The organism is Nocardioides caldifontis, assembly GCF_008087345.1.
Classification (GTDB): domain Bacteria; phylum Actinomycetota; class Actinomycetes; order Propionibacteriales; family Nocardioidaceae; genus Marmoricola_A; species Marmoricola_A caldifontis.
On sequence record NZ_ML701737.1, the window covers coordinates 1 to 54,496 of the forward strand.

At 73.3% G+C, this 54,496-nt stretch carries 58 protein-coding genes, 1 tRNA gene and 1 pseudogene (1 of these 60 cut by a window edge); 25 read left to right on the forward strand and 35 right to left on the reverse strand.

The features are described 5' to 3' along the window. Positions 1 to 484: pseudogene (locus tag FIP57_RS23105) on the forward strand (hypothetical protein); the annotation flags it as partial. A gap of 79 nt (positions 485 to 563) precedes the next feature. On the opposite strand, the gene FIP57_RS05655 reads toward FIP57_RS23105, so the two are convergent. The 7 genes from FIP57_RS05655 to FIP57_RS05685 all read right to left on the reverse strand — a co-directional run bounded on the left by FIP57_RS05655 (position 564) and on the right by FIP57_RS05685 (position 5,969). Then, on the reverse strand, positions 564 to 1,046 hold the full coding sequence (locus tag FIP57_RS05655; protein ID WP_148572576.1) for a DUF2243 domain-containing protein: 483 nt from the start codon (positions 1,044 to 1,046) through the stop codon (positions 564 to 566). Next, a complete protein-coding gene (locus FIP57_RS05660) occupies positions 1,043 to 1,471 on the reverse strand; it encodes a DUF309 domain-containing protein (RefSeq protein WP_148572577.1) in 429 nt (142 codons plus the stop codon). The genes FIP57_RS05655 and FIP57_RS05660 overlap by 4 nt, the downstream gene beginning before the upstream one ends. After that, entirely contained in the window at positions 1,468 to 1,800 is a 333-nt protein-coding gene (locus tag FIP57_RS05665) for a cupin domain-containing protein (protein WP_148572578.1), read from the reverse strand. The genes FIP57_RS05660 and FIP57_RS05665 overlap by 4 nt, the downstream gene beginning before the upstream one ends. Positions 1,801 to 1,852: 52 nt before the next feature. Then, the gene (locus FIP57_RS05670) at positions 1,853 to 3,007 is read right to left on the reverse strand and encodes an alcohol dehydrogenase catalytic domain-containing protein (RefSeq protein WP_238993311.1); all 1,155 of its coding nucleotides are present in this window, start codon (positions 3,005 to 3,007) and stop codon (positions 1,853 to 1,855) included. A 97-nt stretch (positions 3,008 to 3,104) separates the two neighbouring features. Continuing rightward, positions 3,105 to 4,490 carry a cytochrome P450 gene (locus FIP57_RS05675; RefSeq protein ID WP_162529692.1) on the reverse strand — a complete coding sequence of 462 codons (1,386 nt, stop codon included), beginning with the start codon at positions 4,488 to 4,490 and terminating at the stop codon, positions 3,105 to 3,107. Between the two features lie 70 nt (positions 4,491 to 4,560). After that, on the reverse strand, positions 4,561 to 5,211 hold the full coding sequence (locus tag FIP57_RS05680) for a vitamin K epoxide reductase family protein (RefSeq protein WP_238993312.1): 651 nt from the start codon (positions 5,209 to 5,211) through the stop codon (positions 4,561 to 4,563). Beyond that, complete coding sequence (locus tag FIP57_RS05685; protein ID WP_148572580.1) at positions 5,208 to 5,969, reverse strand: DsbA family protein; 762 nt, start codon at positions 5,967 to 5,969, stop codon at positions 5,208 to 5,210. The genes FIP57_RS05680 and FIP57_RS05685 overlap by 4 nt, the downstream gene beginning before the upstream one ends. A gap of 111 nt (positions 5,970 to 6,080) precedes the next feature. On the opposite strand from FIP57_RS05685, the gene FIP57_RS05690 reads away from it, so the two are divergent. After that, the gene (locus FIP57_RS05690) at positions 6,081 to 7,079 is read left to right on the forward strand and encodes an aldo/keto reductase (RefSeq protein WP_238993313.1); all 999 of its coding nucleotides are present in this window, start codon (positions 6,081 to 6,083) and stop codon (positions 7,077 to 7,079) included. Here the strand turns inward: FIP57_RS05690 and FIP57_RS05695 are convergent. The 7 genes from FIP57_RS05695 to FIP57_RS05725 all read right to left on the reverse strand — a co-directional run bounded on the left by FIP57_RS05695 (position 7,067) and on the right by FIP57_RS05725 (position 14,086). After that, positions 7,067 to 7,396: a chorismate mutase gene (locus tag FIP57_RS05695; protein ID WP_148572581.1), complete on the reverse strand. Its 330-nt coding sequence runs from the start codon at positions 7,394 to 7,396 to the stop codon at positions 7,067 to 7,069. The two genes, FIP57_RS05690 and FIP57_RS05695, sit on opposite strands and share 13 nt — an antisense overlap. A 25-nt stretch (positions 7,397 to 7,421) precedes the next feature. Then, the gene (locus tag FIP57_RS05700; protein ID WP_148572582.1) at positions 7,422 to 8,054 is read right to left on the reverse strand and encodes a hypothetical protein; all 633 of its coding nucleotides are present in this window, start codon (positions 8,052 to 8,054) and stop codon (positions 7,422 to 7,424) included. Positions 8,055 to 8,216: 162 nt separating this feature from the next. After that, positions 8,217 to 9,719: an amidohydrolase gene (locus tag FIP57_RS05705; protein ID WP_148572583.1), complete on the reverse strand. Its 1,503-nt coding sequence runs from the start codon at positions 9,717 to 9,719 to the stop codon at positions 8,217 to 8,219. Between the two features lie 45 nt (positions 9,720 to 9,764). Continuing rightward, positions 9,765 to 10,784, reverse strand: a complete 1,020-nt coding sequence (locus FIP57_RS05710) for an LLM class flavin-dependent oxidoreductase (RefSeq protein WP_148572584.1) — start codon at positions 10,782 to 10,784, stop codon at positions 9,765 to 9,767. Between the two features lie 28 nt (positions 10,785 to 10,812). Further along, complete coding sequence (locus FIP57_RS05715; protein ID WP_148572585.1) at positions 10,813 to 12,078, reverse strand: RNA polymerase sigma factor; 1,266 nt, start codon at positions 12,076 to 12,078, stop codon at positions 10,813 to 10,815. Beyond that, the gene (locus tag FIP57_RS05720; protein WP_148572586.1) at positions 12,075 to 12,497 is read right to left on the reverse strand and encodes a YciI family protein; all 423 of its coding nucleotides are present in this window, start codon (positions 12,495 to 12,497) and stop codon (positions 12,075 to 12,077) included. The genes FIP57_RS05715 and FIP57_RS05720 overlap by 4 nt, the downstream gene beginning before the upstream one ends. Then, positions 12,494 to 14,086: a flavin-containing monooxygenase gene (locus FIP57_RS05725; RefSeq protein ID WP_148572587.1), complete on the reverse strand. Its 1,593-nt coding sequence runs from the start codon at positions 14,084 to 14,086 to the stop codon at positions 12,494 to 12,496. The genes FIP57_RS05720 and FIP57_RS05725 overlap by 4 nt, the downstream gene beginning before the upstream one ends. Positions 14,087 to 14,172: 86 nt before the next feature. Here FIP57_RS05725 and FIP57_RS05730 point away from each other — a divergent pair, with 86 nt between their 5' ends. Both FIP57_RS05730 and FIP57_RS05735 read left to right on the forward strand, forming a co-directional pair. Continuing rightward, positions 14,173 to 14,973: a siderophore-interacting protein gene (locus FIP57_RS05730; protein WP_148572588.1), complete on the forward strand. Its 801-nt coding sequence runs from the start codon at positions 14,173 to 14,175 to the stop codon at positions 14,971 to 14,973. A gap of 64 nt (positions 14,974 to 15,037) precedes the next feature. Further along, positions 15,038 to 15,766, forward strand: coding sequence for a hemerythrin domain-containing protein (locus FIP57_RS05735; RefSeq protein WP_148572589.1), 729 nt, complete (start codon positions 15,038 to 15,040; stop codon positions 15,764 to 15,766). Here the strand turns inward: FIP57_RS05735 and FIP57_RS05740 are convergent. Both FIP57_RS05740 and FIP57_RS05745 read right to left on the reverse strand, forming a co-directional pair. Next, a complete protein-coding gene (locus tag FIP57_RS05740) occupies positions 15,763 to 16,935 on the reverse strand; it encodes a putative manganese transporter (RefSeq protein WP_148572590.1) in 1,173 nt (390 codons plus the stop codon). The genes FIP57_RS05735 and FIP57_RS05740 overlap by 4 nt on opposite strands. A gap of 37 nt (positions 16,936 to 16,972) precedes the next feature. Then, positions 16,973 to 17,902 (reverse strand): manganese catalase, encoded by a 930-nt coding sequence (locus FIP57_RS05745; protein WP_148572591.1) that lies wholly within the window; start codon positions 17,900 to 17,902, stop codon positions 16,973 to 16,975. Positions 17,903 to 18,123: 221 nt separating this feature from the next. Here FIP57_RS05745 and FIP57_RS05750 point away from each other — a divergent pair, with 221 nt between their 5' ends. Then, positions 18,124 to 18,867, forward strand: a complete 744-nt coding sequence (locus tag FIP57_RS05750; RefSeq protein ID WP_148572592.1) for an AfsR/SARP family transcriptional regulator — start codon at positions 18,124 to 18,126, stop codon at positions 18,865 to 18,867. Positions 18,868 to 18,914: 47 nt separating this feature from the next. Next, positions 18,915 to 19,115 (forward strand): ANTAR domain-containing protein, encoded by a 201-nt coding sequence (locus tag FIP57_RS05755; RefSeq protein WP_148572593.1) that lies wholly within the window; start codon positions 18,915 to 18,917, stop codon positions 19,113 to 19,115. Here the strand turns inward: FIP57_RS05755 and FIP57_RS05760 are convergent. Further along, complete coding sequence (locus tag FIP57_RS05760) at positions 19,112 to 19,582, reverse strand: GtrA family protein (RefSeq protein ID WP_148572594.1); 471 nt, start codon at positions 19,580 to 19,582, stop codon at positions 19,112 to 19,114. The genes FIP57_RS05755 and FIP57_RS05760 overlap by 4 nt on opposite strands. Before the next feature lie 131 nt (positions 19,583 to 19,713). Between FIP57_RS05760 and FIP57_RS05765 the strand changes: the two genes are divergently transcribed. Continuing rightward, positions 19,714 to 20,496: a CDP-alcohol phosphatidyltransferase family protein gene (locus FIP57_RS05765; protein ID WP_238993314.1), complete on the forward strand. Its 783-nt coding sequence runs from the start codon at positions 19,714 to 19,716 to the stop codon at positions 20,494 to 20,496. Between the two features lie 10 nt (positions 20,497 to 20,506). Here the strand turns inward: FIP57_RS05765 and FIP57_RS05770 are convergent, their stop codons facing one another. Continuing rightward, positions 20,507 to 20,728, reverse strand: a complete 222-nt coding sequence (locus FIP57_RS05770; RefSeq protein ID WP_148572595.1) for a hypothetical protein — start codon at positions 20,726 to 20,728, stop codon at positions 20,507 to 20,509. Between the two features lie 82 nt (positions 20,729 to 20,810). Between FIP57_RS05770 and FIP57_RS24290 the strand changes: the two genes are divergently transcribed. Then, a complete protein-coding gene (locus FIP57_RS24290) occupies positions 20,811 to 20,945 on the forward strand; it encodes a hypothetical protein (RefSeq protein ID WP_275266136.1) in 135 nt (44 codons plus the stop codon). Between the two features lie 43 nt (positions 20,946 to 20,988). Here the strand turns inward: FIP57_RS24290 and FIP57_RS05775 are convergent, their stop codons facing one another. Continuing rightward, on the reverse strand, positions 20,989 to 23,175 hold the full coding sequence (locus FIP57_RS05775) for a glycoside hydrolase family 15 protein (protein WP_148572596.1): 2,187 nt from the start codon (positions 23,173 to 23,175) through the stop codon (positions 20,989 to 20,991). 225 nt (positions 23,176 to 23,400) lie between these two features. Here FIP57_RS05775 and FIP57_RS05780 point away from each other — a divergent pair, with 225 nt between their 5' ends. Further along, positions 23,401 to 23,709, forward strand: coding sequence for a GNAT family N-acetyltransferase (locus FIP57_RS05780; protein ID WP_148572597.1), 309 nt, complete (start codon positions 23,401 to 23,403; stop codon positions 23,707 to 23,709). On the opposite strand, the gene FIP57_RS05785 is transcribed toward FIP57_RS05780, so the two are convergent. Together FIP57_RS05785 and FIP57_RS05790 are read right to left on the reverse strand one after the other, a co-directional pair. Then, a complete protein-coding gene (locus tag FIP57_RS05785) occupies positions 23,699 to 23,932 on the reverse strand; it encodes a hypothetical protein (RefSeq protein ID WP_420846679.1) in 234 nt (77 codons plus the stop codon). The two genes, FIP57_RS05780 and FIP57_RS05785, sit on opposite strands and share 11 nt — an antisense overlap. 87 nt (positions 23,933 to 24,019) lie before the next feature. Next, positions 24,020 to 24,643, reverse strand: a complete 624-nt coding sequence (locus FIP57_RS05790) for a dual specificity protein phosphatase family protein (protein WP_162529693.1) — start codon at positions 24,641 to 24,643, stop codon at positions 24,020 to 24,022. 152 nt (positions 24,644 to 24,795) lie between these two features. Here FIP57_RS05790 and FIP57_RS05795 point away from each other — a divergent pair, with 152 nt between their 5' ends. The 5 genes from FIP57_RS05795 to FIP57_RS05815 all read left to right on the forward strand — a co-directional run bounded on the left by FIP57_RS05795 (position 24,796) and on the right by FIP57_RS05815 (position 30,880). Further along, the gene (locus tag FIP57_RS05795) at positions 24,796 to 26,073 is read left to right on the forward strand and encodes a NupC/NupG family nucleoside CNT transporter (RefSeq protein WP_238993349.1); all 1,278 of its coding nucleotides are present in this window, start codon (positions 24,796 to 24,798) and stop codon (positions 26,071 to 26,073) included. A gap of 120 nt (positions 26,074 to 26,193) precedes the next feature. Next, positions 26,194 to 27,678 (forward strand): GntP family permease, encoded by a 1,485-nt coding sequence (locus tag FIP57_RS05800; protein WP_148572599.1) that lies wholly within the window; start codon positions 26,194 to 26,196, stop codon positions 27,676 to 27,678. Then, entirely contained in the window at positions 27,678 to 29,003 is a 1,326-nt protein-coding gene (locus FIP57_RS05805) for a four-carbon acid sugar kinase family protein (RefSeq protein WP_148572600.1), read from the forward strand. The genes FIP57_RS05800 and FIP57_RS05805 overlap by 1 nt, the downstream gene beginning before the upstream one ends. A gap of 32 nt (positions 29,004 to 29,035) precedes the next feature. Next, on the forward strand, positions 29,036 to 30,076 hold the full coding sequence (pdxA, locus tag FIP57_RS05810; protein WP_148572601.1) for a 4-hydroxythreonine-4-phosphate dehydrogenase PdxA: 1,041 nt from the start codon (positions 29,036 to 29,038) through the stop codon (positions 30,074 to 30,076). A gap of 15 nt (positions 30,077 to 30,091) precedes the next feature. Beyond that, complete coding sequence (locus FIP57_RS05815) at positions 30,092 to 30,880, forward strand: DeoR/GlpR family DNA-binding transcription regulator (RefSeq protein WP_148572602.1); 789 nt, start codon at positions 30,092 to 30,094, stop codon at positions 30,878 to 30,880. Here the strand turns inward: FIP57_RS05815 and FIP57_RS05820 are convergent. After that, entirely contained in the window at positions 30,858 to 31,358 is a 501-nt protein-coding gene (locus FIP57_RS05820) for a hypothetical protein (protein ID WP_148572603.1), read from the reverse strand. The two genes, FIP57_RS05815 and FIP57_RS05820, sit on opposite strands and share 23 nt — an antisense overlap. Before the next feature lie 5 nt (positions 31,359 to 31,363). After that, a complete protein-coding gene (locus tag FIP57_RS05825) occupies positions 31,364 to 31,852 on the reverse strand; it encodes a cupin domain-containing protein (protein WP_148572604.1) in 489 nt (162 codons plus the stop codon). A 107-nt stretch (positions 31,853 to 31,959) separates the two neighbouring features. Between FIP57_RS05825 and FIP57_RS05830 the strand changes: the two genes are divergently transcribed. The 3 genes from FIP57_RS05830 (at position 31,960) to FIP57_RS05840 (ending at position 35,363) form a co-directional block, all read left to right on the forward strand. Continuing rightward, positions 31,960 to 33,993 (forward strand): sensor histidine kinase, encoded by a 2,034-nt coding sequence (locus tag FIP57_RS05830; RefSeq protein ID WP_148572605.1) that lies wholly within the window; start codon positions 31,960 to 31,962, stop codon positions 33,991 to 33,993. Continuing rightward, positions 33,993 to 34,628 carry a response regulator transcription factor gene (locus tag FIP57_RS05835; RefSeq protein ID WP_148573019.1) on the forward strand — a complete coding sequence of 212 codons (636 nt, stop codon included), beginning with the start codon at positions 33,993 to 33,995 and terminating at the stop codon, positions 34,626 to 34,628. The genes FIP57_RS05830 and FIP57_RS05835 overlap by 1 nt, the downstream gene beginning before the upstream one ends. An 81-nt stretch (positions 34,629 to 34,709) precedes the next feature. Next, entirely contained in the window at positions 34,710 to 35,363 is a 654-nt protein-coding gene (locus tag FIP57_RS05840; protein WP_148572606.1) for a hypothetical protein, read from the forward strand. Between the two features lie 21 nt (positions 35,364 to 35,384). Here FIP57_RS05840 and FIP57_RS05845 read toward each other — a convergent pair whose 3' ends face one another. Then, on the reverse strand, positions 35,385 to 36,449 hold the full coding sequence (locus FIP57_RS05845) for a hemolysin family protein (RefSeq protein ID WP_148572607.1): 1,065 nt from the start codon (positions 36,447 to 36,449) through the stop codon (positions 35,385 to 35,387). Beyond that, positions 36,446 to 37,810, reverse strand: coding sequence for a hemolysin family protein (locus FIP57_RS05850; RefSeq protein WP_148572608.1), 1,365 nt, complete (start codon positions 37,808 to 37,810; stop codon positions 36,446 to 36,448). Before FIP57_RS05850 ends, FIP57_RS05845 begins: the two co-directional genes overlap by 4 nt. Positions 37,811 to 37,989: 179 nt before the next feature. Here FIP57_RS05850 and FIP57_RS05855 point away from each other — a divergent pair, with 179 nt between their 5' ends. Further along, complete coding sequence (locus FIP57_RS05855; protein ID WP_148572609.1) at positions 37,990 to 38,331, forward strand: DUF2784 domain-containing protein; 342 nt, start codon at positions 37,990 to 37,992, stop codon at positions 38,329 to 38,331. A 161-nt stretch (positions 38,332 to 38,492) separates the two neighbouring features. On the opposite strand, the gene FIP57_RS05860 is transcribed toward FIP57_RS05855, so the two are convergent. Continuing rightward, complete coding sequence (locus FIP57_RS05860; RefSeq protein WP_162529694.1) at positions 38,493 to 39,422, reverse strand: alpha/beta fold hydrolase; 930 nt, start codon at positions 39,420 to 39,422, stop codon at positions 38,493 to 38,495. A gap of 170 nt (positions 39,423 to 39,592) precedes the next feature. Between FIP57_RS05860 and FIP57_RS05865 the strand changes: the two genes are divergently transcribed. Continuing rightward, positions 39,593 to 40,156: a GAF and ANTAR domain-containing protein gene (locus tag FIP57_RS05865; RefSeq protein WP_148572611.1), complete on the forward strand. Its 564-nt coding sequence runs from the start codon at positions 39,593 to 39,595 to the stop codon at positions 40,154 to 40,156. Between the two features lie 84 nt (positions 40,157 to 40,240). Here the strand turns inward: FIP57_RS05865 and FIP57_RS05870 are convergent. Continuing rightward, positions 40,241 to 40,314, reverse strand: a tRNA-Met gene (locus tag FIP57_RS05870). A gap of 90 nt (positions 40,315 to 40,404) precedes the next feature. Between FIP57_RS05870 and FIP57_RS05875 the strand changes: the two genes are divergently transcribed. After that, the gene (locus FIP57_RS05875; protein WP_148572612.1) at positions 40,405 to 41,655 is read left to right on the forward strand and encodes an MFS transporter; all 1,251 of its coding nucleotides are present in this window, start codon (positions 40,405 to 40,407) and stop codon (positions 41,653 to 41,655) included. 192 nt (positions 41,656 to 41,847) lie between these two features. Here the strand turns inward: FIP57_RS05875 and FIP57_RS05880 are convergent, their stop codons facing one another. The 5 genes from FIP57_RS05880 to FIP57_RS05900 form a co-directional block, all read right to left on the reverse strand. Continuing rightward, positions 41,848 to 44,904, reverse strand: coding sequence for a UPF0182 family membrane protein (locus FIP57_RS05880; protein ID WP_238993315.1), 3,057 nt, complete (start codon positions 44,902 to 44,904; stop codon positions 41,848 to 41,850). Between the two features lie 18 nt (positions 44,905 to 44,922). Beyond that, positions 44,923 to 45,522: a PPA1309 family protein gene (locus tag FIP57_RS05885; RefSeq protein ID WP_238993316.1), complete on the reverse strand. Its 600-nt coding sequence runs from the start codon at positions 45,520 to 45,522 to the stop codon at positions 44,923 to 44,925. After that, complete coding sequence (locus tag FIP57_RS05890; RefSeq protein ID WP_148572613.1) at positions 45,519 to 46,571, reverse strand: YlbL family protein; 1,053 nt, start codon at positions 46,569 to 46,571, stop codon at positions 45,519 to 45,521. Before FIP57_RS05890 ends, FIP57_RS05885 begins: the two co-directional genes overlap by 4 nt. A 97-nt stretch (positions 46,572 to 46,668) precedes the next feature. Further along, on the reverse strand, positions 46,669 to 46,902 hold the full coding sequence (locus tag FIP57_RS05895; RefSeq protein WP_148572614.1) for a hypothetical protein: 234 nt from the start codon (positions 46,900 to 46,902) through the stop codon (positions 46,669 to 46,671). 50 nt (positions 46,903 to 46,952) lie between these two features. Continuing rightward, positions 46,953 to 47,381: a molybdenum cofactor biosynthesis protein MoaE gene (locus FIP57_RS05900; protein ID WP_148572615.1), complete on the reverse strand. Its 429-nt coding sequence runs from the start codon at positions 47,379 to 47,381 to the stop codon at positions 46,953 to 46,955. Between the two features lie 55 nt (positions 47,382 to 47,436). On the opposite strand from FIP57_RS05900, the gene FIP57_RS05905 reads away from it, so the two are divergent. Together FIP57_RS05905 and FIP57_RS05910 are read left to right on the forward strand one after the other, a co-directional pair. Beyond that, entirely contained in the window at positions 47,437 to 48,816 is a 1,380-nt protein-coding gene (locus tag FIP57_RS05905) for a zinc-dependent metalloprotease (protein WP_148572616.1), read from the forward strand. Next, the gene (locus FIP57_RS05910) at positions 48,813 to 49,379 is read left to right on the forward strand and encodes an NUDIX hydrolase (RefSeq protein WP_148572617.1); all 567 of its coding nucleotides are present in this window, start codon (positions 48,813 to 48,815) and stop codon (positions 49,377 to 49,379) included. The genes FIP57_RS05905 and FIP57_RS05910 overlap by 4 nt, the downstream gene beginning before the upstream one ends. Here the strand turns inward: FIP57_RS05910 and FIP57_RS05915 are convergent. The 3 genes from FIP57_RS05915 to FIP57_RS05925 all read right to left on the reverse strand — a co-directional run bounded on the left by FIP57_RS05915 (position 49,311) and on the right by FIP57_RS05925 (position 52,398). Then, positions 49,311 to 49,940, reverse strand: a complete 630-nt coding sequence (locus FIP57_RS05915) for a YgjP-like metallopeptidase domain-containing protein (RefSeq protein WP_148572618.1) — start codon at positions 49,938 to 49,940, stop codon at positions 49,311 to 49,313. The two genes, FIP57_RS05910 and FIP57_RS05915, sit on opposite strands and share 69 nt — an antisense overlap. 82 nt (positions 49,941 to 50,022) lie before the next feature. Then, positions 50,023 to 51,081, reverse strand: a complete 1,059-nt coding sequence (locus FIP57_RS05920; protein WP_238993317.1) for a PHP domain-containing protein — start codon at positions 51,079 to 51,081, stop codon at positions 50,023 to 50,025. A 519-nt stretch (positions 51,082 to 51,600) separates the two neighbouring features. Beyond that, positions 51,601 to 52,398 (reverse strand): enoyl-CoA hydratase/isomerase family protein, encoded by a 798-nt coding sequence (locus FIP57_RS05925; RefSeq protein ID WP_148572619.1) that lies wholly within the window; start codon positions 52,396 to 52,398, stop codon positions 51,601 to 51,603. A 228-nt stretch (positions 52,399 to 52,626) separates the two neighbouring features. Between FIP57_RS05925 and FIP57_RS23570 the strand changes: the two genes are divergently transcribed. The 3 genes from FIP57_RS23570 to FIP57_RS05935 all read left to right on the forward strand — a co-directional run. Continuing rightward, positions 52,627 to 52,785 (forward strand): DUF5679 domain-containing protein, encoded by a 159-nt coding sequence (locus tag FIP57_RS23570; protein ID WP_203231094.1) that lies wholly within the window; start codon positions 52,627 to 52,629, stop codon positions 52,783 to 52,785. A 108-nt stretch (positions 52,786 to 52,893) separates the two neighbouring features. Then, complete coding sequence (locus tag FIP57_RS05930; protein ID WP_148572620.1) at positions 52,894 to 53,766, forward strand: TOMM precursor leader peptide-binding protein; 873 nt, start codon at positions 52,894 to 52,896, stop codon at positions 53,764 to 53,766. Positions 53,767 to 53,837: 71 nt separating this feature from the next. Continuing rightward, positions 53,838 to 54,496, forward strand: partial view of an ABC1 kinase family protein gene (locus FIP57_RS05935; RefSeq protein ID WP_148572621.1) — the beginning only. Its footprint extends 679 nt past the window's final position; the window shows 659 of its 1,338 coding nt (coding positions 1–659); its start codon is at positions 53,838 to 53,840; the stop codon falls past the right edge of the window.

Genomic DNA, 54,496 nt, shown 5'->3' on the forward strand with positions numbered 1-54,496 from the left:
CCCGGTCGCCCGGATCGACGGCCTCGGCCCTCGGCCCACCGCCGCGGTGCAGCAGTGGCTGGCCGAGCTCGCCCCCGGAGCGCAGGTCACCGTGACGCCGGTGGTCGACCTCGCCGAACGGATCAGCATCGACGCCCACGAAGCCCCACCCCGCCTCCGGGCCCAGATCGACCACCTCGACACCACGTGCGTGTTCCCCTGGTGCGGCAGCCAGGGCAGGTACGACCTCGACCACATCACCGAATACGCAGATCCCGCGGACGGCGGACCGCCAGGGCAGACGAACAGCCAGAACCTCGGGAAGCTCTGCAGGTACCACCACCGAGTGAAGACCCATACGGCCTGGGCGTACCGGCGAGAACCCGACCGGTCACTCACCTGGACCTCACCACTGGGCAAGCGATACACCGTCGACCACACCGGCACCCAACGCATCCCCGACCTGCCGCCACCGGGCACACGATCCCGCGACGAAGCCGACTAGCCGACCCCCGAGCCGGAGACCCGCACCGCGATCCGCGATGCGGGCTACCGGCATGCCCTCACGCGAGCACGACAGCAGGTCACCCCGCCCGGGCGCGGACCTCCGCCAGGCCGCGCCGGTGCAGCCACCAGCCGCCGGCGATCAGCAGCACCCCGAAGGCGAGGAACCCGAGGTCCCACGAGAGCGGGGCACCGAGGTCGTCCCGGACGTGGTGGATCCCGAGCAGCTGGTGGTCGATCAACCCCTCGACCACGTTGAAGATCCCCCACCCGGCGAGCACCAGCCCGAAGTGGAAGCTCCAGCTCGGCGCGAGCCGGCCCTTGCGCCACTCGACGATCGTGGTGATCGACCCGCCGAGCACCAGGAACCACGTGGCGAGGTGGAAGAACCCGTCGGCCATGGTGTTCACCTCGAGCCCGGCCACCGTCGTCGGCGGGTAGTCGTCGACGTGGCTCACCATGTGGTGCCACTGGAGCAGCTGGTGGAGCACGATGCCGTCGACGAAGCCACCGAGCCCCAGCCCGTAGAGCAACCCCGACAGCCGCGAGGGGACGCCGCTCATCCCACCCTCCTCCGGGCGCACTCGACGAGCTCCCCCAGCACCAGCCCGTACGTCGGTCCGCCGCCGCGCTCGTACGTCCCGAGCCGTCCGGCGGCCCGCTCGACCAGCCGCCTCGCCCCGATCGCGTTGCCCCGCGCGGCATGGGTGAGCCCGACACAGAGCTGCGCGAGCCCCTGCCACAGCTCGCGCTCCTCGGCCGGTCCGCTCTTCCACCGCACCTCGAGGACCTCGTGGGCGGAGAACGGCCGCCCCTGCTCGAGCAGCTCCCGCGCCATCGCGATGGTCTCCTCCGGCGGCCGCGGCGTCTCGTCGACGGGCTCGACACCGGTGGCGCCGTAGGGGAGCGGCCGGCCGAGCGCGTCGCGTGGCCTCGCCTGCCGGGCGCGGCCCTCCTCGTCGCGGTCGCGGTCGGGGGTGGCTGTCACGGCCGCTTGGCCACCGTCAGCAGCACGACCGAGTCCTCCTCGACCTGCAGGCTGTGCCGCGCGTCGGGGATGACGAGGAGGTCGCCGGTGGCACCGTCCTGCCCCTCGCCCCCGGCGACCAGCCGCACCCGGCCCTGCAGCACCTGCAGGGTGGCCTCGCCCGGGCTCTCGTGCTCGTCGAGCGCGGCGCCGGCCCGCATCGCGATGAGGGTCTGGCGCAGCACGTGGTGCTGCCCTCCGTGCACGGTGTGCCCGCTGCGTCCGCTGTGCGCCTCACGGGCCTGCTCGAGGTGCTCACGGGCGAGCCCGCTGAGGGAGATGCTGTCCACGTCCGGCTCCTTCCCTGTCGTCGGTCAGCCTAGGGACGGCGACGTCCGGCGGTCACGGCCGGAAGACCACCTTCACCATCCCCTCCTCCTTCTTCTGGAAGTGCTCGTAGGCCTGTGGGGCCTCGTCCAGCGGGAGGTGGTGGGTGGCGAAGGACTCGACGTCCCACGGGTCGCCCTGCTCGAGGATCCCGAGCAGCTCGTCGGTGTGCGCCCGCACGTTGGCCTGGCCCATCCGCAGCTGCACCTGCTTGTCGAAGAGCTGGAACATCGGCATCGGGTCCATCGCGCCGCCGTACACGCCGGAGATCGAGATCGTGCCGCCACGTCGTACCGCGTCGATCGCGGTGTAGAGCGCGGCCAACCGGTCGACGCCGCCCTTCTTCATGACCGGCTCGGCCACCGCGTCGGGCGGCATGCCGGCGAACTTCTGGATCCCTTGCGCGAGCGGCGAGCCGTGCGCCTCCATGCCGACCGCGTCGATGACCGCGTCGGGGCCGCGGCCGCCGGTCAGCTCGCGGACGAAGACGCCCACGCCGCCGAGCTTCTCGGCCTCGTCGAGGTTCACCGCGCCGGCACCGTGCTTCTCCACGCGGGCGAGCCGCTCGGGCACCCGGTCCACGGAGATCACCCGGTACCCCTGGTGCACACCCATCCGTGCCGCCATGTCGCCGATCGGCCCGGCACCGAGCACCAGGAGGGTCCCGCCGTCCGGCACGTCGGCGTACTTCAGCGCCTGCCACGCGGTCGGCAGCACGTCGGAGAGGAAGAGGAACCGGTCGTCGGAGGGACCCTCGGGCACCTTGACCGGCAGGAAGTCGGCGAACGGGACCCTCAGGTACTCCGCCTGCCCGCCCGGCACCTGGCCGTAGAGCTTGCTGTAGCCGAAGAAGCTCGCACCGGTGCCGTGCTCGGGGTTCTGCGTCGTCTCGCATTGGCTGTAGAGCTGCTGGTCGCACATCCAGCAGGAGCCGCAGGAGACGTTGAACGGGACGACGACCCGGTCACCGGCCTTGAGCTTCGTGACCGCGCTGCCGACCTCCTCGACGATCCCCATCGGCTCGTGGCCGACCACGTCACCGGCCTCCATGAACGGCGCGAGCGTCTCGTAGAGGTGGAGGTCCGACCCGCACAGCCCCGTCGAGGTGACCCTGATGATCACGTCCGTCGGTTCCTGGATCGTCGGGTCGGGGACGTCGGTGACACGCATGTCGTGGACGCCTTGCCAGGTGACTGCCTTCAACGGGGCTCCTGAGGTCGGGGGTCGGTCCCCCTCCCCTACCCGAACCGCTCCGGGGCGAAGCCCCTCAGCCCTCCAGCACCGCGGGCAGCTGCTCGTAGCCGCGCAGGATCCGGGTCGACCGGCGCCGCGCGCCGTCGACCAGGCGGAGCCGCGGGTAGCGCGCGAACAGCCGGCGGAGCCCGATCTCACCCTCCATCCGTGCCAGCGCCGCGCCGAGGCAGTAGTGGCGCCCCGCGGAGAACGAGACGTGGTCGGCGGCGTTGGCACGGGTGACGTCGAAGCGGTGCGGGTCCTCGAAGACCTGCGGGTCGCGGTTGGCGCCGGCGAGCGCGGCGGTGACCACCGCTCCCCGCCCCAGCCGTACGCCGGCCACGGTGGTGTCCTTCGCCGCCATCCGTCCGGTCAGCAGCACCGGGGGGTCGAGCCGGAGGACCTCGTCGACGGCGTTGGCCCAGAGGTCGGGCTGCTCCTGCACGAGCGCGAGCTGGTCGGGGTGCTCGTGGAGCAACGCGATCCCGTTGCCGAGCAGGTTCACGGTGGTCTCGAAGCCGGCGGCGAGCACCAGCCCGGCGGTCGACTTCAGCTCGACCGGGTCCAGCCCCCGGCCGTCGACGCGAGCGGTGACCATCCGGCTGAGCAGGTTGTCGCCGGGCTCGCGCTGCACCCGGGCGATGTGCCGCTCCAGCCACGCGTCGAACTGGTGCAGCGCACCCTCGACGCGGCGGAACTGGCGCCAGCCGAGCCCGAGGTCGAGGCTGGGCGCGGCCTCGGTGCCGAACTCCAGCACCTGGTGGCGCTCCTCCACCGGGACACCGAGGATCTCGGCGATGACCGTGACCGGCAGCAGCGCGCAGTAGCGCTCCACGAGGTCGACGGGATCCTCCTCGGCACCCTCGGCCACGAGGGCGTCGAGGAGCTCGTCGGCGAGCTGCTCGGTGCGGCCACGGAGCTCGTTGACCGCCCGGACCGTGAAGACCCGGCTGACCAGCTTGCGGTAACGGGTGTGGTCCGGCGGCTCGGTGACCAGCAACGACGGCGGGGTGATCGGCCCCAGCGGCGCGGCCGCCTCGCCCCAGGCCTGGAGCCGGGCCAGCGGGCCGCCGGCACCGCCCACGTCGACGCCTGCGTGGAGGTCGGTGTTGGTCAGGACCTCCTTGAGGGTGGCGTGGTCGACGGTCACGTAGGCGTACTTGCCGCGGTAGAGCGGCCCTTCGGCGCGGAGGGCGTCGTACGCCTCGAGGAGGACCGGGAGCCGGCCGTCGTTCGAGGCCGCGAAGAGCCGGCCGTGCAGGTCGCCCCGGCGTCCCGCGCGGATGATCACGGTGTGCGGCAGCGCCTGGCCGAGGATCCACCGGACACCGGCGCGGAGCCGCCCACCGGTCAGCCGGTCGACCCGGTCGGCGACGCCCGCCCGTCCGTTCGGCGGAGGTGACTGGCGATGGAGGCTCACGTCGGTCCTTTCGTCGCTTGGCAGGTGCGGCGAGGTGCGGCGAGGTGCGCCACCGACGGTACGCGGTCCCTCAGGCGAACAGCGCGTCGCCGTACTTGAGGACGACGGCGAGGACCATGAGGAGGATCCACACGACGACGAGCACGAGGTCGAGGTTCGAGCGGACCAGCGCCTCGAGCCGTCGCTGGACGCCGCGCGGCAGGAAGAGGTTGTCGTCGCGGATGTTGACGTAGGTCAGCTCGAAGAAGACCAGCGTGGTGGCGAGGGTGACCAGCAGGCACCACGGGCAGAGCGCCCCGATGTCGAACATCGCCTGCTGGAACAGCCAGTACGCGAAGACCAGGCCGATCGTGTAGAACCCCTGCGCCACCGCCATGAACCAGCGCGGGAACCGCACCCCGCCCAGGCTCGCGACCGCGAGGGTGATCACCACCGGCTCGCTGACCAGCCCCAGGAACGCGTTCGGGAAGCCGAGCAGCTGCGACTGCCACGACCCTGCGACCGTGCCGCAGCTGATGACGGCGTTGATGTTGCAGCCGAGGTCGGCGCTCGGGTCCTCCGCCAGCCGCAGCGCGTCGACCGAGAGCACGAACGACGCGACGAGGCTCGCGAGGGAGGCGACCAGCATCGTGGCCCAGACGGTCGCGTCGTGGTGCCGGAGCCGGTGCAGCCGACCCTCGGTCGGGTGGTCGTCGACGCGGTCGTCGAGGCCGGCGGTCACCGACCACCCGCCGCGGCCTCGATCGCCTCGGTCAGCGGGCCGGTCGAGTAGAGGTCGCCCTCGAACTTCTCGCCGTCGACCAGCACCGTCGGCGTGCCGGTCACCCCGTCCTGGTTGGCCGCCGCGTTCATCGAGTCGACCCACGCCTCGAAGGTGCGGTCGGCGAACCGGTCGACCACGTCGGCGGGGACGCCCACGTCCTCGGCGATGCCGGCGATCTCCTCGTCGCTGAGCCCTTCGGTGCCCTCCTCCGGCTGGTTCGCGTACAACGCGGAGTGGAAGTCCCAGACCGCGCCGGGGGCTGCGTCGGCGACCGTCGCGATCGCGTTGGCCGCGCGGGTGGAGTAGTCGGTGCCGTTGGACGTCGGGTCGAGGAAGTTCATCGGGTGCAGCTCGACGCGCACCGTGCCGTCCTCGACGAGCCCGGTCAGCTCCTCGCCGTTCGCGGCCTCGAAGGCACCGCACGCCGGGCACATGTAGTCGTAGTAGAGGTCGACCGTCACGGCGGCGTCGTCCGAGCCGACCGGGATCGAACCCTGCGACGACAGGTTGCCCGGCGGCGTGACGTCGCCCGTCGCGCCCGGGGTGTCGTCACCGCCGGCGGCGTCGACCACCGCCCACACGATCGCGGCGAGGAGCCCCACGATCACCACGGCCGAGAGGGCCGTGACCAGCCGCCGGCGCTGCGTCTGTCGTCGCGCCGCCTCCTGCTGCTGCTTGCGGAGCTCCTGGGTCCTGGTCCGGGCCTTCTGGTTCATGGTCGCGTCGCTGCTCCCGTGCGGCCCGTGGGGCCTGGCTGGTGGTGGTCTCGTCCTTCCAGGCTAGGGGCCCTGGCGTGAGGATCCGCCCGGAAGGGCACGATGCCGACCATGACTCAGGCCACACCCGGACAGATGGAGCACACCCACCTCGGCCGCAGCGGGCTCTCGGTGAGCCGGCTCTGCCTCGGCACGATGAACTTCGGCCCGGAGACCTCCGAGGAGGACTCCCACGCGATCATGGACCGGGCTCTCGAGGTGGGCATCAACTTCTTCGACACCGCCAACGTCTACGGCTGGGTCAAGGGCGAGGGGATCACCGAACAGATCATCGGCCGCTGGCTCGCCCAGGGCGGCGGGCGCCGGGAGAAGACGGTGCTCGCGACCAAGCTGTACGGCTCGATGAGCGACTGGCCCAACGACACGTTCCTGTCCGCGCGCAACATCCGGCACGCCTGCGACGCGTCGCTGCGCCGGCTGCAGACCGACCACATCGACCTCTACCAGATGCACCACGTCGACCGGCGTACGCCGTGGGACGAGATCTGGGAGGCCTTCGAGGTGCTCCGCACGCAGGGCAAGGTGCTCTACTTCGGCGCCTCGAACCACGCGGGGTGGCACCTGGCCAAGGCGAACGAGACCGCCCACCGGCGCGGCCGCTTCGGCCTGGTCAGCGAGCAGTCGATCTACAACCTGCTCAAGCGCGAGGTCGAGCTCGAGGTGCTCCCCGCGTGCGAGGACTACGGGCTCGGCTTCGTCCCGTGGTCACCGTTGAACGGCGGGCTGCTCGGCGGGATCGTCCGCAAGACCCAGGAGGGGAAGCGACGGCTGACCGGGCGCGCGAAGGAGGGGCTGAAGAAGCACCGCAAGGCGTTGAAGAGGTACGAGGAGCTCTGCGACGAGATCGGCGAGGAGCCGGCCGACGTCGCCCTGGCCTGGCTGCTCCACCAGCCGGTCGTCACCGCGCCGATCATCGGCCCCCGGACGATGGAGCAGCTCGACGGAGCGCTGCACTCGATGTCGGTACGCCTCGAGGACGACGTGCTCGAGGAGCTCGACGCCCTCTTCCCGGGGCCGGGCGGTCCGGCGCCGGAGGCCTACGCCTGGTGACCCTGGTCCGGGGCCCCGGGGCGCGACCTCTTGATCGCCTCGTGGTTCCGGATCACCTCGTCGATGACGAGGGCGAGGAACTTCTCCGCGAAGTGCGGGTCCAGCCCCGACTCGTGGGCCAGGGCCCGCAGCCGCTTGATCTGGTAGGCCTCGCGGTCGGGGTCGGCGGGCGGCATCCCGGCGGACGCCTTGAGCTCGCCGACCTCCTGGGTGCACCGGAACCGCTCGGCGAGCAGGTGCACGAGCGCGGCGTCGAGGTTGTCGATGCTCGCGCGGAGCCGGTGCAGCCGTTCGGTGGCATCGGGCACGTCGGTCACGCCCCCGATCCAAGCAGACGGCCGGCTACTCCAGCTCGCGTGTCCGGCGCGGCGTGAGGAACCGCTCGGGGTCCCGGCTCGCGCCCGCCTCGATCCAGGCGGCGAAGCCGGTCGGGTCGCGCCGCTCCATCTCGTCGAGGTATGCCTGGCGGAGCGCGACCAGCTCGAGCCGCAGCGTCGGCAGGTTCGTGTAGCCGAGCACCTCGTGGCTGTGCCGCCACGCCGTCATCAGCTCGTGGTCGTCGAGGAGCTCGACCATGCCGGTGAACGACTCCGGGTCGAGCGGGGCGCCCCGACGGACCTGCTCGCTGCGCGTGGAGCGTTCCGCCACGCCCTTCGACGTGCGGCGCTCCCGGCGGAGCGCGTCGCGGAGCAGCCGCAGGGCCGGGGGCGAGGTCGCACCGACCAGGAGCACCACACCGCTGGCGGCGAGCAGCCCGACCGCGTAGACGGCGGCGCTGAACCCACCGACGGCGATCGCGACCTCGATCCACCATCGTCGCTGGTGGCGGGTCTCGAACAGCGCCACGACCAGGGCTGCGGCCAGCCCGGTCAGCACCAGGACCACGGCCGGCTCACCCAGCAGCAGCCCGACGAAGCAGAGGGGGGCGAGGACCACGGCCCATGCCCCGGCCCACAGCACCCGGTAGCTCTTCATACGTCACCTCGCCCGCCCCGGGCAGCGGCCCGGTCGGTCAGCTCTTCGATCGGCTCGTCGAGGGTTCGTCACCGCGACGGTGGCGGACTGGGGCTCGACGCCCGAGACTTACCCGGTTGGGACCTTGGTCACTCCCCCTCGCCGGAGCGGGATCCGCCTTGTTCAGAAGGAGGTGTGGCGGACCCTTCCGGCCACGACCGTCAGCGCGACCCGCATCGACCGCAGGTGCGCGGCGACCGCCCGGGTGGTGTCGTGGCCGGCGAGCGGGTCGGCGTCGAGCAGCACCAGGTCGGCAGGCGCTCCGGGCGTCGGTGTCCCCCGCCCGTCGGTGCTCGCGGCCAGCGCCTCGGCCGCCGTGAGCGCCTCCCCCGGGTTCCACGGCTCGCGATCGTCGGCCGACCGGTGGACCGCGGCCGCCATCGAGCCCCACGGGTCGAGCGGCGACACCGGGGCGTCGGAGCCCAGCGCCAGCTGGACGCCGGCGTCCAGCATCGAGCGGAGCAGGAAGCACCGGTCCATCCGGTCGGGCCAGCACCGTGCCGTCACGTCGCGGTCGTCGAGCAGGTGCGCCGGCTGCACGCTGGCGCGCAGCCCCAGCCGCGCCATCCGGCGCAGGTCGTCGCGCCGCACGAGCTGGGCGTGCTCGACCGAGCCACGGGCACGGGTCGACTCGAACGCGTCGAGCGCCGAGGTCACGGCCGCGTCGCCGATCGCGTGGACGGCCGCCTCCAGCCCGCCGTTGCGCGCCGCGGTCAGCAGCTCCTCGAGCTGTTCACGGGTGTGGTTCTGCCGCCCGCGCGGTGCCGGCAGCTCCCGGGCGTCGGCGTAGGGCTCGCAGCAGTACGCCGTGCGGGTGTTGAGCGAGCCGTCGGAGATCACCTTGAACGGCCCCATCGTGATCAGCCCCGCCCCGCCGGGCAGCGGCTCCCCCGTGCACCACCCCGCGCGCAGGACCTCGTCGAGCTCGTCGGGGTAGACACCCGTCCGGACCCGGATCCCGTCGACCCCGGCGGCGACGCGCTCCGGCCACTCGGCCCACGGGCGGGAGAACTCGAGGTCCACGATCCCCACCACGCCCCGCGCGACCGCGCCCTCGACGGCGGCCCGGTGCACGGCCAGGTCGTCCACCTCGGGCCCGGGCAGCTCCCGGAGCCGCGCGTACACCGGGAACCAGTCGTCCTCCTCGAGCGGCCCCTCACGCGGCGGCAGGCCGAGCAACCGGAGGGCCTCGGAGCTGAGCCAGCCGTGGTGGGCGTCGCCGCTGACCAGCACGACGGCGCGGCCGCCGGCGACCGCGTCGAGCTCGGCGACGGTCGGCCACCGGCGCCAGGTCCCGGAGCGGTGGCCGTAGCCGACCACGGTGCCGGTCTCCCCCGGCGTCGCGGCGACGTGCCGGGCGACCGCCGCGGTGACCTCCTCGGGGCTGGCGGTGCCGGCCAGGTCGAGCCGGGTGAGTCCGAGCGCCCACTGCGTCAGGTGGACGTGCGCGTCCCACAGGCCGGGCACGAGCCAGCGGCCTCCGGCCTCGACGAGCTCCTCGCCGGGCTCGCGGTCCAGCCGCGACGCCACCTCGGCGACGACGCCGTCGCGCACCCGCAGGTCGACCGGATGGTCCGGGACCGCGGGCGTCCGCACCGGCACCAGCCGGACCTCGCGCAGCAGCATCGGGCCACGATAGGGCCCACGATGGGGCCGGCCCGGGTCAGCGGCTCACCGCCACCCGAGCGCCGGGGCGAGGTGGCGCAGCACGCTCTCGAGCACGTGCACGTTGTAGTCGACCCCGAGCTGGTTGGGGATCGTCAGCAGCAGCGTGTCCGCCGCCGCGACGGCCTCGTCCTCGGCGAGCTCCGCGACGAGCCGGTCGGGCTCCCCGGCGTACGTCTTGCCGAACCGCGCGCGGCCGCCTTCGAGGTGGCCGACCTGGTCCTGGCTGCCCGCCTCGGCGCCGAAGTACGCGCGGTCGAGGTCGCTGACGATCGGGAAGATGCTCCGGCTCACCGACACCCGCGGCTCGCCCGGGTGGCCGGCGTCCTTCCACGCGGCCCGGAACCGCTCGATCTGCTCGGCCTGGAGCTGGTGGAACGGCACGCCGGTGTCCTCGGTGAGCAGCGTGGAGCTCATCAGGTGCATCCCCTTCTCCGCCGCCCATTCCGCGGTGGCCCGGGAGCCGGCGCCCCACCAGATCCGCTCGCGGAGCCCCGGGGAGTGCGGCTCGACGCGGAGCAGCCCGGGCGGGTTGGGGAACATCGGGCGCGGATCGGGTTCGGCGAACCCCTCGCCCTTCAGGACCTCGAGGAGCACCTCGGTGTGCTGGCGCGCCATCGCCGCGTGGTCGGTGCCCTCGGCCGGCACGTGGCCGAAGTAGCGGTAGCCGTCGACCACCTGCTCCGGTGAGCCGCGGCTGATGCCGAGCTGGAGCCGGCCGCCCGCGAGGAGGTCGGCGGCGCCGGCGTCCTCGGCCATGTACAGCGGGTTCTCGTAGCGCATGTCGATCACGCCGGTGCCGATCTCGATCCGGCTGGTCCGCACGCCGATCGCGGCGAGCAGCGGGAACGGCGAGGCGAGCTGGCGGGCGAAGTGGTGCACCCGGAAGTAGGCGCCGTCGACACCGATCTCCTCGGCGGCGACCGCGAGCTCGACCGACTGCAGCAGGGCGTCGGACGCCGAGCGGGTCTGCGAGTGCGGGGAGGGCGACCAGTGGCCGAAGGACAGGAAGCCGATCTTCTTCATGCCGCCACAACACAGCGGGGGCTCCCGCTCATCCCAGCGTGGCTGCCTTGTCGACCAGCACCTGCCGCTGCCGGTCGTTGCGCGCGAGGCTCGCGGCCGCGAGCAGCTCCGACCGCGCCTCGTCGGTGCGGCCGAGCCGGGCGAGCAGCTCGCCGCGCACGCTGGGCACCAGGTGCGACCCGGTGAGCTCGCCGCGGGCGGCGAGCTCGTCGACGAGCCGCAGGGCCGGCTCCGGCCCGGCGGCCATCGAGACCGCGACCGCGCGGTTCAGCTCGACCACCGGGTTGGGCGCCAGCCGGCCGAGCGCCTCGTAGAGCACCACGATGCGGTGCCAGTCGGTCTCCTCGACGCTCGGCGCCAGCGCGTGGCACTCCGCGATGGCGGCCTGCAGCGCGTAGGGGCCTCGGCCCCGCCCGGCAGCGGCGGCCAGGGCGTCGGCCTGCGCGAGCGCCTCGACACCGCGCCGGACCTGGCCGTGGTCCCAGCGCGACCGGTCCTGGTCCTCGAGGAGCACCGGGGAGCCGTCGGGGGCGGTCCGCGCACGGAACCGCGACGCCTGCAGCTCCATCAGGGCCACCAGCCCGTGCAACTCCGGCTCGCGGGGCAGCAGCCCGACGAGGACACGGCCGAGGCGGAGCGCCTCGTTCGCCAGCTCGGTGCGGACCCACCGGTCGCCGGTGGTGGCGGAGTACCCCTCGGTGAAGACCAGGTAGACGACGCCGAGCACCGCCCCCAGCCGCTCGGCCCACTCCGAGGGCTCCGGCGTCTCGAACGGCGCCTTCGCCGCGGCCAGGGTCTTCTTCGCCCGGACGATGCGCTGCTGGACGGTCGGCACCGGGAGCAGGAAGAGGCGGGCGATCTCCTCCGAGCTGAGGCCGCCGACGACCCGGAGCGTCAGCGCCACCTGGGCCTCGCGGCCCAGCACCGGGTGGCAGGCAGTGAAGACCAGCCGGAGCACGTCGTCGTCGATCGGCTCCCAGGTCACGTCGTCCGGCTCGTCGAGCTCCTGCGCGAGCACGCGGTACTTCTCGGCGAGCCGGTCGTCGCGCCGCCACCGGTCGATCGCGCGCCGCTTCGCCACGGTGGTGAGCCAGGCGCCCGCGTTCTGCGGGACGCCTGACCCGGGCCACTGCGTGAGGGCCTCGACGAGGGCCTCCTGCGCGAGGTCCTCGGCGAGCCCCACGTCGCCGCCGGCCCACTTGGCCAGCGTGGCGACGATGCGCGCGCTCTCGATCCGCCAGACGGCGTCGACCGTGCGGCGGACGGCGGCAGGGTCCGCCGCGGGCCCGCTCACCGGGCGGCCTGCTCCTCGCGCCAGCCCTTCTCCTTCTGGATGTACTCGTTGTCGGCGTAGTCCGCGAAGTCCTCCTCCGCGGTGACCCGCCGCACCTCGAGCTTGCTCCCCGGCCCGAGCGGCGCGCGGCTCGCCCACTCCACCGCCTCCTCCTTCGAGGAGACCTCGAGCAGCCAGAACCCGTTGAACAGCTCGTGGACCTCGCCGTACGGCCCGTCGGTGACCACCGGCTTCTCCCCGCCGAACTCGACGACGAACCCCTCCTCGGGGTCGGTGAGCCCCTCGCCGCCGACCAGCACGCCGGCCTTCATCATCGCCTCGTTGTAGGCGCCCATCGCGTTGATGATCTCCTCGAAGTCGAGCTCCTTCGAGGCCTCCACGGCGTCGGCGGTGGCGCGCATGATCAGCATGTACTTCATGGTGAACTCCTCGTTCCCGTGAGGCGCCCGGGTGGCTCCTCCTGCCTACGCGTCGAAGGGGCCGCGGCAGGATCGACACGACCTCCAGAACTTTCTCGAGATTTTTCTGCGACCCGGTCGCGGGGTCCCGAGAAGTGCAGGTGCTCGTCCGCCACGGCGCCTTCGCGGAGCAGCCGGCGGTCGTCGTGGTAGCCCGTCGACATCACCCACGGCGGCTGCGGTCCCTGCCGGGGCAGCTCCGCCAGCGAGCGCTTGACGTAGCCGGCCCCGAAGTCGAGGAGGGGCCGGGTGGGCAGCCCCGGGGGCGCCTCGGCCTGCACGGTGTCGTGGCCGTGCTCGTCCATGTGGCGCAGCAGCCGGCAGAAGTACTCGCAGAGCAGCCCGACCTTCAGCGTCCACGAGGAGTTGGTGTAGCCGATCGCGATCGCGAAGTTCGGCACGCCGCTGAGCATCATGCCGCGGTGCACGACGGTGTCAGGGACGGACACCGGCCGGCCGTCGACGCTGAGCCCGATGCCGCCGAACACCTGGAGGTTCAGCCCCGTCGCCGTGACCACGAGGTCGGCCTCGAGCGTGCGCCCGGACTCCAGCAGGAGCCCCTCCTCGGTGAACGTGGCGATGCGGTCGGTGACCACCGAGGCGGTGCCGGCGCGGATCGCGGCGAAGAAGTCGCCGTCGGGGGCGGCGCAGAGCCGCTGGTCCCAGGGGTCGTACGGCGGGCTGAAGTGCTCGTCGACGGGGTAGCCCTCCGGGAGCACCTTGGTGTTCACCCGGCGGATCAGCCGGCGCGCGGCCTTCGGGAACCGCTGGCAGAACAGCCACACCGCCCGCTGCTGGGCGATGTTCTTCCGGCGGGTCATCGCGTAGCCACGCTCCTCGCCGAACCACCGCCGCAGCCGCAGCGCGACGCGGTCCACCGAGGGCACCGGCATCACGTAGGTCGGCGTCCGCTGCAGCATCGTCACGTGCGCGGCGGTCTCCGCCAGGGCGGGCACCAGGGTCACCGCGGTCGCGCCGCTGCCGATCACCACGACGCGCTTGCCCGCGTGGTCGAGCTCGTCCGGCCAGTGCTGGGGGTGGACGACCTCCCCGCGGAACCGGTCGCGCCCCTCGAGGTGCGGGGTGTACCCCTCGTCGTACCGGTAGTAGCCGGAGGCGCAGAAGATCCACCGGGCCGCGAGCCGCAGCCGCTCCCCCGTGTCGGTGCGTTCCACCTCGACCAGCCAGCGGGCGGTCTCGGAGGACCAGTCCGCGGCGACCACCCGGTGGTGGTAGCGGACGTGCGGGTCGAGCCCGCTCTCGGTCGCGGTCTCCCGGAGGTAGCGGAGGATCCGGTCGGAGGTCGCGATCGACTCCCGGTCGCGCCACGGCCGGAAGTCGTAGCCGAACGTGTGCAGGTCCGAGTCCGACCGCACGCCCGGGTAGCGGAACAGGTCCCACGTCCCTCCGGAGGCGCTACGCGCCTCGAGGATCGCGAACGACTTCGACGGGTGCTCGACCCGGAGGTACCTCCCGGCACCGATCCCGGAGATCCCGGCGCCGACGACGAGCACGTCGAGCTCCTCCGGCTCCTGCTCGGTGGCGGTCATGCGGCTCCTGGGGTACGGGGAGCCACATCCTGCCCGGTATTCTCCGCCGTCGGCTAGGTTAGGGTCACCTAACTCCAGGAGGTGTCATGCACGGGTACGTCGAGCGGGTCGAGCGGCTCACCCCGACGATGGTCCGGGTGGTCCTCGCCGGCGGGACCCTCGACGGGTTCGCGATGGTCGACTCCACCGACGCCTACGTGAACCTCGCCTTCCGGCCGGCGGGCGCGTCGTACGACGAGGTCTACGACCCGCGCGCGGTGCGGGACTCGGCCCCGCGCGAGGAGTGGCCGGCCCGCCGCCGCTACACCGTCCGCCGGTGGGACACCGCCGCACGCGAGCTGACCCTGGACTTCGTGGTGCACGGCACCACCGGGGTGGCCGGCGCCTGGGCCCTCCGCGCGGCACCCGGCGACGTGCTCGTCCTCGAGGGGCCCGCGGGCGGCTACCGCCCCTCCACCACCGCCGGCTGGCACCTCATGGTCGGCGACGAGTCCGCGCTCCCCGCGATCGCCGCCTCCCTCGAGGCGCTCCCGGCCGACGCGACCGCGGTCGTCCGGCTGGTCTGCGACGGCCCCGACCACGAGCTCCCGCTGCCCACCGACGCGCGGCTCGACCTCCGCTGGCTGCACCGCGCCGGCACGCCCGCCGACGGTGCGCTGCTCCTCGAGTCCCTACGCACGGCCGCCTTCCCGGCCGGCGAGGTGCACGCCTTCGTGCACGGCGAGGCCGAGGAGATCCGGGGGGTCCGCCGCCACCTGCTCCAGGACCGGGGGCTCGAGCGGAGCCAGATGTCGTGCTCGCCGTACTGGCGGCGGACGATGACCGACGAGGCCTGGCGCGAGGTGAAGCGCGACTTCGTGGCCGCGATGGAGGCCGACGTCGCCTGACCGTTTGGTCGCCGCCGGAGCGGGCACCGCGCCGACGACAGACACCGACGACGGGAGGGCACCGATGCGTTCGCTGGCCGAGCAGACGGAGGCCGAGCTGGGCGGCACCTGGAGCGTCCTGGTCCGCCAGAAGCGCGACCACGTGGAGCTGGACCGGCTCCTGCGCGACCTGGAGACGCTGGTGGACCGCGAGGGGCCCGAGCGGACGCCGGCCCAGGAGGCGGTGCTCCATCGGATCGCCCGGCTGGTGTTCCCGCACGCCTTCGCCGAGGAGTCGGTGCTCTGGCCCGAGCTGCGCCGTCGGCTGCCCGACGGGGAGGCGCTCACCCTCCAGGTCGAGCAGGAGCACCAGGAGGTCAACGAGCTCTGGACCTCGCTCGAGGCCGGCGAGCTCCCGCTCGAGAAGCGACGCGCCGCGCTCGACCGGCTCGTCGAGGTGCTCCGGGAGGACGTCCGCGACGAGGAGGACCAGCTCCTCCCCCGCCTCCAGGAGGCCGTCGACGAGCGCCGGCTGCGCCGGCTCGGCGCCGCCTGGGAGGCCGTACGCCGGACCGCCCCCACGCGCCCGCACCCGGTCGTGGCCCGGCGCCCACCGGGCAATGCCCTGGCCGCGCTGCCGCTGACCGTGCTCGACCGGAGCCGGGACGGCCTCGACGCCCTCGCCCGCCGAGGTCCCGGCCCCCTCGTCCCCGCGATGAGGCGGGCGAGCGGAGCCCTGGCGAAGGGCGCCGGCCGGGTCGAGCGCGTCGGGGTGCTCCGGCGCGGGGAGCACCCGAGCACCCACCGCGGTTAGCCGAGGAGCAGGACCCCCGACCCCACCACCACCGCGGGGATCGTGGTGATCACGGTGGCCAGCAGCGCCGAGCGGTGCTCGAGCGCGAGCAGTGGGAGCAACGCATCGCCGTCCTGGCTGATGGTGTTCGCGACCAGGGTCGAGAGCGGCATCCCACCGGCGATGAAGATCCCGGTGAAGACGATCTGCACGCCGCAGCCGGGGATCAGCCCCACGAGCGCACCGACCACCACGCCGGCCACACCGAGCAGGGGCAGCTGGGAGCCGTCGAACCGGGTGACGTGCGAGAGCACCGCCCACGCGACGTACGCCACCGCGACCCACACGGTCACGAACGCGACCTCCTGCCCACCGTGGCGCATCACCTGCGCCAGCGAGCCCGGGTGGGCGGTGCGGGTGTCGTCGTCGGCGAGCTTGCAGCCGTTCCGCGCGAACGCGAACACGGCGAAGGTCGTGCCGATCGTGCCGAGGGCGAGGTAGGGGTCCACCCCGCCGAGGAGCGAGGTGCCGACCGCGGCCGGGTCGAGCAGCCGGAAGGTGGCCGGCACGCTGACCAGCGCCGCAGCCCCGATCAGCAACCACAGCGTCGCGTTGACCGTGCCGAGCTCGACCCGCGGCAGGGCCAGGGCCGCCGGGGCCGGTGCCGGGGCGGGGGCGGGGGCCTCCAGGAGCGCCACCGTCGGGGCGCCCCCGCCCGACGGGGCGGCCGGTCGGGGCGCCGGCCCGTCCGGCACGACGCCGGACGGGTCCGGGTCACCGGCGCCCGGCAGGCGCAGCCGGGGCGCGATGCCGAGGGCGTCGACCGCGTAGCCGGTCACCGCCCCGGTCGTGAGTAGCAGCGCCTTCAGCTCGAGGGTGAGCACGGGATCGGCCGCGAGGAGCACCCACGTCGCGTCCCCCATCGTGGCGACCAGCGCCGCGATCGCGGAGCCGTAGCTCACCGCGCCGCGGACGTAGAGCGCCATCACCACGATCGCTCCGCCGCACCCGGGCGGTGCAGTCAGGGCGGCCGCCAGCACCGGCCCGAGCCGGCGGTAGCGCACCAGCGCCGCGTCGAGGCGGCGCCCCCAGCGGTAGCGCGCCCACCCGAAGGGTGCGACGAGCAGGGCGACGAAGACACCGACCTGCATGAACGCGTCGGCGAGGGGACGGACGAGGAGCTCGGTCATGGCAGTTCTCCTGGGACTCCGTGGTCACCGTGGGCGCTCAGCCCTCGGCGTCGCCGCCGGTGAGCTTCTCCTTGGCCTTGCTCAGCAGGTTCTCGGCGCCCTGCACGTAGGCCCCTCCGGCGGTCCCCGGCTTGCCGGGCCCCATGCTCCCGTCGTACGTCGAGAAGAGCTCCGGGTCCGGCGGCGGCACCTGCTGCACGTCGTCGGAGAGCGCCACCCCCGGCTCGAACTGGATCTGGTGGTTGCCGATCAGCGTCGTGCCCTGCGCCCACCGCCCCTCGGCCGCGGTGCTCCCCTCGGTGAAGGAGTAGAACGTGTGGCCAGGCTCGGTCTTCTCCTCGTCGGCGTGGGAGTCCTCGATGCCGTCGGTGAAGCCGTCCTCGATCAGCTGCTCGATGCCGAGCAGCCACTGCTGCTGGTGGTAGGTGTCGCGGGCGAGGTTGAACTGGAGCATGTCCTTGACCCCCGGGTCGTCGGTCATGTTGTAGACCCGTGAGGTCTGCAGCCGGCTCTGTGCCTCCGCCGCGACGTTGTGCCGGAAGTCGGCGAGCAGGTTGCCGCTGGCGACGATGTAGCCGCCGTTCCACGGGACGCCCTGGCTGTTGGTGGGCATCGCCGCGCCGCCGGTGACGATGGCGTGCTGCACGTTCTGACCACCGAGCACCGCGGCAAGCGCCGGGTTCGCGGCCGCGGCCTGGGCCTGGGTCTCCGACGGGGCGCCCTCGAGGAGCCGGGCCATCATCGTCACGAGCATCTCGACGTGGCCGATCTCCTCGGTGCCGATGTCGAGGATCATGTCCTTGTACTTGCCGGGGATGCGGCAGTTCCACCCCTGCCAGAGGTACTGCATCATCACGGTCATCTCGCCGAACTGGCCGCCGACGAGCTCCTGCAGCTTGGCGGCGAAGAGTGCGTCGGGGCGCTCGGGCTTGGCGTTGTACTGCAGCTGCTTGGTGTGTCGGTACACGAGGACCTCCATGGCCGGTGCAGGGCGCTGGTCGCCCCGTCCCGGACGACGCTCGCCGACGCTCGTGACCCGGCCGTGGGTCGTCGCGTGGATCCGGGGGTGCCCGTCGTGTCGACCGGCTCGTCCTCCGCCGCGTCACCGGCGCGTCACCACGCCGTCCCCGGCGCGGCGCATGGCTGCGTGGCAGGCGGGAACGGGCCAGGGGCCGAGAGGAGGCGAGGATGGAACCACAAGCCCTTCAGGCCCGTCTGTCGCTGCTGGGCGACCTCGAGCTCACCTTCGACGGCGACCCCCTGCCGCTGCCGCAACCCGCCCAGCGGGTCCTGGCCTACCTCGCCGTGGTGCACCGCAGACGCCCCGTGCGCCGCACCACTCTCGCCGAGCGGTTGTGGCCCGAGACGCCACCGTCCCGTGCCTGCGCCAGCCTGCGCTCGGTGCTCTGGCGGCTGCCGCGGCCGCGCGGCCGGACCCTCGTCGCCGGTAGCTCCAGCACCGTGCGGCTGCACCCCGACGTCGCCGTCGACCTCTGGGAGGCCGAGGAGCTCGCAGCCGCCCTGTGCTCGGCCGACCCGCCGGCACGGGTGTCGCCCGAGCAGCTCGCGCCGCTCCACTGCGACCTGCTGCCCGACTCCCAGGAGGAGTGGCTGGTCGTCGAGCAGGAGGCGTTCCGCCAGAAGCGGCTCCACGCGTTGGAGCGGGTGGCGGCGCTCTGGTGCGAGGACGGACGGTTCACCGAGGCCCTGTCCGCCGGGCTCGGCGCCGTGCGCTCCGAGCCGCTGCGCGAGAGCGCGCACCGCCGGGTGATCGCGGTGCACCTCGCCGAGGGCAACCACGCCGAGGCGCTGCGGCAGTACGACGGCTACCGGCGGCTCCTCGCCCAGGAGCTCGGGCTCCCACCTTCGCCGGCGATCCGCTCGATGGTGGCGCCCCTGCTGGGCCGGCCGGTGGACGCGCACCGGGGGTGACCGCCCTGCGCGGTTTCCGGACCGGGTGGTCCGGGTAGCCAGGAACCATGGTGCAGGAGCCAGCCACCAAGGGTCGGACCGACGCGGTCGGCGAAGCGAGCGCCATCGCGATGGAGCGCTACGACCTCAGCGAGGGGAGCGCCCTCGCGCTGCTGGGACGCCTCGCACGCCGGCACCGGGTCGAGCTCCAGGTCGTCGCCCTGGCCGTGGTCGCAGCTGCGGTCGCCCGCCGCGCGGCGTCGTCCTAGTCCTGGTCGGGCACCATCGCGAGACGGAAAGCGGTGAACCGGACCAGCCCCACCCCCAGGTTGGCGGCGGCGAGCACGACGAGCTCGCTCCACCGCGACGGCTCGTCGACGGTCGCCTCGAGCAGCCACAGCGAGCCTGCGGTCACCGCCAGCCCGAACACCAGCATCACGATCCCCAGGGTCTGGTGGTTCACCGTGCCCTCCGGCCCCCGCACGCCGAAGGTGACGCGACGGTGACCCCAGGTGCCGATCAGCGTCGACAGCACCAGCGCCACCGCGTTGGCCCACTGGGCGCTGGCCCAGACCCGGAACACCGCGTACATCGCGACGTAGACGACGTTGAGCACCCCGCCGACGCCCGCGTAGACGACCAGCTGGAGGAGGACCGTCCTGACCTTCCCCGTCCCCCGGCGCTGCCAGGGCCTCACCACGGCCGCGCGACGCCACGCGAGCAGCGCGCTCCCCACCTGCGGCCACCCTGGTCCATGCTGAGATCCTTCCAACCCGACACGGCTGATGTCCCGACGACGTCGACGCCGTCATGGACGATACGGGGACACGTCCTCGGCCCCGTCAGCTGACTTGCGAAGGAAACCAGGTGGATCCCACAGTCCAAGGCCAGCCCCGAGCCCACGTGGAGGGTGGGGCGCAGACCGCGCCGCGCGCGACCTCGCCGGGCACCGTCGCGGCCGCCTGGCTGGTGCACGTCTACACCGCCACCGGCACGGCGATCGCGATGCTGACCGTCATCGCGATCCTCGAGGGCGACACCATCCGGGCGCTGTGGCTGGCGCTCGCCGCGATGGTGGTCGACGGCACCGACGGGATGATGGCCCGGCACCTCGAGGTCAAGCGGCACATCCCGTGGTTCGACGGCGCGCTGCTGGACAACATCGTCGACTACCTCACCTACGCGTTCACGCCGATGGTGCTGCTGTGGAGCGCGGGCTACCTCGGCGAGGGCACCTGGGCCACCGTGCTGGCGGTGGTGCCGCTGCTGGCCTCGGCGTACCAGTTCTGCCGGGTGGACGCGAAGACGCAGGACAACCTCTTCCTCGGGTTCCCCAGCTACTGGAACGTCGTGGCGTTCTACGTGGTCGTGCTCGACCCCGGGCTGACCGCGGTCGCGGTGCTGCTGCTGGTGTGCGCGGTGCTGGTGTTCGTGCCGGTCGGCTACGTCTACCCCTCGCGCACCAACCTGCTCCGCGGCGTGACCCTCACGCTGACCACCCTGTGGCTGGTGAGCTACGCGGTGCTCCTCGACCAGGTGGACGACCCCAGCCCGTGGTGGCTGGCGATCTCGCTGGGCTACGTCGTCTACTACGTCGCGCTCAGCCTCTACCTCACGTTCCGGCGCAAGAAGGAGCCCGTCGCGGCCTGACGCCGGAGCGTCAGAGCTTCTCGAGGTTGAGGAACGGGCTCACGATGCGGACCGTGCGGTTGCCGAAGTCGACGGTGACCGCGGCGGTCTCCTTGCCGACGACGCGACCGAGGCCGTACCGCTGGTGGCAGACGCGGTCGTCCAGGTCGTAGACCTCGACCACCTGCTCCGGCTCCGGCTTGAAGGGGCTGCTGGCGAGGTGGCGGCCGCGGTGGCCGGATCGTGTTGTCATCACCTCCAGTATGCGCCCTCGAACCGCGTCGTGCGTGCGATCGAGTCGACCCACCGCGGCTCGGGACGAGCTACCGGTGGTGATGGCCACCGCTGCCCCCGCGCCGGCGCGTTGGCGCAGCCGGGGGGACGCGCTCGGGGAGGTGCTGCACGAACCGACCGTGCTCGAGCTGGCGACCACCCTCGGCTACGCGCGAGACGGGGCGGGTCGGGTCTGACGGCTCGACCGCCCTCGGCACCCCCCGATCGCGGAGCCGGTGCTCAGCGCAGGTAGCGGTCGGCGACCACCTCCTGACGGTCGACCGGCCGCCCGCGCTGGATCGTCCACGCCAGCCGGACGAGCCCGGCGTGCGACCACACCAGCGGCGTCGCCGCCCGCGTCCCCTCCCCGGCGGGGCAGCACGGCTTGCCGGTCGGCGGGCGGCCGTCCCAGACCTGCTCGGAGATCATGCCGCTCGGCCCGGCCGCGGCCGCCATGGTCGCCAGGTAGGAGTCGGCGTCGTCGCCGGCCGCCACGGCGTACTCCCCGCGCTCGCCGGTCAGCAGCGGCCAGCCACGGCCCAGCGTGCGGTTCGCGCCCGGGTCGGTCGGCACCCACTGCCCGCCAGTGCGCGTCTCGCCGTAGCCGTCGAAGCTGAACCGCCGCCAGAACCGTCCGTTCGGGGTCGTCACCGCGAGGTCGTCGTCGACGACGGGCAGCGTGCTCAGGACCTCCGGGTCGTCGGGCGCGGTGATCCCGAGCCGCACGAGGTCGAGGAAGCTCGGGTCGACGACGCGCCGCTGGTCCACCGAGGTCGGTCCCCCGTCGCCCATCTCGTAGCGGCTCGGGGTGTCCGGCCGACCGTTCTTGGTGAGCCGGAGGAAGTACGGCTCCTCCGACAGCGGCCCCGTCGTCGTCACCGTCCACCGCTCGACCCGGCGCGCCCACCGGTCGGCCTTCGCGAGCCACTCACGCGCGAGCGTCCGACGTCCGCGGTCGCGCGCCAGGTCGGCGGCCACCACCAGCGCGGCGACCTGCGCCGCGATCGTGCTCGGCGAGTAGCCGGACTGGTTCTCCCACCGCTCCTGAGGTGAGTACGGCGCGCGGCGGCCGGTCTCCTCGTCGCGGAACCGCAGCAGGAACCGCACCCCCTTCCGCACCCCGTGCCAGGTCCGGTCGTCGCGCTTGCCGACCAGCCCTGCGAGCACGACCGGGAGCGCCACCTCGTCGAGCTGGAGCTCGCTCCACACCGGGGTGCCCTCGACGTCGGAGTTCTGCGGGAACGAGCCGTCCTTGCGCTGCTGCACGCGGAAGAGCCAGTCGACCGCGCGCCGGGCCGCCGCCCGGTCACCCATCGCCCACAGCGCGGTGCCGAACTGGTAGAGGTCGCGCGACCACACCAGGTGGTAGGCGCCCGACGGCGACGCGAGGTCCTCGAGCTCGTCGCCCCAGGCCCAGGGGGCCGAGGGCGAGGCGACGATCGCTCCCGGGTTGAGCTTGTCCTCAGCGGCCGCGAGGACCAGCGCGGAGGCGAGGTATTCCGCGCGGACGGGGGTCGCGCTCGCCGGCACCGGCCGGATCCGCGCGAGGTAGCGGTGCCACCCCCGGTCGTACGCGCGCCGCGTCGCCGTCCAGCCGTCGGCGCGGGTGGCGGTCGCGTGCGCCCGGGCCTTCCCGGCGTCGCGGCCGAAGCCCAGCACGACCGTCGCCCACCGCGCCCCGGGCCGGCCGGTGACACCACGGACCCGGCCGAGCTGCACGACGTTCCCGGGCCCGGCCGCGCTCCGCCGGCGGTCCAGCCGGTGGTCGCGCGCGAGGTCGCGCCACGGGTCGGTGCGGGTGCCGACGAGATCGTTGACGCGGGCGCCGAGCGCCGGTCGGGTGACGAGGTACGACGCCACCCGCCCGTCCGTCGCGAGCAACCCGGGCCCTCGCGTCCGGGCACGGTCGTCCATGCCGCCGTTGTCGAGGGCGGGGTCGTGGTGGACGTAGAGCCGGTAGCGCCCGCCGTCGAGCGAGGTCAGCCGGACCCGGACGGTGAGGGCGTCGTGGCGGGGCGAGGTGACGTACTCCTCCCGGACCTCGTAGCGCCCCTGCTCGTCCCTGTTCACCTGGGTGAAGCGCAGGCTCCGCTCGTCAGGCCGCGCCACCGTGGTGACCGTGTCACGCCCGACCCGGTCGGTGAACGTGCGGCCGTCGGAGACCACGAGCCCGAGGCTGCGCACGCTGGGGGTCGACAGGTCGGGGTAGAACACCTCGCTCACCCGCCCGCCCTGGAGGGTGAACCACACGTTGCTGCGCCGGGCCCGCGCCGTCCCGAAGCCGGTCTTGTCGCCCTCGGTCCACGTCGACCGGTCGCCCCGGTCGGCCGCCCGCGGCGGCGGGGCCCCGGTCGCGGGAGGCCCCAGCAGTGCCGAGCAGGTCGCGACCGCGGCCAGCAGCACCACGGCCCTTGAGGTGGTGGTCATGCCTCGCGCCTACCCCGTGACCTGGGTCACGAACCGCCGCGGGGTCGTGCCCGCAACGCCTCGCGCTCGGGTACGACGCCCAGCTGGTCGCGAGGGTCGACCTTCTCTGCTCCTCCACCGTGCACCGGTGCGCCCAGCCGTCGACACGGACTGCGGTCCACGGTGCGGGCCATGACCGCACCATGCCGTGACAACGAGGCGTGCGCAGTGCCAAGGTCAGTGCCCATGAGCAGCATCGAGGTCGCCGACGCACCGGAACGGAAGCGCTACGAGGCGGTCCGGGACGGTGAGGTGCTGGGGTTCGCGGCCTACCAGCGCACCGACGAGCTCGTCGTCTTCACCCACACCGAGGTGGACCCGGCGCTCGAGGGGCAGGGAGTAGGCGGGCTCCTCGTGCGCGGCGCCCTCGACCACGTGCGCAGCCAAGGGTTGCGGGTGCTCCCCATCTGTCCGTTCGTCCAGGCGTGGATGCAGCGCCACCCCGACTACGCCGAACTCGACTACCGCCGGCCGGCGAGCAAGGTCAGCGACTGAGCCGGCGTACGAGGAGCGCGACGTCGGCGGGGTGCATCCCTGGGGTCGGCTCGTCGAGGAGGTAGAGCGCGTGGCCGCGCCGGGCGCGCTGCAGCTCGGCGGCGAGCCTGATCCGCTGGACTCCACCGCCGCTCAGCTCGGTGGCCGGCTGGCCGAGCCGCAGGTAGGCGAGCCCGACGTCACCGTGGCCCGCGGGCTCGGTCGCGTGATGGCGCGGCTCCACCAGCACGCCGAGGGCTGGAAGCTTCCCAGCGGTGGCTCGCTCCTCGCTTCGACTCGCCCGGACGGACGGACGACCTGACCCTGACGGTCAGGGGTACTGACGCATGGCGCGCAGCACCCTGCCGAGGTCCAGGTCGTTGTCCTGTCGCCACTGCCGGACGCGCTCCAGGTCCGCGGCGAGGTCGGACGAGCCGTCGCCGTGGTGCCACCGCAGGGCGTCCTCCGCGTAGGCGACGAACGCGATGGGACGTGCGGCGTGGATGGCGTCGAGCGCCTCCCGGGCGTCCCAACCCGAGGCCAGCAGGATCGCGAACCCCATCGACGGCCCGCGGTTGATCCCCATGTGGCAGTGAGCGAGCACGACGCCTCCGGACTCGACGGCCTCGCGCGCGAAGGAGACGCCCGTGTCGAACCACTCGTCGGGGACGCGCTGACCTGCGTCGTCGATGCCGAGGTGCAGGTACTCCACGTCCGCGTGCCGCTCGCGGACCCACTCCTCGTCGCTCCACTCGACGCGCACGTCGATGACGTGGGAGATCCCGGCGCTCCGCAGCTCGTCGAGCTGGCCGACCGCGACGTCGTGCGCCAGCGTGTCGAGGTCGCCCCCGACCGCGAGGTACGGCGTCACGAAGCTGGCGTTCGCACGGCGGAACGGTGCCAGCGGCTCGTCCGGGTTCGGGCGCCAGCCGCGCCAGTCCTCGGGGTCGGTCACGCCGATCACTGTGCCACTGCGCGGCAAGCCGGCAGCAGGGCCTGACGGGGCCTGTGCGTCCTGCGGCTCTCGCGCGGGTACACGGTCGTCGTACGGCGCGGCGCGGCGCGGCTACGCCGGCGGACCCGGGGAGGTGTCGTCCATTGATCGACGTGCTGTGGGGGCTGGGCGGCATGGCCGCCCTGCTGGCCATCGCGGTCGCGGTGTCGAGCCACCGGAAGGCGATCCGGCTCCGCACCGTCGTGGGAGCGCTCGCGCTGCAGGTCGGGTTCGGCGTCGCCGTCCTCCAGTGGTCGCTGGGGCGGCGCGCGCTGGAGGGCGCGTCGCGCGGCGTCCAGGCCGTCATCGACTCCTCCGGCGAAGGGATCTCGTTCCTCTTCGGCCCGGTGCTGCCGGAGGGCGACGAGGGCGTGATCTTCGCGCTTCAGGTGCTGCCGGTGATCATCTTCTTCGCCTCGTTGACCGCCGTGCTCTACCACTTCGGCGTGCTGCAGTGGGTCGTCAAGGGGCTCGGCGGCGCCCTCGGGCGGCTGCTCGGCACCGAGCACGCCGAATCCGTCAACGCCGCGGCCAACATCTTCCTCGGCCAGACCGAGGCACCGCTCGTCGTCCGCCCGTACATCGGCGGCCTCTCGCGCTCCGGCCTGTTCGCGGTGATGGTCGGTGGCCTCTCGACGGTCGCCGGCTCGGTGCTCGTCGGCTACTCGCTGCTGGGCGCTCCGCTGGAGTACCTCATCGCCGCCAGCTTCATGGCCGCGCCGGGGGCCCTGCTGATGGCCAAGATCATCCTGCCCGAGGACGACGAGGAGGCCGTCGCCGCCGAGCGCGAGCGCGTCGAGGCGGCTGCGAGACGCCGCCGCGGGAAGGACAGCGGCGAGGACAGCGGGGATGACGTCGGGGAGGACGAGCAGGGCCACCGCAACGTCATCGACGCGGCCGCCGCCGGTGCCGCCGACGGGCTGCGGCTGGCCGCGACCATCGGAGCGATGCTGCTCGCCTTCATCTCCCTCATCGCGCTCGCCAACCTGGCGATCGGCGGCATCGGCGGGTGGTTCGGCAATGACGACCTCACCCTCGAGAAGATCCTCGGCTGGGTCTTCGCCCCTGTCATGACGATGATCGGCGTCCCCTGGGACGAGGCGGTCCAGGCCGGCAGCTACGTGGGTCAGAAGACCGTCATCAACGAGTTCGTCGCGTTCACGAACTTCGGCCCGGAGGTCGACACGCTCAGCGCCAAGACCGGCGCCATCGTCACCTTCGCGCTGACCGGGTTCGCCAACCTCGGCTCGCTCGGCATCCTGCTCGGCGGGCTCGGCGGCATCGCGCCCGAGCGGCGCGCGGAGATCGCCTCGCTGGGGCTCCGCGCGATCCTCGCCGCCACGCTGGCCAACCTGATGAGCGCGGCGATCGCCGGGATCGTGCTGGCGTGACGTGGACACCCTGACCTGCGCGATGTGCGCAGGTTACTCACCCGTAGCGCTTGCAATGCGCAGCGTGTCCGGGTGACGATCGAACGACCGCACCCTCGACCGGCTGACCCTGGAGACCCCATGGACCTGCAACTGCTCCTGGCTCTCGTGCTCGGCATCAGCACGATCGTCGTCGTCGTGCTGTTCACCCGGCTCGACGCCTTCGTCGCACTCCTGCTCGCCTCGCTCGTGACCGGCTTCGTGGCCGGCGTACCCGCGCTCGACACGATCAACTCGATGACGACCGGGTTCGGCACCACGTTGGCCTCGATCGGCATCGTGATCGGGCTGGGGGTCGGGATCGGCAAGATCCTCGAGGTCTCCGGCGCCGCCGACACGCTCGCGCGGGCTTTCGTGAAGGCGCTGGGCCGGGGCCGCGAGCACTGGGCGATGGCCGGCACCGGCGCGGTCGTCTCCATCCCGGTCTTCTGCGACTCCGGCTACGTCATCATGAACCCGCTCGCCCGCTCGATCGCCCGACGGTTGCGGGGCCGCTACGTCACCCTCGCCCTGGCGCTCGGCTGCGGCATGACGGTCACCCACCACCTCGTCCCGCCGACTCCCGGACCACTCGGCGTGGCGGGGATCCTCGGCGCGGACCTCGGTGCGCTGGTCCTCGCCGGGCTGGCCTTCTCGATCGTCCTGCTCCCGGTCGTGGTGCTGTACGCCGCGTGGATCGGCCCCAAGCTCGAGCCCGAGCTCAACGAGGACGTCCGCGCCGCGGTCTACGAGGAAGTGGAGGCGACCAGCCGTGGCGGCGGCACCGCGACGGCGACGCGGACCACGGCGGGCGGCGACGACCACGACGAACCGGCCGAGCAGGACCCGGGCCACCGGCTCGGCGAGCCGCCGGCCGGTCAAGGGCCCCACCGGGTCGGCATCGGCCTCGCCTCGCTCCCGCTGGTCGCGCCGCTGCTCCTGATCGTCGCGAACACCGTGGCGACCGCGATCGACCGGAACGCCCAGGGCGTCCTCTCCCCCGACGACGAGTACACCCCGTCCGGCATCGCCCAGGTGCTCGCCTTCGTCGGCCACCCGGTGGTCGCCCTCACCATCGGGATCGTCCTCGCCGTCTACCTGCTCCTGCCCCGCTGGTCGCCGCGGAAGCAGGTCCACCACTGGCTCGCCGAGGCCGCGGCCTCCGCGGGGCTGATCATCCTCATCACCGGTGCCGGCGGTGCTCTCGGCCAGGTCCTCCGCGACTCCGGCGTGGGCGACGAGCTGGCCGAGGCGATCTCGTCCCTCAGCCTGCCCGGCGTGCTGGTGCCGTTCCTCGTCGCGAGCCTCGTCCGGCTGGCGCAGGGCTCGGGCACCGTCGCGATGATCACGGCCGCGTCGGTCACCGCACCGCTGGTCGACGGGCTCGGCCTCTCGGCCCTGCTCGCCGCGCTCGCCTGCTGCGCGGGCTCGATGGTGTTCAGCTACTTCAACGACTCGTACTTCTGGGTCGTCACCCGCTTCGCCGGCCTGGACGGTGTCTCCGCGCTCCGCGGCTGGTCCGGGATCACGACGGCGGTCTGGATCGCCTCGCTGCCCCTGCTGCTCGTCGCCAGCCTGTTCCTCTGATGGCGGAGGTGCTCGTCGTCGCCGACGACCTGACCGGTGCGAACGCCGCTGCGGCCGGGTTCGCCCGGGCCGGGCTCCGCGCCGCGACGGCGAGCGCCGCCGACCGTGCCGGGCTGGTGGCGGAGATGGTCGCCCGCTTCGACGTGGTCGTGGCCACCACCGACAGCCGGCACGCCGACGGGGCCACCGCCGCCGAGCGCGTCGCCGCCGTCGTACGCGCGGGGTGGCCGGCCCGCCTCGTCTGCAACCGCATCGACACCACCCTGCGTGGCAACGTCGGCGCCACCACCCGGGCGCTCCTCGACGAGGTGGCCGGGCTGAGCGGCTCGCGCGTCGTCGTCCTCTGTGCCCCGGCCCACCCCGCCGCGGACCGGCACACCATCGGCGGCACCCAGCTGCTTCGGGGCCAGCGGCTCGAGGAGACCGAGGTCGCCCACGACGCCCGAACGCCGATGCGCACCTCGGACGTCGCCGCGATCATCCGGCAGCAGGCCGACCTCGCCGTGGCCGGGATCCCGATGTCCGCGGTGACCGCGACGCCGGACGAGCTCGTCGCGACGATCCGCGCCGCGCTCGAGGAGGGAGCGGAGGTGCTCGTCGCGGACGCCACGACCGAGGCGCACCTCGAGCGCGCCTCCACGGCCGCGGTCGCCGCGGCGGAGGGGCTGGACCTGGTGTGGGTCACCAGCGACCCCGGCCCGGCGTCCGTCGCGATGGCGCGCGCCCTCGGCCTCGAGCCCCGCAGCCAGGGCGCTCCGCTGCTCGCCGTCTCCGGCTCGGCCACCGAGCTGACCCGCACCCAGCTGCAGCAGCTCGCGACCGAGCGCGGCGCCCACCTGCACCGCGCGCCGACCTGCGGGGACTCCCCCGTCCCCGACACCGACGCGACGGCACGGCTCCTCGACTCGGCGTTCTCCGACGCCGACCCCGACGACGTGCTCGTCGTCGCCACCGTCCTCACCGAGTCCGACCTGCACCCGGTCACGCCCACGCAGGCGGAGGAGATCCCGCGGGCCCTCGCACGCGCCGTACGCAGGACGCTCGAGGTGCACCGTGTCGACGGACTCTTCACGACCGGCGGCGACGTGACCGCAGCGGTCCTCCACGAGCTCGGCTCGCACGGGCTCGAGGTGTCCGACGAGGTCGTGCCGCTCGCCGTCGCCGGTAGCGTCGTCGGCGGCCCCTGGGACGGCCTCCAGATCGTCACCAAGGGCGGCCTCGTCGGCGACGCCGGCACGACGGTCGCCTGCCTCGACCAGCTGCGCACCAACGCCGACGTGCACCGCCGGCAGGTCACCTCCGCGCAGTCCCGCACGCCGTACTGATCCCCCCACCCCCACAGGAGAGAAGAGCACCCATGACCCGCCACGTCCTCGCCCTCACCCTCGGAGACCCCGTGGGCATCGGCCCCGAGATCACCGCGAAGACCCTGGCCGAGACCGCCGGCGCGCAGGGCCACCACGGCATCGCCGTCGGCGACCCGGTCGCTCTCCGCGCGGGCGCCCGGGCGATGGGGCTCGACGTCGAGGTGCGGGTCGTCGACGCCTTCGACGTGGAGCCGGCCGGCCCCGGGTTCATCGACGTCTACGACACCGGCGTCCTCGGCGACGGCATGCCCGCGTGGGGCAAGGTCGACGAGCGCGCCGGCCGGGCCGCGATCGCTTCCATCGAGGTGGCGACGCAGGCCGCGATGGAGCGCCGCGTGGCCGGCGTCGTCACCGGCCCGATCAACAAGGAGGCGATCTGGGCCGCCGGCTCGAAGCACCTCGGCCACACCGAGATGCTCGGCGAGCTCACCGGCGTGACGCAGCAGGACACGATGTTCGTCGTCCGCAACGACGACGCCGGTGGCCACCACCTGCGGATCTTCTTCACGACCCGCCACGTCTCGCTGCGCAAGGCGCTGGACCAGCTCACCAAGGACCGCATCCTTGCCTCGATCCGCAAGGCACACACGGCTCTCGAGGTCTTCGGCGTGGAGAAGCCGCGGCTCGCAGTGGCGGCGCTCAACCCGCACGGCGGCGAGAACGGCGCCTTCGGCGACGAGGAGATCGAGCACATCGGGCCGGCCTGCGACGCCGCGCGGGCCGAGGGGCTCGACGTGCACGGCCCGATCCCGGCCGACTCGGTCTTCCACCAGGGGCTGGTGGGCCGCTTCGACGGCGTGCTCTCGCAGTTCCACGACCAGGGCCACATCCCTGCGAAGACGTTCGACTTCGACGGGACGATCTCGGTCACCGTCGGCCTGCCGATCCTGCGCACCTCGGTGGACCACGGCACCGCGTTCGACATCGCGGGGAGCGGCAAGGCGGGCCACGGCACGATGCTGTCCGCCTACCTCGCCGCGGTCGACTACGCGCCGTTCGTCGACAACATCCGGAAGACCTACGGCTCCTGACCGAGGACGCGTGAGGTGACGAGCAGCAGCGTGCGGCGGGCGACCCGACAGCGGCGCGACGCCCTGGTGTCGCTGGTCGAGCACGGCGTGGACGCGGTGGCCACGCTGTCCGCGGAGGTCGGGGTCTCGCCCTCGACGGTGAGGAGGGACCTGGCGTGGCTCGCGCGCGAGGGGCGCATCGCCAGGACGTACGGCGGTGCGCTGGCTCGCGAGCGGTTCCACGAGCGGTCGTTCACCGAGAGCGAGCGGCTCCACCAGGCGGCGAAGAAGCGGATCGCCGAGGTCGCCGTCGACCTGGTGCCCGATGCGGCGACGGTGTTCCTCGACGCCGGCACCACGTGCCTTGCCCTCGCCCGGCTGCTCGCGACCCGTGGTCCGCGGACCGTGTTCACCCGCGGGCTGGAGGCAGCCGCCCTGCTGGCCAAGGCGCCCGACGTCGAGGTGGTGCTGCTCGGCGGCCGCGTCCAACCGTTGAGCCACGGGCTCGTCGGGCCGCTGGCCGCCCTGGCCCTGGACCGGCTGGCGGTCGACGTCGCGTTCCTCGGCGCCGACGCCGTCGACCCGGCCCGCGGGATCGGCGAGCCGACCCACGACGAGACCGCGGTGAAGGAGCGGGCGGCGGCGGTCGCCGCCCGGGTCGTGCTCCTCGCGGACTCCTCCAAGCTGAGTGCGGCGCCCGTCCCCGCGTGGCTGCCGATCGACCCGTCGTGGACCCTCGTCACCGACCCGGGTGCGGACGAGGAGGCACTGTCGGCGTTCGCGTCGTACGGCGTCCGGGTGCTCAGTCCCGAGGGCGGGTCCTGACGGGAGGGACCTGGTCGTCAGGACCGGAGTCGGGCTCACAGGACCGCGCGAAGCCGTCCAACGCCTTCACCCACGTGCGCGCGATCATCCGGCGCACCGGCCGGCTCTCGAGCAGCCTCAGCAGGATCCGCTCCCAGCGCCGCGTGACGCCGGTGTGCGTCCAGTAGGCGTGCACCCGGCTGCCGCCGCCGTCGAGCGGGGAGATCCGGAACTCGCCGATCCCTCCGCCGCCCCAGCTGCCCTCCACCACGACCGTCCGGACCACCGACGGGTCCGACCAGTCGTAGCGGGACACGACCCAGAACGGCGAGCCGGCGGTGTTCTCGCGCGCCACGGCCCAGGTGTCGCCGACCTCCCGCACCTCGTACCCCTTCGGGTCGAGCGTGCGGCTCCAGATCCGGGTGCGGCGGTCGGTGAAGTCGGTCAGGGCCTCGCGCACCTGCGCCGGCGACGCCTGGGTGGTCACCTCGAAGCGCACGGCACTCACCCGCCTGCGAGCCGCACGCCGTGGCGTGCGGTGACGTCGAGGATCGCCTCGATGGACTCCTCGGCGGGTCGGTCGGTGGGCACGGCGCCCGCGAAGTCGGCGAAGAACCGGCCGGCCCGGTCGCCGGTGGTGACCCCTACGATCCGGGCCGTGTCCCCGAGCACCTCGAAGCCGGCCGGCGTCCCCGCGGGGAACACGACGACACCGCCGGGCTCCACGTCGTACGTCGTGCCGCCGACCAGGGCGGTGATCCGGCCCTCGACCAGGTAGAGCACGGCGCTCCACGGCGAGACGTGCGGAGGAGCCATGGGTCGGGCGGGCGCGATCACCTCGAACATCTCGAAGGCGCCCTCGGCGTCGCGGACCGCGGCCTTCGCGACGTGGTCGCCGTCGATCATCCGGTAGGTCGGTCCTTCCCCGGACGCGAGGTGGATTGCGCTGGCGCTGGCGCTGGTGGTGGTGGGCTGCGGGTCGAATGTCGTCATGGGGCCACGGTCCGCCGCTCCGGCGGCCGCCGCATCCGGGCGGTCCCGCGAGAAGAGGGAGGGTCTGCCCTGGTCCGCGGATGGCCCTGCCGTGCCACGCTGTCCCCATGTGGCCGGCGGTCACTGCCCAGCGGACGGGGTACGACGACGCGCCCTCGCTCGCGCGTGAGGCGCTGGTCGGCACGCTGGGAGTCCTCGTCCTCGGGCTCGTCGGGTACGGCGCCACGCTGGGGTTCCACCTCGGCAACCTGCACAACGGGCTGCTCGCGCTGACCTTCGCGGGCGTGGGGCTCTACGTGCTGCGGGCGCGGCCGGGCCACCCGGTCGGCCAGCTCTTCGTCTACCTGGGCGTGGCGGGTGCGGTGATGTACTTCGGCCGCCAGTACGCCCTCTCCTCCCTCGCGCTTCCCGGGGCCGAGTGGCTGGCATGGACCTCGATCTGGCTCGTGCCGGTGGAGATGGCGGCGGCGGGCGTGGCGGTGATGGTCTTCCCGACCGGCGTGCACCTGTCGCACCGGTGGCGCGCCGCGTCGTACGTCATGGTCGCGGTGGCGGCGCTGCTCGCGACCATGTCCGCCCTCTGGCCGATCGAGGACGACTGGCGCGACAGCCGGCTCAGCTTCCCGTTCCGGCTCGACGGCGTGGAGACCGCGCAGTCGGTGGGTGGCCCGCTGATGATCGGCGGCTACACGGCCTTCCAGCTGCTGTGGGCGGCTGCGGTGGTCACCCGGTCGCGCCGGGCCGGTGGCGACGAGGCACGCCAGCTGCGCTGGGTGGTCTACGCCGTGGCGGTGTCGCTGGTGCTGCTGAGCGCCGGCCAGCTCGTCGCCGGCACGCCGGTCGTCGGGCTGCTCGCACTGCCGCTGGTGCCGCTGGCCGCAGGGGTCGCGATCGTGCGGTACCGGCTCTACGACATCGACCCGGTGATCAACAGGACCCTGGTCGTCGGTGTCCTGGTGCTGCTGGTCTTCGCCGGCTACGTCGCAGTCGTGATCGGCGTCGGCGCGCTGCTGCCGATCGAGGAGCCGTTGCTCGCGCTCGCGGCCACGGCGACGGTCGCCGTCGCCTTCGAACCGGTACGCCGTCGCGCGCAGGCGTTCGCCGACCGGCTGGTGTACGGCGACCGGCCCACGCCGTACCAGACCCTGTCCCGGCTCTCGGCCCAGCTGAGCCACAACGACGCCGAGCTGCTCGACGGCCTGGCCGCGACCATCGCCGGCGGGGTGGGCGCGTCCTCGGTGGTGATCTGGGTCGGCGACCCCGAGCGCATGGAGCGGGTCGCCGGCTGGCCGACCACGTCAGAGGTGGAGACCTCGTCTCTGGCCGGGCTCGCGGGCTCCCGCGACCTGGTGCGAGCGCTGCACCACGACGGCCAGGTGCGTGGGGCGCTGGTGCTCCGCTGGCCTCCCGGCACCTCTCTCGCACGCGCCGAGGCACAGCTCCTCGCCGACCTGGCAGCCCAAGCAGGGTTGGTGATCGACCACCGCGCCCGGCTCCAGCAGGTCGCCCGGCAGGCCGCGGAGCTGCAGGCCGCGGCCCGGCGCATCGTCGCTGCCGAGTCGCTCGCCCGTCGGAGGATCGAGCGCGACCTGCACGACGGCGCCCAGCAACGGCTGGTGTCGCTCGGGATGGAGCTCGGCGCGCTGGTCGAGCGCGCTGCGGTGGCCGGCGACGGTGACCTGGTGCGCCGGGCCGAGGAAGCACGGCGCCACCTGCTCGACGCGACCGCGGAGCTGCGGGAGATGGCGCGCGGGATCCACCCGGCCGCGCTCACCCAGGACGGGCTGGAGGCGGCCCTGGGAACCCTCGCCGACCGGTCGCCGGTGCCGGTGCGGCTGCACGTCGAGCTGGGCCGCCGGCTGCCCTCCGAGGTGGAGGCGACCGCCTACTTCGTGGTCAGCGAGGCGTTGACCAACGCGGCGCGGCACGCCGACGCGGAGGTCGTCGACGTCGTCGTGGCGCTGCGCCCCGGCCGCCTCGCGGTCGAGGTGCGGGACGACGGCGTCGGCGGTGCGGACGCGAGCGGGGGCAGCGGGTTGCAGGGGCTGGCCGACCGGCTGTCGGCGCTGGGCGCACGGCTCGAGGTCGAGAGCCCGCCGGCGCGCGGGACCGTGGTGAGGACGGCGCTGCCGTGCGGGTGATGCTCGCCGACGACGCCGTGCTGCTCCGCGAGGGGCTGGCACGGATCCTCGGCGACTCCGGGTTCGAGGTCGTCGGCCAGGCCGGGGACGGGCCGTCGCTGGTGCATCTCGTCCACCGGCAGCCGCCCGACGTCGCCGTCATCGACATCCGCATGCCGCCCGGCTTCGCCAGCGAGGGCATCGACGCGGCGGCCGAGATCCGCGCCGTCGCCCCGGAGGTCGGGCTCCTGCTGCTCTCGCAGCACGTCGAGGTGCACCACGCGCTGCGGCTGATGACCGAGTTCGACGGCGGGGTGGGCTACCTGCTGAAGGACCGGGTCTCGGACCTGGGCGCGTTCGCGGCCGACGTACGGCGCGTGGCCGGTGGCGACGTCGTGATCGACTCCGACCTCGTGACGCGGCTGGTCGCGCGGCGTCGGCGGCAGGACCCGCTGCAGCGGCTCTCCGAGAGGGAGCGGGAGGTGCTCGCGCTGATGGCTCAGGGGCTCACCAACGCCGCTCTGTCGGAGGAGCTGCACGTGAGTCCGAAGACCATCGAGGGCCACGTCCGGAGCATCTTCACCAAGCTCGACCTCGGCGCCGACGAGCGGTCGCACCGCCGGGTGCTCGCGGTGCTGCAATACCTCCGCAGCTGAGCGAGGCCCAGGGTTCTCCCTCGGCAGGGAGCCGGGGCGCCCCCGATGCGCACGTCCCGGGAGCGGCCGAGCCTGGGAGCCATGACCACACTCCGTTCCTCGAGCACGATCCCGACCGCGCCGCGCGTGCACCGCGCCGGCTACCCGTTCCTCGTCGCCGGCGGCCTGGCGTTCTTCGCCGGCGGCCCGCTGCACCCGCAGGGCAGCGACGAGGGCGACAAGACGGAGCAGCTGCACTCGATGCTCGTCGACCCCGCCTGGTACGCCGCCCACCTGGTCGGGCTGCTCGGCTTCGCCTGCGTCGCTGCGGGGCTCGTCGCCCTGCAGCGCGACCCGGCGCTGCGCGAAGGGCTCGGCCGGCTCCTGCCGGCGTCGGCGGTGGTGGCCGTGGTCGCCGTCGTCGGGGCCGTCGTCCACCTCTTCGCCGCGACCCAGGCGGAGGAGATCGAGGACGGCAGCACGACGCCGCTGGTCGCCGCCTTCATGGGCGTGGAGACGATCGTCAACCCTGTCTGGGGTCTGATGGTCGCGGCGCTCGCCGTCGCCGGCGGACGCCGCCGGGTGCTCGGCAACCGGATCGTGGTGCCGCTCGGGCTGCTGGGTGGGCTGGCGTTCGCCGTGGCGACGGCGACCATCGCCTTCGTCGACACCTTCGACCCGCTGTTCCCCGTCGCCGGGCTTGCCGGGCTGTGGCTGGTCGCCGTCGGGCTGCGGGGTGTCTTCCGGCGCGGATGAGGCCGCGTGACCCGGCGACGCTCAGACGGCGCGCCGCCGGGTCGCGTCGCGGATCTCCCCGACCAGCTCCTCGAGCACGTCCTCCAGCGCGACCAGCCCCACCACGCCGTCCCCTGCCGACGGGTCGGCGGCGCTGCCGACCACACGAGCGAGATGGGCCCCGGAACGTTGCAGCTTCGCCGCGGCGAGGTGCAGCGGGTCGTCGACGGCGACCGTCGCGAACGCCCGGATCCACTTGTCGGCGACGGGTCGCTGGTGCTTCCCCGGGTCGGTCTCCAGCACGTCCTTGATGTGCAGGTAGCCGACGAGCCCACCGTCCTCGTCGGCGACCGGGTACCGGGAGAACCCGGTCGCGGCGCAGGCCTGCTCGACCTGGGCGACCGAGACGTTGCGGGGCAGGGTCACGAGCTCCTCGCGGGGCAGCAGCACCGCCTCCACCCTCCGCTCGGTGAACCCCAGGGCGCCGGCCAGCCGCTCGTACTCGTCCTCGTCGAGCAGCCCCTCGCCCCGAGACTCCTCGACCAGGTCGGCGACCTGCTCGCGGGTGAACGCGGAGGCGACCTCCGCCCGAGGGGTGACCCGGAGCAGCCGCAGCACTCCGTTCGCGATCGCGTTCAGCACGACGATGACCGGCCGGAACACCTTGACGATCGCGACCATGGGCGGCCCCAGGAGCAGGGCGGCGCGCTCCGGTCCGGCGATCGCGAGATTCTTCGGCACCATCTCCCCGAGCACGACGTGCAGGTACACCACGACCGTCATGGCCACCGCGAAGGCGACCGGGTGCAGGGCCTGCTCCGGAAGGCCGGCGGCATGGAAGGCCGGCTCGAGCAGGTGGGCCACGGCCGGCTCGCCGACCGCACCGAGCCCGAGGGAGCAGATCGTGATGCCGAGCTGGGCGCCGGCCATCACGAGGCTGATGTCCTCCATCGCCCTCAACGTCGTGCGCGCCGCCCGGGAGCCGGCGGCGGCGCGCGGCTCGATCTGGGTCCGACGAGCGGAGATCAGTGCGAACTCGGCACCGACGAAGAAGGCGTTGGCCGCCAACAGCACCACCGCGACCCCCACGGCCACCAGGTCGCTCATCGGCCGGCCTCCTCGTCGCCGGCCGGGCGGGTGCTCAGCGCCACCCTCGCGATGCGGAGCCCGTCCATCCGCTCCACCCGCAGCACCGCCTCGAGGGCCACCGGCTCACCGTCGTCGTAGGCCAGCTGCGGCGGGAGCTCCGCGACCGCCTCGTCGCCGGTCTCCGGCATCCGCCCGAGCAGGTGCAGCACCAACCCGGCCACGGTGTCGTAGTCGTCGTCCTCGGGAAGTGGTACGCCGGTCAGGTGCCCCACCTCGTCGGGGCGCAGCAGCCCCGACAACGACCAGGAGCCGTCACGCCGACGGCGCGCACGGGCCCCGAGGCGGTCGTGCTCGTCGGCGATGTCCCCCACGATCTCCTCGACGACGTCCTCCAGGGTGACCACACCGGCGGTGCCGCCGTACTCGTCGATGACGACGGCGAGCTGGAGCCCCTCCCCACGCAGCTGTTCGAGCAGCGGATCGAGCTCCAGGGTCGCCGGCACCACCGTCGGCTCGACCATCACCTCGGCGACGCGGCGCTCGCCGCGGGCCCCGACCGGGACCGCGACCGCGTGCTTGACGTGCACGGCGCCGACCACGTCGTCGACGTCCTCGCCGGTGACCGGGAACCGGGAGTGGCCCGTGCGACGCGCCAGCTCGACCAGCGCCTCCACCGGGGCGTTCGCCGGCACGGTGCTCATCTGCACCCGCGGCGTCATGATGTCGTCGGCGATGCGGTCTCCGAAGGCGACCGAGCGGGCCATCAGCCGCGCGGTCCGGGACTCCAGGGTGCCTTCCGCGGCGGAGCGGTCGATGAGCGAGGCGAGCTCCTCGGCGCTGCGCGCCGAGCGCAGCTCCTCCTGCGGCTCCACCCCGAGCCGCCGGACCAGGGCGTTCGCCGAGCCGTTGAGGAACCGGATCGGGAGCCGCATCGCGGCGGTGAACCCGCGTTGGAACCGCTGCGTCGCTCGTGCCACCTCCAGCGGCTCGGCGATGGCGAGGTTCTTGGGCACGAGCTCGCCGAACACCATCGTCGCCGCCGTGGCCAGCACCAGCCCGACGCCGACCGCGATCCCGGGCACCGCCCGCTCGGCGACGCCGACCGCGAGCAGCGGCTCCTCGACGAGCGCGGCGATCGCCGGTTCGGCGAGGAACCCGATGGCCAGGTTGGTGACGGTGATCCCGACCTGTGCCCCGGACAGCTGGGTGGAGAGCGACCGGCGGGCCGCACGTACACCGACGGCACCCTTGTCACCGGCATCGGCGGCACGTTCGACGGCGGACCGGTCGGCGGTGACCAAGGAGAACTCGGCCGCGACGAACATCCCGCACGCCGCGACCAGGAGCACGGCCACCGCGAGCAGCAGCAGCTCGGTCACCTCTCACCTCCGACCAGGTCGACGGTGCAGAGGCTGGTGCCTCGCGGAGGTTGGCTCATCAGGGGTGCGGCTCCGGGTGTGGGGCGGTGGTCGAACCGCAGTGTGCCGCACCAACCTGAGCGCGCTCTGAGGCCGTGGGCCCTTGGGTCGCGTCGGTCGGTGCCGTCTACCCTTCAGCCGTGCACCGCCTGCTCGCCTGCGTCTCGTGCCTGGCCCACATGGTCTTCGTCGGCTTCACCGTCATCGGCGGGTTCCTGGCCTGGTTGGTCCCCGCGCTGCTGGTTCCGCACCTGGCTGCGGCGGCGTGGGGTGGACGGATGGCGATCACCCGAGCCGCGTGCCCCCTGTCGCGGATCGAGAACTGGGCCCGCCGCCGCGCCGGCAAGCCGCAGCTCCACGAGCGTGGGTTCGTCGCGCACTACTTCGAGGGCAAGGTCTACCCGGCCCGGTGGGCCCGCAAGGTCGAGGTCGCGGTCGGTGGCCTGGTCGTCTCCTCCTGGGCCGTGCTCGCCGCCCGCTGAGCCTCACACCTGCTCGGGGTCACCGCCACGGCCCCGCGCCCTGGACATCTGCCATGGCACCTGCCGCCCGTTGCGGGGCACGGTCAAGGACGGGCGTCGTACCCGAGCATCAGGAAGAACAAGCGCCAACGCGCCCGGCTGCTGAGGATCCTCATCGGGTGTCACCTCCCCCCGCTCGCGGTGGGTCCTGCGCTGTGGACGTCACGCTGCGGATCGGCGGGCACAAGCGGCCGCGAGGCGGTGGCCCCAAGGGTGTCGATGAACTCCCTGACCAGCTCCGCGGTGCGCACCGGCGCCTCAAGGTGTGGTGAGTGGCCCACGCCGTCGAGCAGGCTGGTCTGCCACAGCGGTTGCAGCGCTGCGAGCCGGCGCAGCCCGCCCTCGGGAAGGATCCGGTCCAGCGCGCCGTGCAGGACGAGCGTCGGGGCCTGCACGGCCTCGATCGCGCATGTGTAGGCGTTGCCACGCGCAACGAGGAGCCCGACGGACCGGGCGGCTTCCACGAAGGCTGCGTGGCCCTCGCCGGAGCAGTCCGCGGCGACCAGCTCGACGAGCAGCCGGCGGGTAGCCTCGTCGATCGCTTCCTCGGACGCGCAGGTCAGCTGGAGTCGACGGCGCACGTACTCCTCGGGGCCCAGCCGTCTCAGCTGGAAACCGAGGGCGGTCCGGGCCAGCGAAGGCCACGCGCACAGCAGCACGTGAGCCGCCAGTGCGGGGCTGATCGGTTCGACGCGCCGGCGTGGGACCGGCGGAGCCAGCAGCACGAGCGCGGCGACGGTGTCAGGCCGGTAGGCGGCCTGCAGCACCGCGATGCTGGCCCCCATCGAGTGACCCACGACGACAGCCGGGGAGTCCAAGCGCTGCAGCACCCGGTCCAGCAGGTCCTGATTCGCAGCGACGCTCACGGATCGTCCGGCCCGCGGCAACCTGCCGTGCCCGGGAAGGTCGACGGCCAGGATCCGGTGCGACCCGGCCAACGCTTGCGCGAAGGGCCGCCACGTGACGTGGGAGTTGCCCAGCCCATGGACGCAAACGAGCGTGGGCACGTTCGGCGCACCGCCGTAATCGGCGACGTGGACGGGGCCGTCCACGTCGACGACGAAGGAACGAGGGGACACGAGATCCGAACGCACGCCGACTCCGATCGGTGCAGAGAGAGAGTCAGCCTTGGCTCAGCTGGTCAGCGTGGGGATACCCAGGAGCGAAGGAGCAGAACCTTGTGACTCTGACCACCTGATGTCCTCGTACGGGAGCGGCTCTCGTGTGGTCGGAGGAGGTCGTCTCGGAAGGTCGTCCGCAGCGGCGGGCGGTGCTGCGACCACCAGCGCTGGCTCTCCAGTACGACCTCAACGAGGGGCCCTGCGTCGCCTCGGTCGAGAACACCCCGGTGGTGGTGGTGGAGCACGCTCGCCACGACCAACGCTGGCCGAACTACATGCCGAAGGCCGTCAAGGCCGGGCTCCGCGCGCAACTAGCACTGCGCCTCTACACCGACCAGGACACCCTCGGCGGCCTCAACCTCTACTCCACCGAAGCCGAAACCGTCCATCCGGACGCGGTGGCGATGGCAGAACTGTTCGCCACCCACGCCGCGATCGCCCTGGACCGAGCCCGGTACGACCACCAGCTCAACGAGGCGCTGGGATCACGCAAGACCATCGGCCAAGCGGTGGGACTGCTCATGCAGCGCTACCAGATCGATGAAGACCGCGCCTTCCACTTCCTCGTCCGTGCCTCGTCCACCAGCAACATGAAGCTTCGGGCGATCGCCCAAGAGGTTGTCGACACCGCGAATCAGGAGTTCCGCACACCGTCTTCGACCTGACCACACGGGCTGGTCCGCGGAGACGGGGCCAGAAAGCGACAATGTCCCGAGACACCTCAATGGTGTCTCGGGACATCACACTTGTAGCGGGGGCAGGATTTGAACCTGCGACCTCTGGGTTATGAGCCCAGCGAGCTACCGAGCTGCTCCACCCCGCGTCGGTGAATCCCACGTTACCGGCCCCGAACGGAGGATCCAAATCGGGGGCCCGCGCCGCTAGGGTCCCCGGGTACGCCGAGGGAGGCACGGTGACACCAGGAGCACGGGGGTACCGCTGGGTGGTCCTGACCGCGTTCATGGCGGTCAACCTGACGATCCAGACACTGTGGATCAGCTACGCCCCGGTCTCCAACCAGGCGGAGGAGCTCTACGGCGTCTCGGACGTGGCGGTCGCGGCGTTCGCCATGTCGTTCATGGTCGCCTACCTCCCCGTCTCCCTGCCGGCGTCGTACCTCATCGACCACCGCGGGCTCCGCTTCGCCGCCGGGCTGGGCGCGCTCCTGGCCGGGGTGGCCGGGGTGGCGCGCGGGCTCGCCGGGGACCACTACGCAGCCGCGCTGCTCGCGACGGCGGGGGCGGCCATCGCGCAGCCCTTCCTGCTCAACGCGTGGACGACGCTGTCCACCCGCTGGTTCCCGCGCTCGCAGCGCGCGACCGCGGTCAGCCTGATCACGCTCGCCAACCTCCTCGGCACGGGCATCGGGGTCGCGGCGACACCGTCCCTGGTCGAGGCGACGTCGATCCCCCGCACCCAGCTGCTGTACGGAGTGGCCGCGCTGGTCTCCGGCGTGGTCTTCGTGCTGGTGGCCCGCGACCGGCCACCGGTGCGACCGGACGCGGGTTCCGACGACGCTCACGCGCTCGTCGTCCACGGGATCGGGCGGGTGCTGCGGATCCGGCCGTTCCTCGTCCTGCTCGTCCTCGCGTTCGTCGCGCTCGGCGTCTTCAACGGGATCACCACGTGGGTCGAGGAGATCGTCGCGCCGCGGGGCTTCACCCCTGACGACGCCGGCACGCTTGGAGCGCTGCTCCTGGTCGGCGGCGTGCTCGGCGCCGTCGTGCTGTCGGGCTGGTCGGACCGGGCAGCCCGACGGGTGCCGTTCCTGGCCCTCGGACTCGCCGCGACCGCGCCCGGCGTGGTGTGGCTGGCCCTGGCCGGCTCGCGGCCGGGGCTCTTCGCGTCGGCCGCCCTCGTCGGGTTCTTCCTCACCAGCGTGATGCCGGTCGGGATGCAGTACGCCGCGGAGATCACCGCCCCGGCGCCCGAGGGCACCTCCAACGGGCTGGTGCAGCTCGCCGGCCAGGCGTCGGTCGTCTTCGTGCTGCTCATGGGAGTGACCCGGACGGACGACGGCTCGTTCACGCCGTCCCTCGTCGGCCTCGCCGTCATGCTCGTCGTCGGCGGGCTCCTCGCCGCCCGGCTCCCCGAGCCCGCGCACCACCTCCGGCTCCGGACCGCGCCGTTGGCGTCCGAGCTAGACCACCAGCCGCGCACGTGAACGGACCTTGACGCGAGAACCCGGGCGGATCGCGTCAAAGCTCGTTCACGTGACCCGCCGGCCGAGCAGGGAGCTCACTTCAGCGGGTCGTGGCCCCAGTTCATCAGCGAGTACCGCACCCCTACCCGATGAGCCGCGGAAACAACGGGGAGCCCGTGACCCACCTGGTGGATCACGGGCTCCCCGCTCGTGTCAGCCCTGCTGGCCCTCGGGCTCGGCGGCCTCGGACTCCTGCTGCGCGAGCTCGAGCGCCTGCGTCACGAGCTCCTGGGCCTCGTCGTTCAGCCGCGCATAGCGGGAGAGGTCCCCCTCGCGTAGCGCCTGCTCGGCCTCGCGGAACCGCTCGTCGGCCTGGGCGAGCAGGTCGAGGACCTCGGTCGGGACCTCCTCGGACTGGCCGCCACCGCCTCCGCCGCCCCCGCCGCCGGGCTCCTCACCGCCGGGCGAGCCGCCCTCGACGCCGGTGTCGCGGTCGGTCACGGTGCCGCTCTCGACGATCTGCTCGAGGGCCTCGGCCAGGGTGCGGCCGTAGCCGGCGCTGTCACCGAACGACGCGAGGACGAACTGGAGCACCGGGTAGGCGCCCTGGCCGCTCTCGCGCAGCGCGTAGACGGGCTGCACGTAGAGCAGCCCGCCGCCGACCGGCAACGTCAGCAGGTTGCCGTTGACGACCTGGGAGTTCTGCCGGATCGAGAGCAGCTGGTCCTGGATCGCCTGGTCGGCCGCGAACGTGTTCGCGATCTGCGAGGGGCCCTGGACCTGCGTCTCGTCCGGGAGCCGCAGGATCCGGATCTTCCCGTAGTCGTCGCTGGTCGCGTCGGAGTTCACCGAGATGAACGACGCGAGGTTCGACCGGTTGGTCGGGACGTAGACGCTGGTCAGCGAGAACACCGGGTTCTCCTCGACCGGCGTCTCGTCGCCGGCGTTCGGCTCTTCCGTCTCCTCCTCGCCCTCGGCGGCCTCCTCCTGCTCGACGGGCAGCTGCACCGAGAGCCGGTAGGGCGGCTGCTTGTTCGACTGCGAGGCCGGGTCCTCCGGGACCTCCCAGAGGTCGGTGCCCTTGTAGAAGTCCTGGGGCTCGGTGATGTGGTAGTCGGCGAGGATGTGCCGCTGCACCTTGAACAGGTCCTCGGGGTAGCGCAGGTGCTCCTCGAGCTCGTCGGGGATCGAGTCCTTCGACTCGACCGTGCCGGGGAAGATCTCCTGCCACGCGTCGAGGAGCGGGTCCTCCTCGTCCCACTCGTAGAGGGTCACGGTGCCGTCGTACGCGTCGACCGTGGCCTTCACCGAGTTGCGCATGTAGTTGATCTGGTCGGTCGGCAGGGTGACGTACGACGTGGTCGGGGCGAGCGCGTCGCTGGTCATCTCCTGGAACGACTCACGCTCGGCGTTGGGGTAGCGGTCGGTCGTCGTGTAGCCGTCGAGCACCCAGAGCACCCGGCCGTCGACGATCGCCGGGTAGGGGTCGCGGTCGATCGTCAACCACGGGGCGACCTTCGCCACCCGCTCGCGGGGGTGCCGCTCGTAGAGGATCTTGGAGTTCTCGTTGACCCGGCTCGAGAGCACGATGTTCGGCTCGCCGAACTTGATGGCGTAGAGCAGCTTGTTGAAGATGTTGCCGACCCCGACGCCGTCCTCGCCCGCGTAGGTCGTCGTGCCGCGCTCGCCGGAGGACTCCTCCGGGATGTCGAGCTCGACGTTGGCGCCGTCCTCGGGCTTGCCGACGATGGAGTAGGTCGGGCTCTTCTCCCCGAAGTAGATCCGGGGCTCGTAGCCGTCCTCGCTGAGGTCGCTCAGCTCGCCCTCCGGCGGGAGGTCCTCCTCGGCCCACGGCGGCTCGTCGTCGCTGGGGATCTGGTTGTCGGCGGTCAGGTTGTTGCCGAACGCCGCGACCACGCCGAAGCCGTGGGTGTAGACGGTGTGCTGGTTGGCCCAGTTGCGCTGGTCGTCGACGAGGCCGGACTGGTCGAGCTCGCGGACGCTGAGCACGATGTCGCGCTCCTGCATGTTGCCGTCGCTGTCCGGGATCCGGTAGCGGTCGACGTCGAGCACCTCGGAGACGCTGTAGTAGCCGCGGACCTGCTGGAGCTGCTCGAAGGCCTGGCTCATCCGCAGCGGGTCGATCAGCCGGATGCCGGGCAGCGACGCGGCGCTCTGCAGCAGCTGGTCGCGCTCGACGGACACTGTCGCGTTGTAGGGCTGCTCCTGCACGTCGTCGACGTCGAACGCGGCTCTCGTCGCGGCGATGTTCTCTCGGAGGAAGTCCTCTTCCTTGTCCGGCTGCGAGGGACGGACCTGGAACTGCCACACGATCCCCGGCCACAGCGCGCCGAGCAGCACCGCGGAGAGCACCAGCAGCCCGAGCCCCACCGACGGCAGCAGCCAGGTGCGGCGCAGCACGTTGGCGAAGAACAGCAGCGCGCAGATCAGCGAGATGACCATGAGGATGTTCTTCGACGGCAGCACCGCGTGGAACGAGGTGTAGTTGATGCCGGTGAAGCGGCGCCCCTGGTCGGTGGTCAGGTCGAAGCGGTCGAGCCAGTAGTCGACGGCCTTCACGAGCACGAAGAGCCCGAGCAGCACCGAGAACTGCACCTGTGCGGCGCCGCTCACCTTGTCGCCGCGCGACTGCAGGCGGATGCCGCCGAACAGGTAGTGCACCACCACCGACGCGACCAGCCCGAGCACGATCGTCATCAGCGCGAAGTTGACGACGTAGTGCAGCCACGGGAGCTCGAAGACGAAGAACCCGACGTCGCGCCCCTCGAAGAAGGCGGCGTCCACGCCGAACTCCTTCTGGTGGCGCCAGAGCAGGAAGTTGCGCCACTGGCCCGCCGCGGACCCGCCGGCGACCAGTCCGAGGAGCACCGCGATCGCGACGACGACCCACTTGCGCATCGGCTCGACGGCGTCGCGGTAGCGGTCGAGGCTCGCCTCGCTCGGGAGCGGTCGGAAGTCGGGCCGCTGGCGGAACGCGATGACGATGTTGGCCGCGACGAACGCGCCCATGAGGATCCCGAAGACCACGAACAGCAGCACCCGGGTGCCGAGGGTCTTGGTGAAGACGCCGGAGTAGCCCACGCTCTCGAACCAGAGCCGGTCGGTCCACACACCGGTGAACGCCGACAGCATGAAGAACAGCACGATCAGCAACGCACCGGTGACCAGAAGCACCTTGGAGCGCCGTGGCCGTGCGGGCGCGGCGGTCCGCCGCGGTGGGGTGGGCTCGTCGTCGAAGAGTCCGCTCACTGCCTGTTCACCAGGTCCTCACTGCTCGTCGGCCACGAGCGTGGCCTGCAACAACTCTAGGAGGGCCGGCACCAGGTCCGGCCCCTCGACCACGGAGAGGTCGTCGTCGTGGGAGCGCAGCCGCAGCGCGCAGTACGTCGAGCCGGTGCGCGTCGCGGCCGCGACCATCCGGACCTCCTGGGCCTCGGGGTGGTTCGTCGCGACCTCACGGGCCTCGTCCTCGTCCTCCGGCAGCTCGACCGTCGGGGGCACCACGATCCGCTCGACCGCGACCGCGGTGCCGTGCACCTCCGAGGGCCAGACGATCTGCGTGAGCAGCTCCTCGAGGGCGCCGGCGTCGTCGAGCGGCTCCTGCTCGATCGGGGTGAGGCTGCCGGTCAGGTCGGCCGACGGGTCGACGCCGATCGCGTCGGCGAGCCCGGGCTCGGCGCTGAGCAGCTCCTCGGTGAGCACCAGGGCGTACATCCGCGGCGGCTGGTCCCAGCCGCCGCCGGCGACGTGCCGCTCGAGCTCGAGGACGACACCACGCAGCGCGAGGTCCGCGGCCGGCTCCAAGGGAGCGCCGTCGGGCCCGGCGGGCACCTGGTCGCTGTTGGGGTCGTAGGGGATGTCGGTCACTCGTCGCACCTCGGTAGCTCGGCGTCAGGGTCCTCGACGTACTTCTGCAGGGAGTCCAGCGCGCTGGAGAAGGTGTCCGCGCGGACCAGCTCGATGGAGTCGACGGGAGCACCGACCGCGACGGCGCAGTTGTCCGGCGGCACGAGGAACAGCGTCGCGCCGCTCTCCTCCGCGCCGGCGATCTTCTGCCGGATCCCGCCGATCGGGCCCACCCGGCCGTCGGCGTCGATCGAGCCGGTGCCCGCGACGACCGTGCCGTCGAGCAGGGCGCCCGGGGTGAGCACGTCGTAGACGGAAAGCGCGAACATCAGCCCCGCGCTCGGCCCCCCGATCGTGTCGTCGATGCCGACCCGCACGTCGAAGGGGAACTCGTAGCCGGTGCCGACGAGGATCCCGAGCAGCGCCCGGTCGGGGTCGTCCGGTGCGGCGGTCGGGGTGATCTCCACCCGCCGGTCCTCGCCGCCGCGGCGCACCTCGACGGTCGCCGGCTCCCCCACCTCGAGCCGACCGACGAGGCGGAAGACGTCCTCGACGTCCTCGACGGGGCGGCCGTCGACGGCGAGGATCCGGTCGCGCGGCTTGAGCAGCTTCGCCGAGGGGCCGCCAGGGGTGATGCCGGTGACCTCGGCGTACGTCGGGAGGTCGTAGCCGAGCTCGGTGAGCGCGACCGCGACCGCGGTGTCCTGGGAGTTGACCATCTGGGCGGCGGACTCGGCCCGCTCCTGCTCCGCGGAGCTCCGGTCCGGGTACATCGCCTCGTAGGGCAGCACCGCGACGTCGTCGTCGAACCAGCCGGCAAGGGCGCCGACGAGCGTCACCTTGGCCTCGGGGTTGGTCACCGAGACGGTGGTCAGCCGCATCTCGCCGTCGGTCGGGTAGGTGCGGTGCCCCTCGACGTCGACCACGGGCTCGCCGCCGTTCTCCCCCAGCACGTCGACGGTGACCCCGGGCGACACCGTCACGAACGGCACCGAGAGCCGGGCGACCTGGAGCCCGAGCACGACGAGCAGCAGGATCGCCAGCAGGCTGGCGGCGGTCCGGCGGCTCATGCCAGCCACCCTCTCACCACCCGCCAATCATTCGCGGCGGCCGGGTCGGCTGACCCGTGCCCTCTCAGCGACCGCTCAGTCTCCCCTCAGTCGCCCCTCAGTCGCCGCGGCGCGAGGGGCGTACCGCGATGCCGGTGCTCCGGTCCCGCACGGCGACCGGGCGGGGCTTGCCGGCCGCGGGGTGGTCCTTGGCCATCGCGGCGGCGAACCGCTCGTACGCCGCCTCCGACCGGTCCCGCTCGTCGCGGCGCGGCCGACCGGCCCACGCCGCCCACAGCATCGCCAGCACCGTCGCACCACCCGCGGGCGCCAGCCACCACAGGATCTCCACGGGACGAACCGTAAGCCGCGGCGACCGCCGACCGTGGGAGCGACGCCCGGTCAGGGCAGCCCGACCCACTCCTCGGTGCCGTCGGAGAACGCCTGGTGCTTCCAGATCGGGACGGTTGCCTTGAGGTCGTCGATGAGGTCGCGGGCCGCGTCGAAGGCCTGGCCGCGGTGGGCGGCGGCGGCGGCCACCACGACGGCGGCGTCGCCGATCGCCAGCTCGCCCACTCGGTGCACCGCGGCGACCGCCGTGACGGGGTGGCGCGCGGCGACCTCCTCGACCACGGTGCGCAGCCGGTCGAGCGCGGTCGGGTGCGCGGAGTAGTCGAGGCCGGCGACCGCCTTGGCCTCGTCGTGGTCGCGGACGGTGCCGACGAACAGGGTGACGCCGCCGGCCGACGCGTCCTCGACGGCGGCGAGCACCTCCGCCACGTCCAGCGGGGTGCTCCGGATGTCGACCAACCGGACCGCGATCTCGCTCATCCCCCGGACCCTAGCCGCCCCCACGGGCTTCGGCCGCGCGAGTACCGTGGAGCCCATGACCGACGAGCCCGGTGAGCAGCCCAACCCCTTCAAGGGCACGCCGTTCGAGCAGTTCTTCGCAGCGTTCGGCGGCTCCGGCGGCATGCCCCCGGGCTTCCCGGGCGCGGGCGGCGCCGGGATGCCCGACCTCGGGGCGCTGATCGGCCAGATGCAGGCGATGATGCAGCCGCACGAGGGTGCGGTGAACTGGAACCTCGCCAAGGACGTCGCCCGCCGCGCGGCCGCCCAGGAGCCCGACCCGTCGCCGACCTCCGCGCAGCGCGACCGCGTCGCGGACGCGCTCCGCCTCGCGGACCATTGGCTCGACTCCGCGACCGAGCTCCCCAGCGGCGTCTCCACCACCGCGGCCTGGAGCCGCGCGGAGTGGATCGAGGCGACGGTGCCCGTCTGGCAGCGGCTCGTCGAGCCGGTCGCCGAGCACGTCGTGGGCGCGCTGACCAAGGCGCTCCCCGAGGAGGCCAAGCAGATGGCAGGGCCGTTCGTGGCCCTCCTCGGCCAGGCCGGGGGCGCGATGTTCGGCACCCAGGTCGGCCAGGCGCTGGCCGGGCTGGCCGGCGAGGTGCTCAGCGCCTCCGACATCGGGCTCCCCCTCGCCCCGGTCGGGCGCGCGGCGCTGCTGCCGGCGAACGTGGCCGCGTTCGCCGAGGGGCTCGACGTCCCGGAGGAGGACGTCGTCCTCTACCTCGCGCTCCGCGAGGCGGCCCACCAGCGGCTCTTCGCCCACGTGCCGTGGCTCAACGCCCACCTGGTCTCCGCCGTCGAGGACTTCGGCCGGGGCACCACGATCGACATCGGCTCGATCGAGTCCAAGCTGACGGGGATCGACCCGATGAACCCGGCTGCGCTCCAGGAGGCGCTCGAGGGCGGGCTGTTCGAGCCGCAGAAGACGCCGGCACAGCAGGCCGCGCTGGTCCGGCTCGAGACGATGCTCGCGCTGGTCGAGGGGTGGGTCGACGAGGTCGTCGCCCAAGCCGCCACCGACCGGATGCCGAGCGCCGGCAAGCTCCAGGAGCTGGTCCGCCGCCGCCGCGCCGCGGGCGGTCCCGCCGAGAGCGCGTTCGCCGCGCTCGTCGGGCTGGAGCTGCGCCCCCGCCGGCTGCGCGACGCCGCGACGCTCTGGGGCAGCCTCCGCTCGCGCAAGGGTGCCGAGGCGCGCGACCAGGTGTGGTCGCACCCCGACCTGCTGCCCACCTCCGCCGACCTCGACGACCCACTGGGGTTCGGTGAGCAGGCGGAGATCGAGGAGGTCGGCGACGCCGAGTTCGACGCGGCGCTCGCCGAGCTGCTCGACCAGGAGGCCGGCTCGGGCGGCAGCGGCAAGGGCGACGACGAGGGGCCGGAGCCCACCGACCCCGACACCTCCGGCAAGGGGTGAGCGGGCTCCACGCGGACGCCCTCGCGGTCCTCGCCCGCTGGAACGCGCCCGACCCGCGCCAGGCGGCGCTGCGCCAGGAGTACGTCGACCACCTGCGCCGTCGCCCCGACGGGCTGAGCCGCTCCTGCCGCCCCGACCACCTCACGGCGAGCACGCTGGTCGTCTCCGCCGACGGACGTTCGGTGCTGCTGACCCTCCACGCCAAGGCCGGCCGCTGGTTCCAGGTCGGCGGCCACGTCGAGGACGGCGACGCGACGCTCGCCGGCGCCGCGCTCCGTGAGGCGTCCGAGGAGTCCGGGATCGCAGGGCTCGACCTCGACGCGGTGCCGGTGCACCTCGATGCGCACGAGGTCCCGTTCTGCGGCGGCGAGGGCGCCCGCCACCTCGACGTACGGTTCCTGGCGGTGGCTCCCGAAGGGGCCCGGCACGCGGTCAGCGAGGAGTCGACCGACGTGCGGTGGTGGCCGGTCGACGCGCTGCCGAGCGACGAACCGTCACTGCGCGAGCTCGTCGACCTGGGGCTCGACCGCCTCGGCGGTCATCGGGCCCGGCTCGACGCCTGAGTCGACCTCCGCCGACCCGTCGGCGGGCGGGACCGCGTCCGGCGGCAGCTCCCAGCTCGCCGCGAGCGCGAACCCCTCGAGGAACCCCTTGGCCCGCTCGGCCTTCGGGTACTGGTCGACCAGCCGCCAGAACGCCGGGGTGTGCCCCTTCTCCAGCAGGTGGGCCAGCTCGTGGAGCAGGACGTAGTCGACCACCCACGACGGCATCCCCTGCAGCCGGCTGGAGAGCCGGATCGACTTGTCGGCCGGGGTGCACGACCCCCAGCGCTGCTGCTGGTTCTCCACCCACCGCACCGTGCGCGGCCGGGCCAGCCCCTCGAGGTAGCGGTTCGAGAGGTTCTCCGCGCGCTTGGCGAGCGCGGCGTCGGAGGGGCGCCGCCGCTCCTCGGACTTCATGAGCCGGGCGACCATCGTGGTGACCCACTCGCGCTCCTCCGCCTTGGACATCCGGGCGGGGAGCAGCACGACGACGGTGCCGTCGTCGTCGCGGTAGGCGGACACCGTCCGCCTGCGCCGCCGGCTCCTCCGGACGTCGACCGGAGGGTGCCCTGGCTGCTCCATGGGGGAACGCTACTGGTTCACGCCCCTCCTGGGGACGGTTCGAGGCCGGGTCGCGCGAGGTCAGAGGGCTGTCGGTTGCCGGTCACCGGCGGGCCTGGCTCCACTCCAGGAGCCGGTCGAGCGGCCACGTCGTGACGATCCGCTCCTCGGGCACCCCCAGCTCGACCGCCCGGGTCGCGCCGTAGTCGAGGAAGTCGAGCTGCCCCGGCGCGTGCGCGTCGCTGTCGATCGAGAACAGGCACCCCTTCTCCAGGGCGAGCGCGACCAGCTCGTCCGGCGGGTCCTGCCGCTCGGGGCGGCTGTTGATCTCGACCGCCACGCCGTGCTCGGCGCAGGCCTCGAAGACCGCGTCGGCGTCGAACTCGCTCTGCGGCCGGGTGCCGCGACCGCCGCGCACCAGCCGGCCGGTGCAGTGGCCGAGGACGTTGGTGTGCGGGTCCTCGACCGCCCGCACCAGCCGCCGTGTCATCGGGCCGGCATCCATCCGCAGCTTCGAGTGCACGGAGGCGACGACCACGTCCAGCCGGTCCAGCAGCTGCGGGGTCTGGTCGAGCGCGCCGTCCTCGAGGATGTCCACCTCGATCCCCCGCAGCAGCCGGAACCCGTCGCCGGTGTGCGCGTTGACGGCCTCCACCACCTCGAGCTGGCGGGTGAGCCGCGCGGCGCTGAGCCCGTTCGCCACCTTGAGCCGGGGCGAGTGGTCGGTGAGCGCGAGGTACTCGTGACCCACCTCCATCGCGGTCATCACCATCTCCTCGATCGGCGACCCGCCGTCGGACCAGTCCGAGTGCGAGTGCAGGTCGCCGCGGAGCCGCTCGCGCAGCGCCAGCCCGCCGGTCTCCAGCGGCCCGCTGCCGCGCTCGAGCTCCTCGAGGTACGCCGGCACCCGCCCGGCCAGCGCGTCGACGATCACCGCCTCGGTGGCCTTGCCGATCTTCTCCAGCTCGCGGAGGGTGCCGGCCCCGGCGCGCGCCCGGAGCTCGGCGGGATCGGTGGCGAGCACCGTCGCCGCGGCGTTGCGGAAGGCCTTGACCTTGAAGGTGTCGGCCAGCTGCCGCTCGAGGAGGAAGGCGATCCGGCGCAGCGCCTGGCCCGGGCCGAGCACCGGCCGCTCGCCATGGTCAGCGGTGGTCTGGCGCACCCCGTACCTTTCTTTCCTCCACACCCGGTGGAGGACCGTCCTCGCAGGTCAGCCCTGGTTTCCCGGCCGGCCACCCGATGTTCGTCCACAGCTCCCCGACCCGGGGTTGTGCACGACCTGCCGTGGTGCTCCACAGCCGCCTCGGCGCGTTCCACACAGTATCCACAGCGTTCTCCACAGGGGTGGACACCGCACCGTTGACCCCGTCTCGGGCGCCCCCTAGGTTCGTCGTAGACGAGGCCCCTCGGCGGGCTCGGACATCGCTCGCAAGGGGAAGGCGGGTGGCGTTCCGGGCGCGCTGCGGGGCCTCCTCTACGTGCGCCCGCCGGTGTTGAACCGCCCCCTTCTGGCGCGCCTGGTGGTGTCGAACCGCCCCTTGTGGCGCGCCTGGTGGTGTTGAACCGCCCCTACTGGCGCGTTGAGCCGCCCTTTGTGGCCCCCTGGGCGCGCCACGAGGGGCGGCTCGACACCAGACCGCGCGCCACGAGGGGCGGCTCAACACCTGACGCGCGGGGCAGGTCAGCGGCCGGTGAAGACCGGCGGGCGCTTCTCGCGCGAGGCGCGCACCCCCTCCTGGAGGTCCTCGGTGGCGAGGGTGACGGGCTGGGCCAACCCCTCCCACTCCAGCGCGGCCTCGAGGTCGGGGTGGCCGCCGTCCCGCAGCGCGACCTTGGTGAGCCGGCTGGCGATGGGCGCGGTGGCGGCGATCGACGCGGCCTGCTCGAGCACGGCGTCGAGGAACCCGTCGTCGGGGAAGACGCTGCTCACCAGCCCGATCCGCTCGGCCTCCTCGGCGCCGACCATGCGGCCGGTGAGCAGGAGCTCGCGGGCCCGGGCCTCGCCCACCAGCTTCGGCAGGCTGTACGTCGCCCCCATGCCGGCGTGCATCCCGAGCCTCACGAACGGCACCGACATCCGGGCGGAGGTCGCGGCGTACCGGATGTCGCAGGCGAGCGCGAGGCAGAGCCCGGCCCCGACCGCCGGGCCGTTCACGGCGGCGATCGTCGGCACCTCGAGCCGGCGGATCGACAGCCAGGAGCGGTAGAAGGGGAGCATCCGGTCGCGGAGCCGGTGCACGGGCGCGTCGGGCTCGCCGGCGATCCACCGCGGGTCGCCTCCGGAGCAGAAGGCGCTGCCCTCCCCGGTCACCACGACGACCCGGACCTCCGGGTCCGCCGCGAGCCCGTCGACGGTCGCCGCCCAGGCCTCGGTCATCGCCGGGGACATCGCGTTGCGCTGGGCGGGGTTGGCGAGGGTGAGCAGCACGACCCCCTCGGCGGGGCGGTCGACGGTGAGGTGACGGGGCGCTTCGGTCATGCGCGGCACCCTAGTGGGCCGTACCGCAGGCGGAACGGCCGCCTCATCCGTCCCTTCTGTCCCCTTTGGGACCCGAATCTGCCGCGGCGCGCCGACGCTGCGGGGTTCTCGACACGCGGAGGCGTAGGGTGCTGACCGGCCGTAGCACCCACGGCCCGTGCGGGAGCCCCCGACTGCTCGCCGCAGATCCGACACAGACGTTCGATCCGAACCAGACGAGGAGTCCCAATGGCAGAGACGTGGAGCGGCGAGTTCTACTGCGTGAAGTGCAAGGAGAAGCGCCAGGCCGACGGCGAGGTCAAGGTCAACGACAAGGGGACCCGCATGGCCAAGGCGGTGTGCCCGGTATGCGGCACCAACCTCAACCGCATCCTCGGCAAGGCCTGAGACAGCAGCACACCTCGGCAGGGGCGGACCGGACGGTCCGCCCCTGCTGCGTTCCCGACCTGTGGAGAGCGGTTCGCCGGATCGGGAGGATCCCGGCAGGCTCCGCGCATGCGTCCGCTGCTCCTCCCCGGCACCCACCTCCTGCGCCGCCGCTCGGGCCACCAGGCCGGGCTCGACCACGAGCTCGCGGCGAGCCCCGGTGGGCTGACCCCGGGCTGGGCCGACGACCCGGCCGCCGTGGCCGCGCTCGTCGCCCGCGGCCTGGCTCTCCCCGACGACCACGCCCTGCGGGCGGCGCTCCCGCCCGCCGACGGCGACCCGTGGCCGCGGCACGCCGTCGCCGCCCTCGCGCGGCGCACCCCCGACCGGCTGCCCGAGGCGGTCGCCGGCCGCTCGGACCACCTGGTCCGGGTCACCCCGTTCGGCCACCCGCGGGCCCGCGAGCTCGCTGAGGACCTCGCCGGGCTGGTGCGCCGCTCCGGGCTGCGGCTCCCGCCGGCCCGGCCACGACCCGGGCCGCCCCGCCGCGGCGCCGCACCCTCGCGCGCCGTGCACGTGCTCGTCGGGATCGGCGAGCCACCCCGCGAGCTCGTCGACGACCACCGACGCGAGGGCATCCCTCACCTCGTCGTACGGCTCACGGAGGGGCGCGCCGTCGTCGGCCCGTTCGTCGTCCCGGGCCGCTCCGCGTGCCTGCGGTGCATCGACTGCCACCGTTCCGCCGAGGACCCGTCGTGGCCGTTGCTCGTCGAGCAGTACGCACGGGCCTCCGCGCACGACCGTCCGGACGGGATCCCCGAGCCGGTCGACCCCGCGCTCGCCGCCGTCGCGCTGGGCTGGGCGGCCCGGGACCTCGCGTCGTACGTCGAGGGCGGGGACCCGACCACGCTGTCGGCGACCCTGGCGCTCCACCCCACGCTGGCCGAGCTCGCCCGGCAGCCGTGGCCCCCGCACCCCCACTGCGGCTGCGCCTGGCAGTAGCGGGCCGAACCTGGGATGGGGCTGCCGTCGATCCTCCCGGCGATCCTGGCCCGGCCAGGCAGAATGGCGCCATGGCCGACCTCCCGCGCAGGGCCGTCACCCGCACGGCCCGCCTCGCCTCGCTGCCGCTGGGGTACGCCGGCCGCACGGCGCTGGGCGTCGGGAAGCGGTTGGGGGGTGCTCCCGCCGAGGCCGTGCTGACCGAGGTGCAGCAGCGCACGGCCGAGCAGCTGTTCCGGACCCTCGGAGAGCTCAAGGGCGGGGCGATGAAGTTCGGCCAGGCGCTCTCCATCCTCGAAGGTGCCCTGCCCGAGGAGCTCGCCGCGCCGTACCGCGAGCACCTCACCCGGCTCCAGGACTCCGCTCCCCCGATGTCGACCGCCGTCGTCCACCAGCAGCTGGTCCGCGAGTTCGGCGCCGGCTGGAAGCGGAAGATCGTCGAGTTCGACGACACCCCGCGGGCCGCCGCGTCGATCGGCCAGGTCCACCGGGGGCGGTGGGTCGACGGGACACCGGTCGCGGTGAAGATCCAGTACCCCGGCGCCGACCAGGCGCTGATGGCCGACCTCAAGCAGATCGGCCGGCTGGCCCGCGCCTTCGGCGGGCTGGTGCCCGGCATCGACGCCCGCGCGCTCGCCCAGGAGCTCCAGGAGCGGGTCGTCGAGGAGCTCGACTACCGGCTCGAGGCCGAGGCGCAGTCGGCCTTCGCGGCGGCCTTCCGCGACAGCGA

Bases quoted from the DNA above. Each gene is read 5' to 3' on its own strand.
- FIP57_RS05655 (WP_148572576.1), bottom strand. From the start codon at position 1,046: ATGAGCGGCGTCCCCTCGCGGCTGTCGGGGTTGCTCTACGGGCTGGGG.
- FIP57_RS05670 (WP_238993311.1), bottom strand. From the start codon at position 3,007: ATGCGTGTCACCGACGTCCCCGACCCGACGATCCAGGAACCGACGGAC.
- FIP57_RS05685 (WP_148572580.1), bottom strand. From the start codon at position 5,969: ATGAACCAGAAGGCCCGGACCAGGACCCAGGAGCTCCGCAAGCAGCAG.
- FIP57_RS05690 (WP_238993313.1), top strand. From the start codon at position 6,081: ATGACTCAGGCCACACCCGGACAGATGGAGCACACCCACCTCGGCCGC.
- FIP57_RS05700 (WP_148572582.1), bottom strand. From the start codon at position 8,054: ATGAAGAGCTACCGGGTGCTGTGGGCCGGGGCATGGGCCGTGGTCCTC.
- FIP57_RS05705 (WP_148572583.1), bottom strand. From the start codon at position 9,719: ATGCTGCTGCGCGAGGTCCGGCTGGTGCCGGTGCGGACGCCCGCGGTC.
- FIP57_RS05710 (WP_148572584.1), bottom strand. From the start codon at position 10,784: ATGAAGAAGATCGGCTTCCTGTCCTTCGGCCACTGGTCGCCCTCCCCG.
- FIP57_RS05720 (WP_148572586.1), bottom strand. From the start codon at position 12,497: ATGAAGTACATGCTGATCATGCGCGCCACCGCCGACGCCGTGGAGGCC.
- FIP57_RS05725 (WP_148572587.1), bottom strand. From the start codon at position 14,086: ATGACCGCCACCGAGCAGGAGCCGGAGGAGCTCGACGTGCTCGTCGTC.
- FIP57_RS05730 (WP_148572588.1), top strand. From the start codon at position 14,173: ATGCACGGGTACGTCGAGCGGGTCGAGCGGCTCACCCCGACGATGGTC.
- FIP57_RS05735 (WP_148572589.1), top strand. From the start codon at position 15,038: ATGCGTTCGCTGGCCGAGCAGACGGAGGCCGAGCTGGGCGGCACCTGG.
- FIP57_RS05740 (WP_148572590.1), bottom strand. From the start codon at position 16,935: ATGACCGAGCTCCTCGTCCGTCCCCTCGCCGACGCGTTCATGCAGGTC.
- FIP57_RS05750 (WP_148572592.1), top strand. From the start codon at position 18,124: ATGGAACCACAAGCCCTTCAGGCCCGTCTGTCGCTGCTGGGCGACCTC.
- FIP57_RS05755 (WP_148572593.1), top strand. From the start codon at position 18,915: ATGGTGCAGGAGCCAGCCACCAAGGGTCGGACCGACGCGGTCGGCGAA.
- FIP57_RS05770 (WP_148572595.1), bottom strand. From the start codon at position 20,728: ATGACAACACGATCCGGCCACCGCGGCCGCCACCTCGCCAGCAGCCCC.
- FIP57_RS24290 (WP_275266136.1), top strand. From the start codon at position 20,811: ATGGCCACCGCTGCCCCCGCGCCGGCGCGTTGGCGCAGCCGGGGGGAC.
- FIP57_RS05775 (WP_148572596.1), bottom strand. From the start codon at position 23,175: ATGACCACCACCTCAAGGGCCGTGGTGCTGCTGGCCGCGGTCGCGACC.
- FIP57_RS05780 (WP_148572597.1), top strand. From the start codon at position 23,401: ATGAGCAGCATCGAGGTCGCCGACGCACCGGAACGGAAGCGCTACGAG.
- FIP57_RS05800 (WP_148572599.1), top strand. From the start codon at position 26,194: ATGGACCTGCAACTGCTCCTGGCTCTCGTGCTCGGCATCAGCACGATC.
- FIP57_RS05805 (WP_148572600.1), top strand. From the start codon at position 27,678: ATGGCGGAGGTGCTCGTCGTCGCCGACGACCTGACCGGTGCGAACGCC.
- pdxA (WP_148572601.1), top strand. From the start codon at position 29,036: ATGACCCGCCACGTCCTCGCCCTCACCCTCGGAGACCCCGTGGGCATC.
- FIP57_RS05825 (WP_148572604.1), bottom strand. From the start codon at position 31,852: ATGACGACATTCGACCCGCAGCCCACCACCACCAGCGCCAGCGCCAGC.
- FIP57_RS05830 (WP_148572605.1), top strand. From the start codon at position 31,960: ATGTGGCCGGCGGTCACTGCCCAGCGGACGGGGTACGACGACGCGCCC.
- FIP57_RS05835 (WP_148573019.1), top strand. From the start codon at position 33,993: ATGCTCGCCGACGACGCCGTGCTGCTCCGCGAGGGGCTGGCACGGATC.
- FIP57_RS05840 (WP_148572606.1), top strand. From the start codon at position 34,710: ATGACCACACTCCGTTCCTCGAGCACGATCCCGACCGCGCCGCGCGTG.
- FIP57_RS05845 (WP_148572607.1), bottom strand. From the start codon at position 36,449: ATGAGCGACCTGGTGGCCGTGGGGGTCGCGGTGGTGCTGTTGGCGGCC.
- FIP57_RS05890 (WP_148572613.1), bottom strand. From the start codon at position 46,571: ATGAGCCGCCGGACCGCCGCCAGCCTGCTGGCGATCCTGCTGCTCGTC.
- FIP57_RS05900 (WP_148572615.1), bottom strand. From the start codon at position 47,381: ATGAGCGAGATCGCGGTCCGGTTGGTCGACATCCGGAGCACCCCGCTG.
- FIP57_RS05905 (WP_148572616.1), top strand. From the start codon at position 47,437: ATGACCGACGAGCCCGGTGAGCAGCCCAACCCCTTCAAGGGCACGCCG.
- FIP57_RS05915 (WP_148572618.1), bottom strand. From the start codon at position 49,940: ATGGAGCAGCCAGGGCACCCTCCGGTCGACGTCCGGAGGAGCCGGCGG.
- FIP57_RS05925 (WP_148572619.1), bottom strand. From the start codon at position 52,398: ATGACCGAAGCGCCCCGTCACCTCACCGTCGACCGCCCCGCCGAGGGG.
- FIP57_RS23570 (WP_203231094.1), top strand. From the start codon at position 52,627: ATGGCAGAGACGTGGAGCGGCGAGTTCTACTGCGTGAAGTGCAAGGAG.
- FIP57_RS05930 (WP_148572620.1), top strand. From the start codon at position 52,894: ATGCGTCCGCTGCTCCTCCCCGGCACCCACCTCCTGCGCCGCCGCTCG.